Source organism: Streptomyces rugosispiralis, assembly GCF_024505145.1.
GTDB lineage: Bacteria > Actinomycetota > Actinomycetes > Streptomycetales > Streptomycetaceae > Streptomyces > Streptomyces rugosispiralis.
In genome coordinates this window covers 344,223-400,689 of record NZ_JANIAA010000005.1, presented here as the reverse complement: position 1 = coordinate 400,689, position 56,467 = coordinate 344,223, and the positions used below count along the sequence as shown (strand labels likewise).

General features: G+C 72.0%; 51 protein-coding genes and 4 pseudogenes (2 of these 55 only partly in view). 23 read left to right on the top strand and 32 right to left on the bottom strand.

Annotated elements, in window-relative coordinates; all coding sequences use genetic code 11:
- The 6 genes and pseudogenes from NP777_RS12435 to cobC all read left to right on the top strand — a co-directional run.
- Window positions 1-1,010 carry the 3' portion of a putative cobaltochelatase gene (locus NP777_RS12435; protein WP_256650174.1) on the top strand. The gene continues 1,129 nt to the left of window position 1, outside the view, so only the last 1,010 of its 2,139 coding nucleotides appear in the window; the start codon falls outside the window, past its left edge; it ends in the stop codon at window positions 1,008-1,010.
- The gene (gene cobO / locus NP777_RS12430) at window positions 1,010-1,606 is read left to right on the top strand and encodes a cob(I)yrinic acid a,c-diamide adenosyltransferase (protein ID WP_198282186.1); all 597 of its coding nucleotides are present in this window, start codon (window positions 1,010-1,012) and stop codon (window positions 1,604-1,606) included. Before NP777_RS12435 ends, cobO begins: the two co-directional genes overlap by 1 nt.
- Window positions 1,600-3,156, top strand: a complete 1,557-nt coding sequence (locus NP777_RS12425; RefSeq protein WP_256650173.1) for a cobyrinate a,c-diamide synthase — start codon at window positions 1,600-1,602, stop codon at window positions 3,154-3,156. Before cobO ends, NP777_RS12425 begins: the two co-directional genes overlap by 7 nt.
- Window positions 3,157-3,220: 64 nt before the next feature.
- Window positions 3,221-3,601 (top strand): annotated as a pseudogene (locus NP777_RS12420) (cobalamin biosynthesis protein); the annotation flags it as partial.
- Window positions 3,602-3,936: 335 nt separating this feature from the next.
- On the top strand, window positions 3,937-4,773 hold the full coding sequence (locus NP777_RS12415) for a sirohydrochlorin chelatase (protein ID WP_256650171.1): 837 nt from the start codon (window positions 3,937-3,939) through the stop codon (window positions 4,771-4,773).
- Window positions 4,763-5,878, top strand: a complete 1,116-nt coding sequence (cobC, locus tag NP777_RS12410; RefSeq protein ID WP_256650170.1) for an Rv2231c family pyridoxal phosphate-dependent protein CobC — start codon at window positions 4,763-4,765, stop codon at window positions 5,876-5,878. Before NP777_RS12415 ends, cobC begins: the two co-directional genes overlap by 11 nt.
- A gap of 140 nt (window positions 5,879-6,018) precedes the next feature.
- Here cobC and NP777_RS12405 read toward each other — a convergent pair whose 3' ends face one another.
- Both NP777_RS12405 and NP777_RS12400 read right to left on the bottom strand, forming a co-directional pair.
- Window positions 6,019-6,918 (bottom strand): SCO1860 family LAETG-anchored protein, encoded by a 900-nt coding sequence (locus NP777_RS12405; protein ID WP_256650211.1) that lies wholly within the window; start codon window positions 6,916-6,918, stop codon window positions 6,019-6,021.
- Between the two features lie 304 nt (window positions 6,919-7,222).
- Complete coding sequence (locus NP777_RS12400; protein ID WP_256650169.1) at window positions 7,223-8,332, bottom strand: amidohydrolase family protein; 1,110 nt, start codon at window positions 8,330-8,332, stop codon at window positions 7,223-7,225.
- Window positions 8,333-8,708: 376 nt separating this feature from the next.
- Here NP777_RS12400 and NP777_RS12395 point away from each other — a divergent pair.
- The 6 genes and pseudogenes from NP777_RS12395 to thpD all read left to right on the top strand — a co-directional run.
- Window positions 8,709-9,228 (top strand): annotated as a pseudogene (locus tag NP777_RS12395) (SigE family RNA polymerase sigma factor); the annotation flags it as partial.
- Between the two features lie 181 nt (window positions 9,229-9,409).
- Window positions 9,410-10,294, top strand: coding sequence for a hypothetical protein (locus NP777_RS12390; protein WP_256650168.1), 885 nt, complete (start codon window positions 9,410-9,412; stop codon window positions 10,292-10,294).
- Window positions 10,295-10,613: 319 nt separating this feature from the next.
- Window positions 10,614-11,165 (top strand): diaminobutyrate acetyltransferase, encoded by a 552-nt coding sequence (gene ectA / locus NP777_RS12385; protein ID WP_256650167.1) that lies wholly within the window; start codon window positions 10,614-10,616, stop codon window positions 11,163-11,165.
- Window positions 11,166-11,238: 73 nt separating this feature from the next.
- Entirely contained in the window at window positions 11,239-12,501 is a 1,263-nt protein-coding gene (gene ectB / locus NP777_RS12380; protein WP_256650166.1) for a diaminobutyrate--2-oxoglutarate transaminase, read from the top strand.
- Between the two features lie 40 nt (window positions 12,502-12,541).
- Window positions 12,542-12,946, top strand: coding sequence for an ectoine synthase (locus tag NP777_RS12375; protein ID WP_198279560.1), 405 nt, complete (start codon window positions 12,542-12,544; stop codon window positions 12,944-12,946).
- Window positions 12,947-12,950: 4 nt separating this feature from the next.
- The gene (gene thpD / locus NP777_RS12370; protein WP_256650165.1) at window positions 12,951-13,838 is read left to right on the top strand and encodes an ectoine hydroxylase; all 888 of its coding nucleotides are present in this window, start codon (window positions 12,951-12,953) and stop codon (window positions 13,836-13,838) included.
- Between the two features lie 108 nt (window positions 13,839-13,946).
- Here the strand turns inward: thpD and NP777_RS12365 are convergent, their stop codons facing one another.
- Both NP777_RS12365 and NP777_RS12360 read right to left on the bottom strand, forming a co-directional pair.
- Window positions 13,947-14,993, bottom strand: a complete 1,047-nt coding sequence (locus NP777_RS12365) for an aminotransferase class V-fold PLP-dependent enzyme (protein WP_256650164.1) — start codon at window positions 14,991-14,993, stop codon at window positions 13,947-13,949.
- A 202-nt stretch (window positions 14,994-15,195) separates the two neighbouring features.
- Window positions 15,196-16,779 carry an aldehyde dehydrogenase (NADP(+)) gene (locus NP777_RS12360; RefSeq protein ID WP_256650163.1) on the bottom strand — a complete coding sequence of 528 codons (1,584 nt, stop codon included), beginning with the start codon at window positions 16,777-16,779 and terminating at the stop codon, window positions 15,196-15,198.
- An 87-nt stretch (window positions 16,780-16,866) separates the two neighbouring features.
- Between NP777_RS12360 and NP777_RS12355 the strand changes: the two genes are divergently transcribed.
- From NP777_RS12355 to NP777_RS12335, 5 genes are all read left to right on the top strand, one after another.
- Window positions 16,867-17,637, top strand: a complete 771-nt coding sequence (locus NP777_RS12355) for an IclR family transcriptional regulator (RefSeq protein ID WP_256650162.1) — start codon at window positions 16,867-16,869, stop codon at window positions 17,635-17,637.
- Between the two features lie 93 nt (window positions 17,638-17,730).
- Window positions 17,731-18,765, top strand: coding sequence for a hypothetical protein (locus NP777_RS12350; protein WP_256650161.1), 1,035 nt, complete (start codon window positions 17,731-17,733; stop codon window positions 18,763-18,765).
- Window positions 18,762-20,027 (top strand): sensor histidine kinase, encoded by a 1,266-nt coding sequence (locus NP777_RS12345; protein WP_256650160.1) that lies wholly within the window; start codon window positions 18,762-18,764, stop codon window positions 20,025-20,027. Before NP777_RS12350 ends, NP777_RS12345 begins: the two co-directional genes overlap by 4 nt.
- A complete protein-coding gene (locus NP777_RS12340; protein ID WP_308405099.1) occupies window positions 20,024-20,704 on the top strand; it encodes a response regulator transcription factor in 681 nt (226 codons plus the stop codon). Before NP777_RS12345 ends, NP777_RS12340 begins: the two co-directional genes overlap by 4 nt.
- 70 nt (window positions 20,705-20,774) lie before the next feature.
- Entirely contained in the window at window positions 20,775-21,755 is a 981-nt protein-coding gene (locus tag NP777_RS12335) for an aldo/keto reductase (RefSeq protein WP_256650159.1), read from the top strand.
- Window positions 21,756-21,943: 188 nt separating this feature from the next.
- Here NP777_RS12335 and NP777_RS12330 read toward each other — a convergent pair whose 3' ends face one another.
- From NP777_RS12330 to NP777_RS12285, 10 genes are all read right to left on the bottom strand, one after another.
- Complete coding sequence (locus NP777_RS12330; protein WP_256650158.1) at window positions 21,944-23,164, bottom strand: right-handed parallel beta-helix repeat-containing protein; 1,221 nt, start codon at window positions 23,162-23,164, stop codon at window positions 21,944-21,946.
- Window positions 23,165-23,377: 213 nt separating this feature from the next.
- Window positions 23,378-24,268, bottom strand: coding sequence for a polysaccharide deacetylase family protein (locus tag NP777_RS12325; protein WP_256650157.1), 891 nt, complete (start codon window positions 24,266-24,268; stop codon window positions 23,378-23,380).
- 164 nt (window positions 24,269-24,432) lie between these two features.
- Window positions 24,433-25,782 (bottom strand): ABC transporter substrate-binding protein, encoded by a 1,350-nt coding sequence (locus tag NP777_RS12320; protein ID WP_256650156.1) that lies wholly within the window; start codon window positions 25,780-25,782, stop codon window positions 24,433-24,435.
- Between the two features lie 169 nt (window positions 25,783-25,951).
- Window positions 25,952-26,824, bottom strand: coding sequence for a DUF6807 domain-containing protein (locus NP777_RS12315; RefSeq protein WP_256650155.1), 873 nt, complete (start codon window positions 26,822-26,824; stop codon window positions 25,952-25,954).
- Window positions 26,821-27,987 carry a Gfo/Idh/MocA family protein gene (locus NP777_RS12310; RefSeq protein WP_391858486.1) on the bottom strand — a complete coding sequence of 389 codons (1,167 nt, stop codon included), beginning with the start codon at window positions 27,985-27,987 and terminating at the stop codon, window positions 26,821-26,823. Before NP777_RS12310 ends, NP777_RS12315 begins: the two co-directional genes overlap by 4 nt.
- Window positions 27,988-28,301: 314 nt before the next feature.
- A complete protein-coding gene (locus NP777_RS12305; RefSeq protein ID WP_256650154.1) occupies window positions 28,302-29,198 on the bottom strand; it encodes a carbohydrate ABC transporter permease in 897 nt (298 codons plus the stop codon).
- The gene (locus tag NP777_RS12300) at window positions 29,195-30,121 is read right to left on the bottom strand and encodes a carbohydrate ABC transporter permease (RefSeq protein ID WP_256650153.1); all 927 of its coding nucleotides are present in this window, start codon (window positions 30,119-30,121) and stop codon (window positions 29,195-29,197) included. Before NP777_RS12300 ends, NP777_RS12305 begins: the two co-directional genes overlap by 4 nt.
- A gap of 134 nt (window positions 30,122-30,255) precedes the next feature.
- Complete coding sequence (gene araD / locus NP777_RS12295) at window positions 30,256-31,995, bottom strand: L-arabinonate dehydratase (protein WP_256650152.1); 1,740 nt, start codon at window positions 31,993-31,995, stop codon at window positions 30,256-30,258.
- Window positions 31,992-32,894, bottom strand: coding sequence for a dihydrodipicolinate synthase family protein (locus tag NP777_RS12290; protein ID WP_256650151.1), 903 nt, complete (start codon window positions 32,892-32,894; stop codon window positions 31,992-31,994). The genes araD and NP777_RS12290 overlap by 4 nt, the downstream gene beginning before the upstream one ends.
- Window positions 32,895-33,002: 108 nt before the next feature.
- Window positions 33,003-33,641 (bottom strand): GntR family transcriptional regulator, encoded by a 639-nt coding sequence (locus tag NP777_RS12285; protein ID WP_256650150.1) that lies wholly within the window; start codon window positions 33,639-33,641, stop codon window positions 33,003-33,005.
- Between the two features lie 174 nt (window positions 33,642-33,815).
- Between NP777_RS12285 and NP777_RS48485 the strand changes: the two are divergent.
- A pseudogene (locus tag NP777_RS48485) lies at window positions 33,816-34,136 on the top strand (kinase); the annotation flags it as partial.
- Here the strand turns inward: NP777_RS48485 and NP777_RS12280 are convergent.
- From NP777_RS12280 to NP777_RS12270, 3 genes are all read right to left on the bottom strand, one after another.
- Window positions 34,133-35,092: an MFS transporter gene (locus NP777_RS12280; RefSeq protein WP_256650207.1), complete on the bottom strand. Its 960-nt coding sequence runs from the start codon at window positions 35,090-35,092 to the stop codon at window positions 34,133-34,135. The pseudogene NP777_RS48485 and the gene NP777_RS12280 sit on opposite strands and share 4 nt — an antisense overlap.
- A 142-nt stretch (window positions 35,093-35,234) precedes the next feature.
- The gene (locus NP777_RS12275; RefSeq protein ID WP_256650149.1) at window positions 35,235-36,434 is read right to left on the bottom strand and encodes a hypothetical protein; all 1,200 of its coding nucleotides are present in this window, start codon (window positions 36,432-36,434) and stop codon (window positions 35,235-35,237) included.
- Window positions 36,431-37,408, bottom strand: coding sequence for a 5-dehydro-4-deoxyglucarate dehydratase (locus tag NP777_RS12270; protein ID WP_256650148.1), 978 nt, complete (start codon window positions 37,406-37,408; stop codon window positions 36,431-36,433). The genes NP777_RS12275 and NP777_RS12270 overlap by 4 nt, the downstream gene beginning before the upstream one ends.
- A gap of 309 nt (window positions 37,409-37,717) precedes the next feature.
- On the opposite strand from NP777_RS12270, the gene NP777_RS12265 reads away from it, so the two are divergent.
- The gene (locus NP777_RS12265; protein ID WP_256650147.1) at window positions 37,718-38,527 is read left to right on the top strand and encodes an NAD-dependent epimerase/dehydratase family protein; all 810 of its coding nucleotides are present in this window, start codon (window positions 37,718-37,720) and stop codon (window positions 38,525-38,527) included.
- Between the two features lie 500 nt (window positions 38,528-39,027).
- Here NP777_RS12265 and NP777_RS12260 read toward each other — a convergent pair whose 3' ends face one another.
- From NP777_RS12260 to NP777_RS12230, 6 genes and pseudogenes are all read right to left on the bottom strand, one after another.
- Complete coding sequence (locus tag NP777_RS12260) at window positions 39,028-39,591, bottom strand: cysteine hydrolase family protein (protein ID WP_256650146.1); 564 nt, start codon at window positions 39,589-39,591, stop codon at window positions 39,028-39,030.
- A gap of 8 nt (window positions 39,592-39,599) precedes the next feature.
- Entirely contained in the window at window positions 39,600-41,039 is a 1,440-nt protein-coding gene (locus tag NP777_RS12255) for an MFS transporter (RefSeq protein ID WP_256650145.1), read from the bottom strand.
- Window positions 41,036-41,464, bottom strand: a complete 429-nt coding sequence (locus tag NP777_RS12250) for a MarR family winged helix-turn-helix transcriptional regulator (RefSeq protein WP_391858489.1) — start codon at window positions 41,462-41,464, stop codon at window positions 41,036-41,038. Before NP777_RS12250 ends, NP777_RS12255 begins: the two co-directional genes overlap by 4 nt.
- 86 nt (window positions 41,465-41,550) lie before the next feature.
- A pseudogene (locus tag NP777_RS48480) lies at window positions 41,551-42,119 on the bottom strand (SDR family NAD(P)-dependent oxidoreductase).
- A gap of 33 nt (window positions 42,120-42,152) precedes the next feature.
- Window positions 42,153-42,410: a DUF397 domain-containing protein gene (locus tag NP777_RS12235; protein WP_256650141.1), complete on the bottom strand. Its 258-nt coding sequence runs from the start codon at window positions 42,408-42,410 to the stop codon at window positions 42,153-42,155.
- Window positions 42,407-43,243 carry a helix-turn-helix domain-containing protein gene (locus tag NP777_RS12230; protein ID WP_256650140.1) on the bottom strand — a complete coding sequence of 279 codons (837 nt, stop codon included), beginning with the start codon at window positions 43,241-43,243 and terminating at the stop codon, window positions 42,407-42,409. Before NP777_RS12230 ends, NP777_RS12235 begins: the two co-directional genes overlap by 4 nt.
- Before the next feature lie 256 nt (window positions 43,244-43,499).
- Between NP777_RS12230 and NP777_RS12225 the strand changes: the two genes are divergently transcribed.
- Complete coding sequence (locus tag NP777_RS12225; RefSeq protein ID WP_391858485.1) at window positions 43,500-43,907, top strand: ATP-binding protein; 408 nt, start codon at window positions 43,500-43,502, stop codon at window positions 43,905-43,907.
- Here the strand turns inward: NP777_RS12225 and NP777_RS12220 are convergent.
- On the bottom strand, window positions 43,872-44,435 hold the full coding sequence (locus NP777_RS12220; RefSeq protein ID WP_256650138.1) for a TetR/AcrR family transcriptional regulator: 564 nt from the start codon (window positions 44,433-44,435) through the stop codon (window positions 43,872-43,874). The two genes, NP777_RS12225 and NP777_RS12220, sit on opposite strands and share 36 nt — an antisense overlap.
- Window positions 44,436-44,568: 133 nt before the next feature.
- Here NP777_RS12220 and NP777_RS12215 point away from each other — a divergent pair, with 133 nt between their 5' ends.
- Together NP777_RS12215 and NP777_RS12210 are read left to right on the top strand one after the other, a co-directional pair.
- Window positions 44,569-45,576, top strand: coding sequence for a DMT family transporter (locus tag NP777_RS12215; RefSeq protein ID WP_256650137.1), 1,008 nt, complete (start codon window positions 44,569-44,571; stop codon window positions 45,574-45,576).
- A 142-nt stretch (window positions 45,577-45,718) separates the two neighbouring features.
- On the top strand, window positions 45,719-46,924 hold the full coding sequence (locus tag NP777_RS12210) for a TerD family protein (RefSeq protein WP_256650206.1): 1,206 nt from the start codon (window positions 45,719-45,721) through the stop codon (window positions 46,922-46,924).
- Between the two features lie 144 nt (window positions 46,925-47,068).
- Here NP777_RS12210 and NP777_RS12205 read toward each other — a convergent pair whose 3' ends face one another.
- The 3 genes from NP777_RS12205 to NP777_RS12195 all read right to left on the bottom strand — a co-directional run bounded on the left by NP777_RS12205 (window position 47,069) and on the right by NP777_RS12195 (window position 51,511).
- Entirely contained in the window at window positions 47,069-48,196 is a 1,128-nt protein-coding gene (locus tag NP777_RS12205) for an LLM class flavin-dependent oxidoreductase (protein WP_256650205.1), read from the bottom strand.
- A gap of 51 nt (window positions 48,197-48,247) precedes the next feature.
- Window positions 48,248-49,696: an alkaline phosphatase PhoX gene (locus tag NP777_RS12200; RefSeq protein ID WP_256650136.1), complete on the bottom strand. Its 1,449-nt coding sequence runs from the start codon at window positions 49,694-49,696 to the stop codon at window positions 48,248-48,250.
- Between the two features lie 303 nt (window positions 49,697-49,999).
- Window positions 50,000-51,511, bottom strand: coding sequence for a hypothetical protein (locus tag NP777_RS12195; protein WP_256650135.1), 1,512 nt, complete (start codon window positions 51,509-51,511; stop codon window positions 50,000-50,002).
- Between the two features lie 396 nt (window positions 51,512-51,907).
- Here NP777_RS12195 and NP777_RS12190 point away from each other — a divergent pair, with 396 nt between their 5' ends.
- Window positions 51,908-53,734, top strand: coding sequence for an endonuclease/exonuclease/phosphatase family protein (locus NP777_RS12190; protein WP_256650134.1), 1,827 nt, complete (start codon window positions 51,908-51,910; stop codon window positions 53,732-53,734).
- 62 nt (window positions 53,735-53,796) lie between these two features.
- On the opposite strand, the gene dapD is transcribed toward NP777_RS12190, so the two are convergent.
- From dapD to sufU, 5 genes are all read right to left on the bottom strand, one after another.
- Entirely contained in the window at window positions 53,797-54,786 is a 990-nt protein-coding gene (gene dapD / locus NP777_RS12185) for a 2,3,4,5-tetrahydropyridine-2,6-dicarboxylate N-succinyltransferase (protein ID WP_256650133.1), read from the bottom strand.
- A 107-nt stretch (window positions 54,787-54,893) separates the two neighbouring features.
- Window positions 54,894-55,433 (bottom strand): TetR/AcrR family transcriptional regulator, encoded by a 540-nt coding sequence (locus NP777_RS12180; RefSeq protein WP_256650132.1) that lies wholly within the window; start codon window positions 55,431-55,433, stop codon window positions 54,894-54,896.
- Entirely contained in the window at window positions 55,433-55,753 is a 321-nt protein-coding gene (locus tag NP777_RS12175; RefSeq protein WP_256650131.1) for a DMT family transporter, read from the bottom strand. Before NP777_RS12175 ends, NP777_RS12180 begins: the two co-directional genes overlap by 1 nt.
- Window positions 55,754-55,865: 112 nt before the next feature.
- Window positions 55,866-56,204 (bottom strand): metal-sulfur cluster assembly factor, encoded by a 339-nt coding sequence (locus NP777_RS12170; RefSeq protein ID WP_044577227.1) that lies wholly within the window; start codon window positions 56,202-56,204, stop codon window positions 55,866-55,868.
- Window positions 56,201-56,467, bottom strand: partial view of a Fe-S cluster assembly sulfur transfer protein SufU gene (gene sufU, locus NP777_RS12165; protein ID WP_256650130.1) — the 3' portion only. Its footprint extends 198 nt past the window's final position; only the last 267 of its 465 coding nucleotides appear in the window; its start codon lies off the right edge, out of view; it ends in the stop codon at window positions 56,201-56,203. The genes NP777_RS12170 and sufU overlap by 4 nt, the downstream gene beginning before the upstream one ends.

Genomic DNA, 56,467 nt, shown 5'->3' with positions numbered 1-56,467 from the left:
AGCAGGCGCCGCCCGCCGAACCGGAGCCGTCCGTACCCGACCAGCGCACGGGTGAGCACGAGACGGCCGACCGCGAGCCCGGCTCCGCCCCGGCGGATCGGGACGGCGGGGCGGGCGAAGCGGACGGCGGGGCGGGCGGGTCCGGCGGGGAGCGGGCGGCCGTGGGCGCCGCCGAACCGTTCCGGACCCGGCGGCTCGACGTCCCCGGCCTGGGCGAGGGCGCGGCGGGGCGTCGCTCGCGCGCCCGCAGCGCGCACGGCCGCACCACCGGAGCGCGCCGCCCGCGGGGCACGCTCTCCGCGCTGCATCTGTCGGCCACCGTCCGGGCGGCCGCCCCGCATCAGCTGGCGCGCGGCCGGCGCGGGCCGGGGCTGCTGGTGCGCCGGGACGATCTGCGCGAGGCGGTGCGCGAGGGCCGGGAGGGCAATCTGGTGCTGTTCGTGGTGGACGCGTCGGGCTCGATGGCCGCGCGCAAGCGGATGAGCGCGATCAAGGGCGCGGTGCTGTCGCTGCTGCTCGACGCCTACCAGCGGCGGGACAAGGTCGGGCTGATCACCTTCCGGGGTACGGACGCCGAGCTGGCGCTGCCGCCCACCTCGTCGGTGGACGCGGCCGCCGCTCGGCTTGAGCGGCTGCCGACGGGCGGCCGTACGCCGCTGGCGGCCGGGCTGTTGAAGGCCCGGGAGGTGCTGCGGGTGGAGCGGCTGCGGGATCCCGCACGCCGTCCGCTGCTGGTCGTGGTGACCGACGGGAGGGCCACGGAGGCGCGGCGGTCCGGCGGCCCCACGCCGGTCGAGCGGGCCGGGCGCGCGGCGCGGATGCTCGCGGGCGACGGGGTCGCCTCGGTGGTCGTGGACTGCGAGTCGGGGCCGGTGCGGCTGGGGCTCGCGGGCGCGCTCGCCCGCGAGCTGCGGGCCACGCCGGTGACACTCGACGAGCTGCGCGCGGACAGCGTGAGCGCGCTGGTGCGCGATGTACGAACCGTTTCGAACCCTCGGAGGGCCGCCTGATGCCGCAAGGACAACCGACCACCGTGCCGGATGACGGGCTGACCACCCGCCAGCGCCGTAACCGTCCGCTGGTGCTCGTCCACACAGGTCAGGGCAAGGGCAAGTCGACCGCGGCGTTCGGGCTGGCGCTGCGGGCGTGGAACCAGAACTGGCCGGTCGGTGTATTCCAATTTGTAAAGTCCGCGAAATGGCGGGTCGGTGAGGAGCGTGCGCTGCGCGTCCTCGGCGACTCGGGCGAAGGGGGGACCGTCGCATGGCACAAGATGGGCGAGGGCTGGTCGTGGGTCCAGCGCGACATGGCTTCCAGCGAGGAGGCCGCACGCGAGGGCTGGGAGCAGGTCAAGCGCGATCTCGCGGCGGAGACATACCGGCTCTATGTGCTGGACGAGTTCGCGTATCCGATGCACTGGGGCTGGGTGGATCCCGACGAGGTGGTGGCGGTGCTGCGGGACCGGCCCGGGACGCAGCACGTCGTCATCACGGGGCGTAACGCACCGGCGCAGCTGCTGGACTTCGCCGACCTGGTCACCGACATGTCCAAGGTCAAGCATCCGATGGACGCGGGTCAGAAGGGCCAGCGAGGCATCGAGTGGTGAGTGTCCCGCGCCTGGTGATCGCGGCGCCCGCCTCGGGCAGCGGGAAGACGACGGTCACGGCGGGACTGATGGCCGCCTTCGCGGAGCGCGGTCTGGACGTGTCCCCGCACAAGGTCGGCCCGGACTACATCGACCCTGGCTATCACGCGCTCGCGATCTCCTCGGCCGCCTCTTCTGGCGCCTCCGGGACCGGCCGGTCCCGGACCGGGGGCGCGCGTCCGGGCCGGAATCTGGACGCCTATCTGTGCGGTCCGGACCGGATCGCGCCGCTGTTCCTGCACGGGGCGGCGGGCTGCGATCTGGCCCTGGTCGAGGGGGTGATGGGCCTGTTCGACGGGGCGGCCGGGCAGGGCGAGCTGGCCTCGACGGCGCAGGTGGCCAAGCTGTTGCGGGCACCGGTGGTGCTGGTGGTGGACGCGTCGTCGCAGTCGCGGTCGGTGGCCGCGCTGGTGCATGGCTTCGCCTCCTGGGACCCCGAGGTGCGGGTCGCGGGGGTGATCCTCAACAAGGTCGCCTCGGACCGTCACGAGGCGATGCTGCGCGAGGCGCTGGAGGGGTGCGGGGTGCCGGTGTTCGGCGCGCTGCGCCGGACGCGGGCGGTGCGGGCCCCGAGCCGCCATCTGGGGCTGGTGCCGGTGGCCGAGCGCCATGCGGAGGCGGTCGATTCGGCGGCCGCGCTGGCGGCGCGGGTGCGGGAGAGCTGCGATCTCGACGGGCTGCTGGGGCTGGCGCGCAGCGCACCGCCGCTGTCCGGGCGGGCCTGGGATCCGGAGGAGGAGATACACCGGGCGTTGGAGGCCGTCCCCGGTGCCGGGCGCCTGGGCGACGGTGCCGGGCGCCGGGGCCGCGGGGCTGGGGGCCGGTGCGACGGTGCCGGGGGCCGGGGCCACGGGGCTGGGGGCCGGTGCGACGGTGCCGGGGGCCGGGGCGATCGGGCGGCGCGGCCGGTGGTCGCCGTGGCGGGCGGGGCCGCGTTCACCTTCTCGTACGCGGAGCACGCCGAGCTGCTCACGGCGGCCGGCGCGCGGGTCGTACCCTTCGACCCGCTGCGGGACGAGCGCCTCCCGGAGGGCACCGGCGGTCTGGTGATCGGTGGCGGCTTCCCGGAGGTCTACGCCCCCGAGCTGTCCGCGAACGAGCCGCTGCGCGCCGCCGTCGCCGGTCTCGCCGCGTCCGGCGCGCCCATCGCCGCCGAATGTGCCGGACTGCTGTATCTGGCGCATTCGCTGGACGGGGAGCCGATGTGCGGGGTGCTGGCCGCGAAGGCACGGATGTCGGAACGTCTGACGCTGGGCTACCGTGAGGCCGTGGCCATCTCCGACACCTCACTCGCCGCCGCGGGGACACGGGTGCGCGGCCATGAGTTCCACCGCACCACCATCGTGCCCGGAGCGGGGCCGGAGCCCGCCTGGGGGCTCGTCCACCCGGAGCGTCGCACCGAAGGGTTCGCACAGGGAGATGTGCATGCCTCCTATCTGCATGTGCACTGGGCCTCGGTCCCGGGGGCGGCGGCCCGGTTCGTCGACAGATGTGCGCCCCCTGCCGGTTGAGCCGAGGCGGTGAGCTGACGTGGAGGTCATCGGCCGTGGCACGGCGTCTCCCCCGCCCGTGGCAGCGCTTGTCGTCGGGGTCGGGTCCGGCCGGGGCGTATCCGCCGGTGAGGTGCTCGGACTGGTCGAGGCCACCCTGGCGGAGGCGGGCCTTTCGCCGCGCGGTGTCGCCGAGTTGGCCACGGTCGAGGCCAAGGCCGGGGAGGCCGGACTGCTGACGGCGGCCGAACGGCTGGGGGTGCCGCTGTGCGGATACCCGGCGGAGGCGCTGGCCGCGGTGGAGGTCCCGAACCCGTCCGCGGCACCGCTCGCCGCCGTGGGCACGGCCGGGGTCGCCGAGGCGGCCGCGCTGCTGGCCGCCGGTCCCGGGGGCCAACTGCTCGTCGCCAAGCGGAAGTCCACGCCACATGGCCGCCCCGGGAAGGCCACCTGCGCCGTCGCCAGGGTCCTTCTGACGGATCTCCGTGGAAGAAGGAGCGGCGTCCAGGGGGCACCTCCCAGCGGTAGCTGGGGGAGCGTGCTCTCGGCGTGCCTCGCGGAGGCCCTCGTAGCGGAGCTACTTGGGTTTTCGCGCGGTGCGGCGAGAGGGCGTGCCGGACGCCGCGACGCCGCGGAGATCCGTCAGAAGGACCCCAGCCGCCCGGCGGCGGTCAAATCCGGGCAGGGCGGGCAGCGAAGACCTGCCGTCGACCGCCCCGACGCAGGTCAGTAACGTCTCGGGGCGGAACAGCCCGCCCCCGCCGACCGTGACACCCGCACCACCTGCACCAAGGAGACCTCGTGACGACCCCGCCCGCCCTGCTCATCGCAGGTATCGGCACGCGAGACGAAAGGCATGCCGCCGCCTTCCAGGCATTCGTCAGGGAGTTGGCCGCACGCCACCCGGACCTGCCCGTGGCGGGTGGCCTCACCGGACCGGGCAGCCACCCGCTGTCCGACGCGGTCACCCGGCTCGTCGGCGAGGGGGTGACCCGCTTCGCGGTCGTCCCGATGACGCTGATCCCGGCGGCTCCCCCGAGAGACGGCATCGCCGCCGCGCTGGCCCAGGAGGCGGAGCGGCACGCCGACGCCTCGTTCACCTCCGCCCGGCCGCTCGGCCCGCACCGCACCCTGCTGAGCCTGCTGGAGCGGCGGCTCGACGAGGCGCTGGGCAATCGGCGCCGGCTGCCCTCTGACCGCGCGGAGACGACCGTGCTGCTGGTGGGCGACGGTTCGCCGCTCCCCGAGGCCAACGCCGAGGTGCACCGCGCGGCCCGGCTGCTGTGGGAGGGCCGTGGCTTCGCGGGCGTCGAGGTGGCCTTCGCCTCGCTCGCCGCCCCGGATGTGGCCTCGGGCCTGGACCGCTGCGCCAAGCTGGGGGCACGGCGGGTCGTGGTGCTGCCGTACTTCCTGTTCGAGGGTGACGCCCTGGAGCGGGTGCGGCAGCAGGCGGAGGGCTGGGGGCTCGCCTACCCCGAGGTCGAGGTGGTCCCGGCCGATGTCATCGGCCCGGCGCGGGAGTTGGCCGACCTGGTCATGGATCGCTATGAGGAGGTGGCCGACACCAGCGAGCGCGCCGGGTTCGGCGATGAGGCCCATGCCTTCGCACATCCCGATGCCCACGTCGATGTCCGCTGAGCCGTCGGCGGAGCTGACCGCGGAAGGTTCCGCCGTCGATGGCGGGTCCGCCGGGTTCGATCTGCGACATCACGGGGACGCGGAGGTGCGGGGTGCCGACGCCGCGCTGACGGACCTCGCGGTCAACGTCCGGGCCGGTACGCCTCCGGTCTGGCTCAAGACCCATATCGCCGCGTCCCTCGACGGGTTGGCCGCCTATCCGGACGGGCGGGCGGCGCGGGAGGCGGTAGCCGCGCGCCATGGGCTTCCGGTGGGCCGGGTGCTGCTGACGGCGGGCGCCGCGGAGGCGTTCGTCCTGCTCGCCCGTGCCATACCGGCCCGGCGGCCGGTGGTGGTGCATCCGCAGTTCACCGAGCCGGAGGCGGCGCTGCGGGACGCGGGGCACCTGGTGGAGCGCGTGGTCCTCGCCGAGCGGGACGGCTTCCGGCTGACCCCAGCCGCCGTGCCGGAGGACGCCGATCTGGTGGTGATCGGCAATCCCACCAACCCCACATCCGTGCTGCACCCGGCCGATGCCGTGGCCGGGCTCGCCCGGCCGGGGCGGACGCTGGTGGTGGACGAGGCGTTCATGGACGCCGTCCCGGGTGAGTCGGAGTCGCTGGCGGCCCGCACCGATGTGCCGGGGCTGGTGGTGCTCCGCAGCCTCACCAAGACCTGGGGCCTGGCGGGGCTGCGGATCGGTTACGTACTGGCGGAGCCGGACACCATCGCGGCGCTGGAGCGGGTCCAGCCGCTGTGGCCGGTGTCCAGCCCGGCGCTGGCGGCGGCCGAGGCGTGCTGCACCCCGTCCGCCCTCGCCGAGGCGGCCCGGGCCGCCGACCGTACGGCCGCCGACCGGGCCCATCTCGCCGATCGGCTGGCCGAGTTGGCGGAGTCGGCCGAGGTGCGGGTGTGCGGCCCGGCGGCCGGGCCGTTTCTGCTGATCCGGGTGGTGGGCGCGGCGGCGATCCGCACCCGGCTGCGGGAGCTGGGCTTCGCCGTCCGCCGCGGTGACACGTTCCCGGGCCTCGGCCCGGAGTGGCTCCGGCTCGCCGTCCGCGACCGCGCCACGACGGATCGCTTCGTCATCGCCTTGACGAAGGCGATAGCGGACACCTCCGCCTGACCACGCCCCGCGCGGCGCGCGGAGGGCGGAGGGCGGAGGGCGGAGGGCGGTCGACCACGGCTCGCCCGTGCCCTCGTGACCGGATCCGGCACCCGCGCCGGACGGCGCGGGTGCCGGGCCCAACGAACCGGCGTCGGGCGTCAGGCGGCGTCGCCGCCGGTGGTGGCGGCTCGGCGGCGGCGAGCCAGGATGACCGCGCCGCCGCCCACGGCGAGCAGAAGGGCGCCACCGGCCACCAGGTACGGCGTGGCCGAGCTGCCGCCCGTCTCGGCCAGATGCTCCGGCTTGGGCTCGGGCTTGGTCTGGGAGCCCACGCTCGGGCTGGGCTCGACCGCCGCGGCCACGGGCGACTCACAGGTCGCCCGGGCGAGGGTGACCTGCCCCTCGACCTCCGAGACGTTCAGCTTGAGCGGGTTCACGGAGACCTTCAGGTTGAGGGCCGTGGCCGCCGCCGTGCGCGAGGTGGTGGCCGTCCGCGACAGGTCGAGCCGGACCTGGCCGAGCGCCGGCACATCGACCGTGGTAGTGCCGCTCGCGCGCAGGGTGACCTTCTGACCGAGCACGCTGACGCCGCCGAGCAGGTTGGAGTGGGCGGTCGGCCGCTTCCCGACGGCACACACCGCCTTCGAGGTCACCTGCTCGACCGTGATCAGCGGCACCGCGGCCAGGCCCGGGACATGGACCTGGGCGTTGACGAGGTTGGAGTACCCCTCGGCGCGCTGCTTGTCCGCGCCGGCCCGTGCGGTGGCCACATCGGCCCGCAGGACACTGAACGGCCGGCCCCCGTCCACGCCGTCCACGGTCGCGCTGAGCGCCGTCTTGCTCGCGGTCGCGGGCGCGTGCACATCGTTCAGCACGACCGAGAGCGGAGCCGTGACGGTCTTGTTGAGCAGGGAGACATCGAGATCGGTGCGGAGCACGACCGCACCCGCCTTACCGGTCGTGGCACCGGTGTCGGCCTGCGCGGTCGTCGCGGGCAGCAGGCCCAGGACGGAGACCGCGGCAGCGGCGGTGGCGGCCGCCAGACGGCGGGTGGGCATGCCGAAGTAGGTGTTACTGGAACAGGACACGTGAGTGGACCCCCACAGGAGACATGGAGCCGCCGGCGCCTGCCGCGGGGGACTCCACGGGCGCCGACGGCCTCGACCACGCCATATTTGCGCACTGAGGGTAAACAGGCAGACACATGATGTCCGTTCATCCCAAAGGGTGTGGTTCGCCGTCCAGTTCGAACCATGTTCCCTTCCGGCACCCCTCGCCCCACCCGTCCCGCACCCGTATCAGCCCCCGGCGCCGCGTCAGCCGACCACCCGGCCCGCACCCGTATCAGCCCCCGGCCCCGCGTCAGCCGACCACCCGTCCCCGCAGCACCACCCGCCGCGGCGTCGTCAGCACCCCCACCTCGGCGCGCGGATCCGCGTCGTAGACGACGAGGTCGGCGGAGGCGCCCTCGGTCAGCCCCGGCCGCCCGAGCCAGTCCCGCGCTCCCCAGGTCGCCGCCGAGAGCGCGTCGCGCACCGGGATGCCCGCCTTCACCAGCTCGGCGACCTCCTGACCGACCAGCCCATGGGCCAGCCCGCCGCCCGCGTCCGTGCCGGTGTAGATCGGGATGCCCGCGTCGTAGGCCGCCCGCACCGTCTCGTAGCGGCGTGCGTGCAGCCGCCGCATATGGTCGGCCCAGCGCGGGAACTTCGCCTCGCCGCCCAGCGCCAGCCGGGGGAAGGTGGCGATGTTGACCAGGGTCGGCACGATCGCCACGCCCCGCTCGGCGAACAGCGGGATGGTCTCCTCGGTGAGCCCGGTGGCGTGCTCGATGCAGTCGATCCCCGCCTCGACCAGCGGGGCCAGGCTCTCCTCTGCGAAACAGTGCGCCGTGACCCGCGCGCCCAGCCGGTGCGCCTCCGCGATGGCCTCCTCGACCGCGCCGCGCGGCCAGCACAACCCCAGATCGCCGGTCTCCCGGTCGATCCAGTCGCCGACCAGCTTGACCCAGCCGTCGCCGCGCCGCGCCTCCGCGGCCACATACGCGACCAGGTCCTCGGGCTCGATCTCATGCGCGTAGTTGCGGATATAGCGCTTGGTGCGGGCGATATGGCGGCCGGCCCGGATGATGCGGGGCAGGTCCTCGCGGTCGTCGATCCAGCGGGTGTCGGCCGGAGATCCGGCGTCCCGCAGCAGCAGCGCCCCGACGTCCCGGTCGGTCAGCGCCTGTTTCTCGCTCGTCGAGTCGTCCACCGCCCCATGGGCGTCGAGTCCGACATGGCAGTGGGCGTCGACGAGGCCGGGCAGCACCCAGCCCTCGATCAGCCGGATGTCCCTGGCCCCGGACGGCCGCTCGAAGGTGATCCTGCCGTCGACCACCCACAACTCGTCCCGTACGTCCCCGGCAGCGTCGCCGGTGTCCGGTCCGACCAGGACCCGGCCCTTGATGTGGAGCACCGCGCTATCCCTCATGCATCGCACTGTACGAGACCGGGGCAGGGCGTTGACCGGCCAATTCCCATCAGCGGGAACGGCGCCACTCGAACAACATGCAGAGCGCTGCTACGCTCACGCAACCCACCGGACCAGCGGCAGTGAGGAGGTCCTCGTGAGCGCTCCCACCGATGACGCGGCCGCCTCGGGCACCGCGCGAGCCGTACGGATGGACGCGGCACGCATGACGGAGACGCCACGGGATCCAGGGGACCCCGGGGGCATGTCCCCGCGGGCGCCCGACGCGCCGGAGGGCCCCGACGGCTTACCGGCCGACGCCCTGCCGACCGGCGCCTTGTCCGCCGCCGCCTTACCGGCCGACGTTCTGCCCGCCGACGCCTTACCGGCCGACGTTCTGTCCGCCGACGTCCTCCCTCCCGACGCCTTACCGGCCGATCCACAAGCCGAGTTCCGGGACTTCTTCGAGCGGCACCACGCCGAGCTGGCCCGCCTCGCCCATCTGCTGCTCGGCAGCTCCGACGGGGCGGACGACCTGGCGGCCGACGCGCTGGTGGCGGTCTGGCACCAATGGGACCGGGTGCGGGCCGCCGACCACCCGGCCGCGTACGCCCGGGGCGTGGTCGCCAACCTGGCCCGTTCCCGGATCCGCAGCCTGGTGCGCGAGCGGCGCCGCGTGGCGCTCTTCTCCTCGCAGCGCCCCGACCGCGTGGACGACCCGGATGTGTCCGCCGTGGTGGATGTGCAGGCCGCGCTGGTCCGGCTGCCGTTCCGCAAGCGCGCATGTGTGGTGCTGCGCCACGCCTTCGACCTCTCCGAGCGGGAGACGGCCCGTACGCTGGGCATTTCGGTGGGCACGGTCAAGAGCCAGACCTCACGCGGCATCGCCGAGCTGGAACGGCTGCTCGGCCCTCCGGACGGCGAGGACGAGGAGGAACTGTCCGCGGCGACCGACACCGAACGGACGGGACGGACGGTACGAACGCTCCGCGCCGGAAACACGAGCCACACCGGCCACACAGGCCACACCGGCCACACCGGCCCAGCCCGCCACTCCGGCCACATGGGCCACGCCGGGCACGCAGGAGGGGGCAGTTGATGATCGAGCATCGCGAGCGCCCCGAGAGCCGCGACCACTCCGGGGGCCCCGGGAACCCCGAGGGCCGCGATGTCGTCGCCGAGCTGCGCACGGCCGCCGCCTCCCATGAGCCGGACCGGATCCGGATGCTGGCCCGGGTCACGGCCGGCATGACGGCCGGTGACCGGCGCCGCGCCCGGCGGACGAGCCCGCTCTGGGCCCGGGTGGTGAGCCCGGCCGCCGGGCTGGCCGCGGCGGTGGCCGCGACGGGGATCGCGGTGGTGGCCACGGACGGTACCGAACGGCCGCAGACGGTGCGCACCTCGAGCGAGCCCGCCGCGCCCCCGGCGGACGCGGGCGCCGGTACGGGCGCGGACAGCGCGACCGCGAGCGCGGACGCGGACCGGCGACGCGCCGGGAACGAGCCGGGCGCCGGGTCGCAGAGCGATGCTGAGCGGCACACGCCGAGCGCCTATCCCACCGCGGCCGGTCCAAACCACCTCGCCGAGCCGACCGTGCGGTCCAAGGGCGCCATCAACGCCCATTCCAATCCGTACTGGGCGCAGAGCGACATCACGCTCACCCTCGGCAGGCCGCTGACCTCGCTGACGGTGGAGCTGCGGGTGGCGGACACCGGGGGTGTGCGGTCCACCGGGTCCTGGCACTCCCTGCCGACCGGCGATGTGACCACCGCCACCCGTGTCGAGGACGGTGTGCTGGTCTACCGCTGGACGCTCCGGAAGGGGGCGACCGTGCCCGCGGGCCGGTATGTCTTCGCCGGGCAGTACAACCACGCCGAGGGCGACCGGGACACCGGCCGGGACGCGTACGCGGCCTCGGGGAACGGCGCATCCGGGGCCTTCGCGGTGCGGGGCGACTTCCCTCAGTTCACTGCGGGAGATTGAATTCATGGCAGCTTGGCCAGAAATTCTCCGCGTTTTTCCGCTACTGCTTCCACATTCGTCTGCCCGCTTTTGTGATTCCTAAACACAAAATTTTTCGCGAGCTTCTGCCATCAAAATTCAAGCGGGTCACCGACCAGTTACGCACATGTGACAGACTCCACACGCGATCCGCTATGCCCCAATAACTCCCCCACAAATCACCGTCTTTCGACGAGCGGCCGCGCACGCACGCGCCCCCGCGTGATAACACAATGCCCCTCCTCCGCGTAACCCCCCACCACGATGCATTTTCTGATTCTGCTGGGTAAATTGAATTTGCATGACCGCCGCACAAGCAGACCTAGTCCGTAGCGAATTGGATTTGCCGGAGGGCCTGTCTCTCGACACCCCGCGCGTCGAGGACGGAGCCGCGATCTGGCGAATCGCTCGCGACTCCAAAACCCTGGACCTCAACTCCTCCTACAGCTACCTCCTGTGGTGCCGCGACTTCGCCGCCACATCCGTGGTGGCGCGCGACGCCGACGGCGGACCGGTCGGCTTCATCACCGGTTACGTCCGGCCCGAGCGCCCCGAGACCCTGGTCGTCTGGCAGGTCGCCGTCGACCACGCCTGGCGTGGCCGCGGACTGGCCGCCACCCTGCTGGACGGGCTGGTCAAGCGGGTCGCCGCGACGGGCGTCCGTGGCATCGAGACGACGATCACCCCGGACAACACCGCCTCGAACCGGCTGTTCACCTCGTTCGCGGAGCGGCACGAAGCCCCGCTCGAGCGTGAGGTGCTCTTCCACGGCGGTCTGTTCCCCGACGGTGCGCACGAGCCCGAGGTGCTCTACCGCATCGGTCCGTTCGGCCCGCGCGCCGACCGGACCTGACCCCGACCTCGTTCCACCCCCGATCCCTCACCCCCTCCTCACCCCCCTCACACCCCTCTCCCAGGAGAACGCTGTGACCATCACCCCGCCCGCCCTGAGCGTCTTCGAGGCCCTGGAGTCGGAGGTGCGCAGCTACTGCCGCGGTTGGCCTGCTGTCTTCGACCGCGCGCAGGGCAGCCACATGTACGACGAGGACGGCCACACCTACCTCGACTTCTTCGCCGGCGCCGGGTCGCTCAACTACGGCCACAACAACCCGGTGCTGAAACGGGCGCTGATCGACTACATCGAGCGTGACGGCGTCACCCACGGCCTGGACATGTCCACCACGGCCAAGCGCGCGTTCCTCGAGTCGTTCCAGAACAACATCCTGCGCCCGCGCGACCTGCCCTACAAGGTCATGTTCCCGGGCCCGACCGGCACCAACGCCGTCGAGGCCGCGCTCAAACTGGCCCGTAAGGTCAAGGGCCGCGAGTCGATCGTCTCCTTCACCAACGCCTTCCACGGCATGTCGCTGGGCTCGCTGGCCGTGACCGGCAACGCCTTCAAGCGCGCCGGTGCGGGCATCCCGCTGGTCCACGGCACCCCGATGCCGTTCGACAACTACTTCGACGGCACGGTCCCGGACTTCCTGTGGTTCGAGCGGCTGCTGGAGGACCAGGGTTCCGGCCTCAACCAGCCCGCCGCCGTGATCGTCGAGACCGTGCAGGGCGAGGGCGGCATCAACGTGGCCCGGCCCGAGTGGCTGCGCGCCCTGGCCGAGCTGTGCGAGCGCCAGGACATGCTGCTGATCGTCGACGACATCCAGATGGGCTGCGGCCGTACCGGCGCCTTCTTCTCCTTCGAGGAGGCGGGCATCACCCCGGACATCGTGACCGTCTCCAAGTCCATCAGCGGCTACGGCATGCCGATGTCGCTCACCCTCTTCAAGCCCGAGCTGGACATCTGGGAGCCCGGCGAGCACAACGGCACGTTCCGCGGCAACAACCCCGCGTTCGTCACCGCCGCCGCCACCCTGGACACCTACTGGGCCGACGGCCAGATGGAGAAGCAGACCCTCGCCCGCGGCGAGCAGGTCGAGCAGGCCCTGCGCGCCATCTGCGAGGAGCAGCCCGGCGTCCACTTCCGCGGCCGTGGCCTGGTGTGGGGCATGGAGTTCGAGGACAAGCCGCGCGCCTCGGCCGTCTGCAAGCGCGCCTTCGAACTCGGCCTGCTGGTCGAGACCTCCGGCCCCGAGGGCGAGGTCGTCAAGCTGCTGCCCGCGCTGACGATCTCCCCCGAAGACCTGGACGAGGGGCTGCGGACCCTCGCCCGCGCGGTCCGCGAGACCGCATAACCCTCCCGCACCGCAGAGAAGAGAAAGGCAAGAACTCACCGTGATCGTCCGATCCTTCAAGGACATCGAGGACACCGAGAGGCACATCAAGTCCAAGTCCGGCACCTGGGAGAGCAAGCGCATCGTGCTCGCCCGGGAGGGCGTCGGCTTCTCGCTCCACGAGACCATCCTCTACGCGGGTACCGAGACCTCGATGTGGTACGCCAACCACATCGAGGCGGTGCTGTGCGTCGAGGGCGAGGCCGAGCTCACCAACGACGAGACCGGTGAGAAGCACTGGATCACGCCCGGCACCATGTACTTGCTGAACGGGCACGAGAAGCACACATTGCGCCCCAAGACCGACTTCCGGTGCGTTTGTGTCTTCAACCCGCCGATCACCGGACGGGAGGACCATGATGAGAACGGCGTATACCCGCTGATCACCGAGACCGAGGAGGCATGATCCGATGACCACGGTCACTGACCTGTACCCGACCCGTGGGGCCGTGGAGGTGGCGACACCTCGCGTGGACCCGGTGGTGTGGTCCGAGCCCGGGGCTCCGGGGCCGCTGCAACCGTCCGAGCTGAGCGATTTCGATCGCGACGGCTTCCTGGCGATCGACCAGCTGATCACTCCGGATGAGGTCGCGGTGTACCGCGCCGAACTGGACCGGCTGGTCACCGACCCGGACGTGCGCGCCGACGAACGCTCGATCATCGAGCCGAAGTCCAGGGACGTACGGTCGGTGTTCGAGGTGCATCGGATCAGCGAGGTCTTCGCGAACCTGGTACGCGACCCGCGGGTGGTGGGTCGCGCGCGGCAGATCCTGGGCTCGGACGTCTATGTCCACCAGAGCCGGATCAACGTCAAGCCGGGTTTCGGGGCCTCGGGCTTCTACTGGCACTCGGACTTCGAGACCTGGCATGCCGAGGACGGCCTGCCGAACATGCGGACGGTGTCGGTCTCGATCGCCCTGACCGAGAACTTCGACACCAACGGCGGCCTGATGATCATGCCGGGCTCGCACCGCACCTTCCTCGGCTGTGAAGGAGCCACGCCGAAGGACAACTACAAGCGGTCGCTGCAGATGCAGGACGCCGGCATCCCGTCGGACGGGGCCCTCACCGGCTTCGCCGACAAGCACGGCATCAAGCTGTTCACCGGCAAGGCCGGGTCGGCGACGTGGTTCGACTGCAACTGCATGCACGGGTCCGGCGACAACATCACGCCGTACTCCCGCAGCAATGTGTTCATCGTGTTCAACAGCGTGGAGAACACGGCGGTCGAGCCGTTCGCCGCGCCGGTCCCCCGGCCGGAGTTCATCGGCGCGAGGGACTTCACGCCCGTACGGTGATGACCGTCGTGCGATGACGTGACGTCCGTGATCTGAGGGAAGCCGGAGTGCCCCGGCTTCCCTCAGATTTTTTGTGCCGTGAGTCCCCCGTAGCGGCACCGGACCGGCTCAGCCGGACAGCTTCTCCAGCAGCCGGTCCACATCGGCCGCGGTGTTGTACAGGTGGAAGGAGGCGCGGAGGTTGCCGGCCCGCGCCGAGACATGCACCTCCGCCTCCGCCAGCCGGGACGCGGCGTCGCCCAGACCCGGTACGGAGACGATGGCCGAGCCCGGGGCGGCGACGGGCCGGTGGCCGAGCGCGATGACCCCGGCCCGGAAGCGGTCGGCGAGCGCGCGGTCATGCGCGGCGATGGCCTCGGTGCCCAGCTCCTCGATCAGCGCGAGGGAGTGCCGGGCCGCGACGTAGGCGTGCACGCTCGGGCTCTCGTCGAAGCGCCGCGCGGAGTGGGCGAGTTCCTCCACCGGGCCGTAGCAGCTGTCCCAGGGCCGCTCGCCCGCGACCCAGCCCGCGAAGACGGGGGTGAGTCCGCCGAGGTCCTCGGGCACGGTCAGGAAGGCGGCCCCGCGCGGGCACATCAGCCACTTGTAGGCCACGCAGACCGTGTAGTCGGCCTCGGCGGCGTTCACCGGGAACCAGCCGGCCGCCTGGCTGATGTCCACCAGCGTGCGGGCGCCGTGGGCCCGAGCCGCGTCCCGGATGGCGGCGAGGTCGGCGATCCGCCCGTCCGCCGACTGGACCGCGCTGACGGCCACCAGCGCCGTACCGGGCCGTATCGCCGCCGCGATCTCCTCCAGCGGCACGATGCGCAGCTTGAGGTCGCCGCGGACGGCGAAGGGGTTGACCAGGGAGCTGAAGTCGCCGTCGGCCACCAGGACTTCGGCCCCGGGCGGCAGCGAGGTCGCGATCATCCCCGCGTACACGGCGACCGAGCTGCCGGCCGCGACCCGCCGGGCCGGTACGCCGACGAGCCGGGCGTAGACGGCGCGAGCCGCCTCGACCGCCTCGAAGGCCACGTCGACGATGGGCTGTCCGGCGGCCGAGTCGTCGAGGACCGCCTTCACGGCGGCTACGGAGCGTGCGGGGATCAGACCGCTGGACGCGGTGGTGAGATACGTCGTGTGTGGCGCGAATTCGGCGCCCGCCAGGCTCTCCATGTCCATCCACTATGGGACGGGCGCACCCCGGCGTCCATCGCGTATCCGTGTCGGATGCCTTCAAGCGATCCTTATACATACCCGCTGACCAGCGGCGATTCTCACGGCTCCGGCGGCGCCCGGCTGAACGCCGACGCGAATCGGCCGCCGGACGCGCGGGTCAGGTCCGCGGGTCCGGCGGCCGAGCCGCCGTTCCGGAGGGTCAGCCGTGCTGCTCCCGGACGCCGTTGATCCGCCGCGGCAGCTCCAGCGGGTTCTCGTCGCGCAGCTCCGGCGGCAGCAGGGCGGCCGGGGTGTCCTGGTACGCGACCGGCCGCAGCCAGCGCTCGATGGCGGTGCCGCCGACCGAGGTGGAGGTGGAGGTGGTGGCCGGGTAGGGGCCGCCGTGGTGCTGGGCCGGGGCGACCGCGACACCGGTCGGCCAGCCGTTGACCAGGACCCGGCCGGCCAGCGGGGTGAGCTCGGCGATCAGCTCACCGGCCCGGCCCTCGGTGCCCTCGCCCTCGGCGGCGGAGAGGTGGACGGTGGCGGTGAGGTTGCCCGGGAGCCGCCCGAGCACCGCGCTGATCTCGTCGTCGCTCTCGTAGCGCGCCACGACGGTCACCGGGCCGAAGCACTCCTCCAGCAGCACATCGTGCGGGCCGCCCTCGGCGAGCCGCCGCGCCGGGACGGTCAGGAAGCCCGCGCTGACCGTGTGCTCACCGCCGGAGCCGGGGGTGACCGGGGCCTCCACGTCCGCCAGTTCGACGCGCTCCTTGATCCCGGCGACGAAGTTGTCCCGCATCCGGTGGTCGAGCAGGACCCCGGCGTCGGTGTTGCTGACCGCGTCGGTGAGGGACTTCAGCAGGCCGTCGCCCGCCGGGCCGGCCGGGGCCAGCACAAAGCCGGGCTTGGTGCAGAACTGGCCGACGCCCAGCGTCATGGAGCCCGCGAGCCCGGCGCCGATCTGGTCGCCGCGCTCGCCGGCCGCGGCCTCGGTGACCACGACCGGGTTGAGGCTGCCCAGTTCGCCGTGGAAGGGGATCGGCACCGGCCGGGCGGCCGCCGCGTCGTGCAGGGCGCGGCCGCCGCGGACCGAGCCGGTGAACCCGGCGGCGGCGATCAGCGGATGCCTGACCAGCTCGATGCCCGCCTCGAAACCGTGCACCACCGCGATCACATCGGCGGGCACTCCGACCCGCTCGGCGGCGCGGCGCAGCGCGGAGGCGGCCACCTCGGAGGTGGCGGGGTGGTCCGGGTGGGCCTTGACGATCACCGGGCAGCCCGCGGCGAGGGCGCTCGCGGTGTCCCCGCCGGGCACGGAGAAGGCGAGCGGGAAGTTGCTGGCGGCGTAGACGGCGACGACGCCGAGCGGCAGCTTGTAACGGCGCAGATCGGGCCAGGGCGGGGTCTGGGTGGCGTCGGCGTGGTCGATGCGGACGTCGAGGAAGGCGCCCTCGTCCACGATGGTCGCGAACGACCGCAGCTGGTAGGTGGTGCGGGCGAGTTCGCCGGTGAGCCGGGCGGGGCCGAGGGCGGTCTCCGCGTCGGCGGCCTCGACCAGCTGGTCACGGGCCTCGTCGAGCAGATCGGCGGCGGTGCGCAGCAGGGCGGCGCGCACCGCGCGGTCGGCCAGGGCGCCGCGGGCGGCGTGCGCCGCGCGCACCACGCGGTCGACCTCCTCCGCCGTGGCTTCGACCGCTACCTGCTCGCGCTGCTTTCCGGTTCGGGGGTCGACGCTCCACACTGGTGCTGACACCGCGGATTCCTCCTGCTGTGGTGTTACCGCTGCTTGCGTCTCACACATCGACGGTGTTCGATATGCTGAACGCTGTCCCGGGTGATGAATTTCCCCTCGGGACTCTATGGCTGGTCGAACAGAGGGGTCAAGGCGATGTCAGCTGCCGAGACAGGCGGGGCCCAGGTCAAATCGGCAGTCCGCACGGTCGAACTGCTGGAGTTCTTCGCCGGGCGGCCCGGGATGCACAGCCTCGCCGCGGTCCAGGAGGCCGTGGGCTACCCCAAGTCGAGCCTCTACATGCTGCTGCGCACCCTGGTGGAGCTCGGCTGGGTGGAGACGGACGCCACCGGCACCCGCTACGGGATCGGGGTGCGCGCCCTCCTCGTCGGCACCTCCTACATCGACGGCGACGAGGTCGTGGCCGCCGCCCGCCCCACCCTGGACCGGCTCTCGGACGACACCACCGAGACCATCCACCTCGCCCGGCTCGACGGCACCAATGTCGTCTATCTCGCCACCCGGCAGTCGCAGCACTATCTGCGCCCCTTCACCCGGGTCGGCCGCCGGCTGCCCGCCCACTCCACCTCGCTGGGCAAGGCGCTGCTGGCCACGTACTCCGACGAGCAGGTGCGCAAGCTGCTGCCGGAGACGCTGAGCCAGCTCACCGAGCACACCATCACCGACCGCGAGAAGCTGATCGAGGAGCTGCACCTCATCCGGGAGCAGGGGTACGCGGTGGACCGCGAGGAGAACACCCTGGGCCTGCGCTGCTTCGGCATCGCCATTCCGTACCGCACCCCCTCGCGCGACGCCATCAGCTGCTCGGTGCCGGTGGCCCGGCTCACCTCCACCCATGAGCAGATGATCAAGGACGCCCTGTTCGACGCCCGGGACCGGCTCACCCTCGCGACGCGCCGCCTCTGACCCACGGGAGGACGGTCCCCTCCGCCGCGCGGCGGAGGGGGATCGTCGGGCGGGGTGACGCGCCGCGCCCACCGCGCCGGGAGGCTGGTGGCCATGACCCAGACGCTCCCCGGCACGCGTTCCGCCCCCGCCCGCGCCCCCGGTGACTCCGCCGCGCGGATCCTGCGGGCCGTCGCGATCCTCGCCTGTCTCCCCTATATCGGCCTCAAGGTCGCCTGGGTGACCGGCAGTCATATCGGCATCCCCGAGGGCAGCGAGCTGCGCGACCCGAGCCGGCAGACGCTGATGGCCGTCGTCAACGGCCTTTCGGTGCTCATGGACGCCGCCGTGGTCGTCCTCGCCCTGCTGCTCACCCGCCCCTGGGGGCTGCGGGCACCGGCCTGGCTGACGGCCCTGCCCGCATGGGCGGCCTGCGGTCTGCTCGCGCCCATCATGGCCGGATTCCCGGCCCAGTTGGCCGCCAGGGCGCTGGGCTTCGACGGCGGGGACGGCGGCCGGTCGTCCGGATCGGGCGGGACCTTCCTGGCCGAGTGGGTCTTCGGGATGGTCTACGGCGGGTTCATCGTGCAGGGGCTGGCCCTGGGCGGCCTGTTCGCGATGTACGCGCGCCGCCGCTGGGGCCATCTGTGGCGCGGCCGGATCGCCGATCTGCCCGCCCCGGGGCCGGACCGTGCCCTGCGGCGCCCGGTCGCCGTCGTCATCGCCCTGCTCACCGCGGTGCCCGCCGCCGTCCATCTGCTGTGGGCCGCGGGCTCGGACACCGGGCTGAACCGGGAGCGGGCCCGGGACCGCGGCGGCGACTTCGCCGTCCTGGAGGGCGTGTACGTGCTCTTCGCGCTGCTCACCGTGGTCGGCGTGCTCATGGTCGCCTTCCGCGCCGGGCGCCCGGTGCCCCTGGCCGTGCCGCTGGGCCTGGCCTGGGTCGGCTCGGCGGCGCCGGCCTGCTGGGGCGGCTGGCTCCTGATGACCGGGCTGACCGCCCAGAGCGCCGCCAAGGAGCCGACCGCGCTGATGAATCTGACCTACGCTGTGCAGATGACCGTCGGATTGCTCGTCCTCACGGCCGGCGGGCGCTTCTTCCGCGAGCGCGGCCCCGCGGGGCGCGCGGCGGAACGCCCCGCCCGGTGACCGGGGCGTGGTGGCGGCGGGCGGTCCGTGCGGTGGTCGGCCGCCGGGCCCAGCTGCGCTGGGTCCATCTGGTACTCGGCGGCGCCCTGCTGATGCCGTACTACCTGCTGACCGCCGTGGTCTTCGCGATGCTGGTCCGGGGCGCCGATCCCTTCACCTCGCTGCGCTGGCAGCTGGGCACCTTCGCCTCGGCCCTGCCACTGGCCGCGCCGACCGCGCTGCTGCCGCTCGTACGCCCCCTGGAGGCCACCGCCGCGCGCTCGCTGTGCGGACTGCCGGAGTCCGCCGAGCTCGCGGCCGGACCCGCCGGGTCGTGGGACGCACGCGCCCGCACCTCGCTCTGGTACGGGCTGCACCTGGCCATCGGCGGGCTGGTCAGCGGGCTCTTCCTGGCCCTGCTGCCCGCATCGGCGCTGCTGGTCGCGCTGCCGTTCACCGACGATTCGTACGCCGACGGGCCGGGCCGGCCGGACGCGTTCGGCTCGGCCCCCACCGCGCTGGCGCCCCTGGCCGGGGTGGTGCTGCTGGCCCTGCTCATGGGCATCGCCGCGGCCGCCGGGGCGTTGCTGGCCCGCTGTGCGCCCGCGCTGCTCGGCCCGGCCCCCGCCGAGCGGCTCGCCGCCGCCGAGCGGCGGGCCGCCCGGCTGGCCTCCCGCAACCGGCTCGCCCGTGAACTGCACGACTCGGTCGGCCATGCGCTGAGCGCGGTGACCCTCCAGGCGAGCGCGGCCCGTAAGGTCCTCGACTCCGATCCGGACTTCGCCCGGGAGGCGCTGGCGGCCATCGAGGAGACCACCCGGGACGCGGTCGGCGAACTCGACAGCGTGCTGGGCCTGTTACGGGAAGGGGAGGACACCCCGGCCCCCGCCCCCTCCCCCACCCTGCTGGATCTGGACGGGCTGCTCGCCCGCACCCGGGCCGCGGGCGTCGCCGTCGAGCTGACGGCCCCTGGCACGCTGGACCGGCTGCCGCCCGTGGTCTCCCGCGAGGCGTACCGCATCGTCCAGGAGGGGCTCAGCAACGCGCTGCGCCACGCGGGCCGGGTGCCGGTGCGGCTCCGGATCGCCGAGGACCGGAAGAAGGTGGAGATCACGATGGAGAACCCGGTGGACGGAACCACCCGGGCCCGGACCGCCGGCGGCGGCCGTGGGCTGCGCGGCATCACGGAACGGGTCACCCTGCTGCGCGGCACCTGCGCCTGGGACACCGTGGACGGCGTCTGGCGGCTGACGGTCCGGCTCCCGGTGGAGGCGTCCCGGTGAGCGCCCCGCCGTCCCCCTTGCGCATCGTGCTCGTCGACGACGAGCGGATGGTGCGCACCGCGCTGCGCGCGATCCTCTCCAGCGAGCCGGACCTGGAGGTGGTGGGCGAGGCCGGAAGCGGCGCCGAGGCGGTGCCGGTGGTCCGTGAACTGCGCCCGGACGTGGTGCTGATGGACGTCCGGATGCCCGATGTGGACGGCATCCGCGCCACCGAGCGGATCCTGGGCACCCTGCCGGACCCGCCGCGCGTCATCGTGGTGACGACGTTCGAGAACGACAGCTATGTGTACGACGCGCTGCGCGCCGGGGCCAGCGGCTTCCTGCTCAAGCGGGCCCGCGCGGCGGAGCTGGTGCAGGCGGTGCGGGTGGTGGCGCGCAGCGATTCGCTGCTGTTCCCGGCCGCGGTGCGGGCGCTGGCCGCCGAGCACGCCGCCGCCCGCGGCCCGGACCGCGAGGCGACGGCGCGGGCGCTGCGCGAGCGGCTCTCCGAGCGGGAGGCCGTGGTGCTGCGGCTGATGACCGACGGGCTGTCCAACTCGGAGATCGCGGCCCGGATGGCGGTGGGCCCGGCCACCGTCAAGACGCATGTGGGGGCGGTGCTCACCAAGCTGGGCGTTCGGGACCGCACCCAGGCGGTGATCGCCGCGTACGAAAGCGGTTTCGTCACACCGGGCTGACATCCGGCGGCCGGGGTGGTCTGCTGTGACGGGTCGGCCGAACGGGCGGACGAGCAGGAGGAGCAGACGCATGGAGTACGTACGGCTGGGCGCGTCGGGCGTCAAGGTGTCGCGGATCTGCCTGGGCATGATGAGCTACGGCAATCCCGAGCACCGGCCCTGGCAGCTGGACATCGACGACGCGCGCCCGATCGTGCGGCGCGCGGCCGAGGAGGGGGTGACCTTCTTCGACACCGCCGACATGTACTCGGTGGGCCGCAGCGAGGAGATCACCGGTGAGCTGCTGCGGGAGCTCTTCCCCAGCCGCGACGACTACGTCCTGGCCACGAAGGTCTACAACCCGATGGGCGAGGGCCCCAACGACCGCGGCCTCTCCCGCAAGCACATCTTGGCGGGCATCGACGCCTCGCTGCGGCGGCTGGGCACCGACCATGTGGATCTCTACCAGATCCACCGCTTCGACCACGAGACACCGCTCGAGGAGACGATGGAGGCGCTGCACGACGTGGTGCGGGCCGGGAAGACCCGGTACATCGGCGCGTCCTCCATGTACGCCTGGCAGTTCGCCAAGGCGCAGCACATCGCCGAGGCGCACGGCTGGACCCGGTTCGTCTCGATGCAGAACCACTACAACCTGCTCTACCGCGAGGAGGAGCGGGAGATGAACCCGCTCTGCCTGGACCAGGGCGTGGGCGTCATCCCCTGGAGCCCGCTGGCGCGCGGGCTGCTGGCGGGCACCCGCGACCGGGACCGCACCGGGCAGACGGTCCGGGCGGGCAACGATCCGCTGGTGGAGAGGTGGTACGCGGACGCGGACTTCTCCATCGTGGACGCCACCCGCGCGATCGCCGAGGAGCGCGGGGTGTCCCCGGCCCAGGTCGCGCTGGCGTGGCTGCTCAGCAGGCAGGCGGTCACCGCGCCGATCGTCGGCGCCACCAGGACCCGCCATCTGGAGGACGCGGTCGCGGCGGTCGGGCTGACGCTCGACGAGAAGGAGGTGGCCCGCCTGGAGGCCCCGTACCGCCCGCGCCCCATCATGGGCCACAGCTGACGGGGCGGGGCGGCTGTCGGCGCTGAGTCGGCTCAGGTGAGCAGTTGCTCGAGGGGTGGCAGGGACGCGTGACTCACGCCCCGCAGTCCACGTGTCCTCACCTCTGTGGGCGAGGACAAGGGAAGCGCTCCGGTCGGCGTGCGCAACGATGCCGCACGACCGGCATGCGAATCCGGCTTGGAGGGGTTTCAGTTCATCGGCGAACCGATCTCGGTGCGGTCCATGACCACGAGGAAGCCGGTGAGCGGCAGCGAGCCGTTCGGCCGCCGGGGGCCGAAGGTCGTGGTGGCGTCGGTGGTGACCAGCGGCGGGGTGGCCCGGCCGCCCGGCGCCCAGTTGTTGTCCCGCGAGACGGCGAGGAGGCCGGTGTCGGCGCTGCCACGGCCGTTGGAGAGCGCGAGGTTGCGGATCAGCTGGGCGCGGGAGCCGGCGACGGCGTAGCCCTTGTCCCAGTTGTCGAAGGCGGTGGTGCGCTGGAGCCGGAGGGCTCCGGTGTTGCCGCCCGCGTCGAAGCCGCTCTTGGTGTTGGCCCAAGCGGCGGAGGACCGTACGACATGGGCGGGCGAGGGGGCGGTCCGGCGGTCGGCGCCGAGCTGGAAGCCGCTGCCGTCGCCCTTGAAGTAGGGGATGTGCCAGCGGTTCCGGCCGTTTCCGAAGGCCCAGGAGTGCTCGATGGTGACGGGGCTGGCCCACATCCACAGGTCAAGGCCGTCGTCGCTGTTGTGGAACAGCCGGGATCCGGTGACCACATTGCCGGTGCCGGAGCCATGGGTGATGGCTATGCCGTCGGCCCGCTGGCCGCCGGTGGCGTCGTCGTGGTTGGCGTAGGAGTCGAGGTTCCGGATGACGTTGCCGTTGGTGTCGTCGCCGCGGAGGGTGAGCCCGGTGTCGCCGTTGCCGTGGGTGCTGAGGTTCTGGAAGACGTTGCGCGTGCAGGAGGTGCAGACCAGGCCGCCGCCCGGGGCGTTGCGCAGTTCGATCCCGGAGACCGTCCAGTAGTCGGCGGCGAGGGAGACCAGGGAGGAGCCGTCGCCCAGCCGGGAGCCGTCGAGCCGGACCTTCTCCGCCCGGTACGACCGCAGTTGGACGCGCTCGCGGGGGGTGCCGCTGGTGGAGCTGCGCAGGGTCCTGGAGGGGTAGTACGTGCCGCCGCGGACCTCGATGGTGGTGCCGGCCTTGGCGATGGAGAACGCCTTCTCCAGGCTTCGGTAGGGGGACTTGAGGGTTCCGGTGTTGCCGTCGCTGCCATTGGTCGCCACATACAGGGTGGTGGGCACGGCGCTCGCGCCCTCCGGCGAAGCCGTCAGATACACCCCGGCCACGGCCGACGCCACGATCACGGCGCTGCCCAACGGCAGCGTGCGATCCTTGCGTCGACGGTGACGGCCCCGTTTGCGTCTCAGTCTCATGGCAACTCCTGTTCCGCGTCGAGAGAACGGGCCGGAGGATCCAGGCCGGCCCGCTCCATGTCGTAGTTGCCGCCAGTCCAGATTAGGTTGCCGGGCTCCCGAGGATTCTTAGATTACGAAATCCCGATCGCATTGCGATAGCTTGCGACAACTCTTGATCATTTTGTGGCCGAGGATGTTCGAACACGGCGGAGTTAGTGTCGGTCTGTTGCCTCACGGGCGATAGACCTTGCCCGGTTCCGGGACGGCCGGGGCCATCAGCTGGGAGACCGTCACCACCGTGTAGCCCTCCTTCTTCAGCTTCGCCAGTATCCCCGGCACGGCCGGCACCGTGCCCTTGTAGATGTCGTGCAGCAGGATGATCCCGTCGCGCTTCGTCTGGTCCAGCACCCGCTTCTCGATCAGCGCGGAGTCATTCGTCTGGTAGTCCTTCGCCGTCACGCTCCACAGCACCTGCGCCACGCCCAGCTCACGGCAGATCTTGGAGACCCGCTCGTCCGTACGCCCCTGCGGCGGGCGCATCAGCAGCGGCGTACGGCCGGTGAGCTTCTTGACGGCGGTCTGGACGCGGGTGATCTCCGTGCGGACCTCGTCGGAGTCGGTCTTGGTCAGGATCTTGTGCGACCAGGTGTGATTGGCCAGTTCATGCCCCTCGTCCGCGATGCGGCGCACCAGGTCCGGGTGGCGTTCGATGTGCCTCTTGCCGAGCATGAAGAAGGTCGCGTGGGCCTTCTCGCGCTTGAGGATCTTCAGCAACCGGGGCGTGTTGTCGCTGGGGCCCGCGTCGAAGGTGAGGGCGACGCACTTGGCGACGGCGCAGTCGACGGAGCCGTTCGTACCGTCCTTACCGTTCGCACCGTCCTTGCCGTTCGCACCGCCCTTGCCGTTCGCACCGTTCTCGTCGTTCGCCCCGTCACCCTTCTTGAGCACATCCGGCTTGGAGGCGGCCGGTGTCGAGTGCTCGGCGTCCGACGCCGCGTGCTCCCGGGCGCTGCGCGGCGAGGTGGTGTCGTACGACGCGCCGCAGCCGCTGAGGCCCAGCGTCAGGCAGACGGCACCGACGAGACTGACGCCCAGCCCGGATATTCGACCTTTTCGCCCCATGGATGTCCCCCAAGTCCCCTTGTTGCCAATAGTGGTCGCCATGCCGCCAACGTCCACCCAAATACGTAAAGTTGGCGGCACAAGCTGCGTGCACTATACACCCCAGGTATACACGGAGTTCATAGAAGGCTCGCGGGGCTCGAGGGCTCGGCCGGCTCCGGCGGCTAGCTCCGGTGCTTCTTCCAGTCCGCCTGCGCCGCGTTGAGCTCCTTCGCGACCTTGTCGCAGAACGCCTTGGCGGTCATCTTGCCGAGCAGCACCTTCTGGAAGCTGGGCTCGTTGTCGGCCTTGCTGATGTTGTTCCAGTCCGGGAGGTAGTACGGCAGTTGGACGACCTTGGTCCGCGGATCGTTGAGCGACTCCAGCGCGGCCTTGGTCGGCGGGGCCTCGGTGATCCAGTCGTCGTCCGCGGCGCCGACGTTGGCGGGGATGGCGCCGACGTCCTCGTTCCAGAGGCTGTTCATCTCCGGGGAGGCCGCGAACTCGATGAACCTCCAGGCCGCCGCCTTGTTCTTGCTCGCCTTGAACAGCCCCAGGCCGTCGACCGGGTTGGAGACGATGGTGCGCGCCGCGCCCTGCCGGGACGGCGGCAGCGGTATGCCCGCGATCTTGTCCTTGCCGAGCAGCCGTACGTGGTCCACATAGCTGCCGAGGTTGTGCTGGAGCATGCCGATGTCGCCCTGGTCGAACTGGGCGACCATCTTGGCGAAGTCGTTGTTGAGGTCCGCGGCGGGGGTGACCTTCTTGAAGAGGGCGATGTACTTCTCGAGCGCCGCGACGTTCTTCGGGTCGTTGAGGGTGGTCTTGTCGCCGTCCCCGCCGTCCTCGCCGTTCCAGAAGGACGAGATGCCGGACTGGGCGTACATCATGTCCAGCGCCTGGGCGATCGAGCCCGCGCCGCCGCGCAGGGTGAAGCCGAACTTGTTCCGGCCCCTGTCGGTCAGCTCCTCGGCGGCCTTGTAGAAGTTGTCCCAGCTGTCGGGCGCGGGCAGCTTCGCCGCCTTGAAGAGGTCGGTGCGGTACCAGAGGGTGCCCTGGTTGGCGGAGGTCGGGACGGAGAACAGCTCCTTGTCGTCCCCTCCGGCCGCGCGGACGCTCTCGACCATGTTCTTGATCAGCTTGCCCTTGAGGGCGCTGTCGCCGATGCGGTCGGTCACGGGGTCGAGGGCGCCCTGGGCGACCAGATTGGCCAGATACGCGGTGCCCACACCGCCTACGTCGGGCAGGCTGTCGCCACCGCTCTGGATGGCGGTGTCGTACTTCGACTGCACGTTGGCGATCGGGATCGGGACGTACTTGACCGTGATGTCGGGGTTCTTGTCCTCGAACTTGGCGATGATCTGCTTCCAGATCTTGGTGCGGGGGCCGCCGTTGTTGTCCCAGAAGGTGATGGTGCCCTTGCCGGAGCCCTCCTCGCCGGTGGTCGAGCCGTCGTCGCCGCAAGCGGTGGCGGTCAGGGCGAGGGTGAGGGCTGTGGCCAGGGCGGCTGCGGTTCTGCGGGTGCGTGGGTTCATGGGTAGCTGTCCATCTCTTTTGTGGGTTTCCTTGCGGTTGCCGGTCGCTTGGGTCGCGCCGTCTTGGCTGAGGCCCGTGGCCGTGTGCGGGTCGGTTGTGCCCACCCGTCCCGCCAGGGGGCACCTCCCGGCGGTAGCCGGGGGAGGGACGGGTGGGCACAACCTGTGTTCATACGGCCGCGCCCTTGTCGGAGAGCTGGCTCGCTATGCGGGCTGCCTCCGGGCGGGGGAGGCGCGTATCGGCTATCGCGGTGACTATGCGGCGGGTGACCGTGTCGGCTGGGGCTATGGGCAGGGGGCACTGCCAGGTGAGGGCCGAGCCGACGCCCGGGTGGTCACCGGTGCGTACCCACCACGGGTCGGCCCGGGTGGCGCCGGTCGCGCCGACGAAGACCAGCGTCCAGTCGTCGGTGGCCAGCGCCAGCCAGTCCGCGGGCCGTCCGTGCACCGCCGCCTCGCCCTCGCCGTCGGCGCTGAAGACCTGCGCGGGCTCGGGGCGCCGGGGGACGCGCCAGAAGAAGCCGCCCGCGTGCCCCGCCCCGCCGAGGGCGATCTCCTCGCCCGTCACATTGGTCAGGGCCGAGGTGAAGTCCAGCGCCCAGCACTCCGTTCCGAGGGTCCGTACGGCCACCGTGCGCCGCTCCAGCAGCAGTTGCCGCCCACCGGCCGTCCACGACAGCTCTTCCACGAACCCGTCGGGGTCGCGCAGCAGCCAGCTGAGATGGCGCTGGCCGCCCCGGTGGTCCGGTCGGCCCGGACCACCCCGGAAGTTCCATCCGGCCACCTCCGGGATGGCCATGGACACCCCCAGGTGGGCCGGATCCTCGGCGGGCCGCAGCCCGGTGACGGTGACACCGCCGAGGGTGCGCACGGGGTGCAGATACGGGCGCGGCGCGACCGTGCCCGGCAGTTCGGGGCGGTGCACATACGTCCCGACGACCCGGTGCTCATGGCGCAGCAGGGTGCACGGGGGACGGCGGGTGAGGGAGGGGGTGAGCGGGGTGGAGGGAGTGAGCGGGTTCGACGGGGTCAGGGGTGTCATGGGTGCGGGACCTCCGTGGGGGGAGCGGCCCAGGGGGCGCGCAGTTCGGAGTACAGGGCGAGGCGCTCGGCGCCGGCGGTGACCAGTCGGTCGATGCCGGTCACCACGCGCCGCTGGACCGCTCGCGGGGTGACGCCCGCACCGGGCTCGGTGCGCCAGGCGTCGGCGGGCAGCGGGACCGGTGCGGGGGCGGTGCGGACCGCCTCGACGACGCGCATGAACGCGCCGGTGCGGTCCGGGGGAACGAGCAGTTCGGTGCCGTCGCGCAGATGCGCGACGAGGTTGTCCAGCAGATCGGTGCGCCCGTGGCCGGTGGTCTCGGGCGGCGCTCCGTCGCGTTCGACACGGACCCGGTCCAGCTTGTACCAGAAGGTGATCCGGCCCCGGTCGCCGTGGACGACCACATACGGTTCGCCGGGCTCCTCCGCGCACAGGGTGACGGCGGCGGCCACGGTGGTGCCGCGGGTGGTGCGGAGCCGTACGCAGGAGGTGTCGTCGGCCTCGATGGCGTTGGCCCGGTACAGCTCCAGCTCGATACCGGCCACGTCCTCGGCCCGCTCGGCGTCGGCGAGGTGCAGGGCGGTGGCGATGGCGTGGGCGAGGGGGTTGGTCAGGACGCCGTCCACGACGTCGCGGCCGTCGAGCGTGCGGTGTCCGGCCCAGGGGGCGCGGGTGTAGTAGTCCTCGTCGCGGGCCCATGCCCCGGCCGCGCCGATGCCGCGGATCGCCCCTATGCGGCCGTCCGCGACGAGCTTCCGGATGGCGGGCAGGGCGTGGGAGCCGTGCGACTGGAAGCCGATCTGGCAGGCGGTTCCGTATCCGCGCAGCCCTTCGCTCAACCGGGTGAATTCGGCGTACGAGGGGGTGGGCGGCTTCTCCAGCAGAAGGTGCGCACCGCGTTCGGCGGCGGCGAGGGCGAGGTCGGCGTGGGTGTGGATCGGGGTGCAGACGACGGCGATCCGGGCGCCGGTGCGGGTCACGAGCCCGGCGAGGTCGGCGGACTGCTCGGGCTCGCCGAGCCCGTCGCCCAGTTCCTCCCGGGTGAGCGGCGCGAGTTCGCACACCCCGGCGAGGCGGACCTTTCCCTCGGCGGTCAGCCGCCGGATGTTGTCCAGATGGCGGCGCCCGTGCCCGCGGGCGCCCGCGAGGACGAGAGGTATCACCGGAATCCCCCTCTCTGGGGGCGCACCATGCGCATCTTCGGACCTCCTTGTCCGTGAGAGATGTGCTCCGTCCAGCCGCCGCCGGGATGAGCGTCGGCGCGGCTTTCCCCTCCCCGCCCCTTCCCGCTGCCGGGGACTCCGCCCCTGGACCCCTGGGTCTGGAGCGGAGCCCCGCCTTCCTGCCCCTCCAGGGGGCACCTCCCGGCGGTAGCTGGGGGAGTTTGAGGAGCGGGGTCTGGGACGGAGCCCCAGTTGAGGGAAGGGGCGGGGAGGGGAGCGGCCCGCCGCAGGCGTACGCGTGCCACCGGACGCCCCTAACCCTTGACCGCCCCCGCGCTGAAGCCGGTGATCAGCCACTTCTGGATGAAGGCGAAAACGATGACGACGGGCACCGCGGCGATCACCCCGCCCGCCGCGAGCGCGCCCAGGTCGACGCTGTCCGCCCCGATGAGGGTGTTGAGGCCGACCGGGATCGTCTGCTTGTCCTGGGAGCTGAGGAACATCAGCGCGAACAGGAAGTGGTTCCAGCTGTGTACGAAGGCGAAGGAGCCGACCGCGATCAGCCCGGGGCGCAGCAGCGGCAGCACCACCGCGCAGAAGGCCCGGAAGCGGCCGCAGCCGTCGACCCACGCCTGCTCCTCGAGCGACACCGGCACGTTCTTGATGAAGCCGCTGATGAGGATGATCGACAGGGGCAGTTGGAAGACCGTCTCCGCGATGACCACGCTCCCCAGCGAGTTGATCATCTGCAGGTTCTTGAAGATCTCGAAGAGCGGTACCAGCATCAGCGCGCCGGGGATGAACTGCGAGGCCAGCAGCGCCAGCATGAAGCCCTTTTTGATCCGGAACTCGAAGCGGGCGAGGGCGTAGCCCCCGGCCAGCGCGACCGCCGTCGTCATCACCAGCGAGGCGACGCCGACGATCATGCTGTTCTGGAAGAAGATCCCGAAGCTGCGCTCGTTCCAGACCTTCTGGAAGTGCTCACCGGTGACCGGCCAGGGCACCAGCGCGTTCGAGCCCGCGGGGCGCAGCGCGAACAGCAGCATCCAGTAGAAGGGGACGAGGGTGAACAGCAGATACAGGCCCAGCGGCAGATAGATCTGCCAGCGCGGCACACCCTGGTCGGACCCGCGCCGGCGCCTGCCGCGGGCGGTGGGCGGCGGGGTGGCCGCGGCGGGCAGGGTGCCCTGCTCGGCGAGTGCGGTGGTCACTTGGCCTCGCCTCCGAACTTGCTCAGGCGCAGATAGAGGATCGAGCAGAAGAGGAGGATCACGAAGGCGACGGTGGTCAGTGCGGAGGCGTAGCCGAAGTCATGGCCGTTGATCCCGGTGTTGGCGACGTACAGCGGGAGGGTGGTGGTCTGCCCGGCCGGTCCGCCGCCGGTGAGGGTGTAGAGCAGATCGACGTTGTTGAACTCCCAGACGCCGCGCAGCAGCGTGGAGAGGACGATCGCGTCCTTCAGGTGCGGCAGGGTGATGTGGAGGAACCGCCGCGCCCGGCCGGCGCCGTCGACCGAGGCCGCCTCGTAGAGGTCCCTGGGGATGGACTGGAGGTCGGCGAGGAGGAGGATCGCGAAGAACGGGACGCCGCGCCAGAGTTCGGCGACGACGGCGGCCCAGAAGACGGTCCCGGTGTCGGAGAGCACCGAGGTGCCGTAGGTGCCGATCCCCGCGTCCGCGAGATAGCGGCTGATGCCGGTCGAGGGGTTGTAGAGCAGCATCCAGATGGTGGTGGTCAGCACCCCGGACACGGCCCAGGGCGAGAAGACCAGGGCGCGGGCGAGCCCGCGGCCGAGGAAGGTCTGGTTCACCAGCAGGGCGAGCGCGAGGCCGAGCAGGAGCTGCAGCAGTACCTCGGTGACGACCCATTTGCCGCTGAAGACGAGGGTGTCCCAGAACTGCGGGTCGTCGGTGAAGATCCGGGTGAAGTTGTCCAGGCCCGCGTAGCCGTTCCGCCAGGGCTTGGTGACGTTGTAGTTCCGCAGGCTGTAGTAGAGGACGCTGAGCATCGGATAGGCGATGAAGCCCAGCATCAGCAGCCCGGCGGGGGCGATCAGCAGATACGGGAGGCGGCGGGCCGGTCCTCCCGTACGGCGCCGGGTGACCCGGGGTGGTTTCGCCACGGCGTGGGCCATGACTGCTTCTCCGTTCTCAGGGGTGCGGGGGCGGACGGTCTCGGAGTGGCAGGGTCTGGTGAAGCGCTTCCGTGAAGCGCTTACCGAATGCCGTTCGGTATCTCGTACAAAAATTTTCGTGCCGGGAGGTGGCGTCAGCCCGCGTAGGGTTCGGGCACCGCTCCCGGGCGGGCCAGGAAGCGGAAGTCGCAGCCGGTGTCGGCCTGGGTCATCTGCTCCTGGTAGAGCGCGCCGTAGCCGCGCTCGTAGCGGGGCGGCGGGGCCGTCCAGCGCGCCCGGCGCCGTGCCAGCTCGGCGTCGTCCACCTCGAGCCGCAGCACCCGCGCCGCGACGTCGAGGGTGATCGGATCGCCGTCGCGGACGAGCGCGAGCGGGCCGCCGACATACGACTCGGGCGCGATGTGCAGCACACAGGCCCCGTAACTGGTGCCGCTCATCCGGGCGTCGGAGATCCGCACCATGTCCCGCACCCCCTGCTTGAGCAGATGGTCGGGGATCGGCAGCATCCCGTACTCGGGCATTCCGGGGCCGCCGAGCGGACCCGCGTTGCGCAGCACCAGGACGCTGTCCTCGGTGATGCCGAGACCGGGGTCGTTGATGGTGGCCTGCATCGTCCGGTAGTCGTCGAAGACCACGGCCGGGCCGCTGTGTTTCAGCAGCCGGGGCTCGGCCGCGATGTGCTTGATGACGGCGCCGTCGGGGCACAGATTGCCGCGCAGCACCGCCACTCCGCCCTCCTCCGCCAGCGGGCGGTCGCGGTCCCGGATCACCTCGGGGTTGTGCACCAGGGCGCCGGCGAGCTGTTCGCGCAGTGTGGGGTGGGCGACGGTGGGGCGGTCCAGGTGCAGGACGTCCGTCAGCCGGGAGAGGAAGCCCGGGAGGCCGCCCGCGAAGTGGAAGTCCTCCATCAAGTACCGGCCGCCGGGCCGCAGATCGGCCAGCACCGGGACGGTACGGGCGATCCGGTCGAAGTCGTCGAGGGTCAGCCGGACCCCGGACCGGCCCGCCATGGCGATCAGATGGATCACCGCGTTGGTGGAGCCGCCGAGGGCGAGCACGGTCGCGACCGCGTCCTCGTACGCCTCCCGGGTGAGGAGCTCCGAGAGCCTGAGATCCCGCCAGGCCAGCTCGACCACGCGTAACCCGGAGGCGGCGGCCATCCGGTCGTGTCCGGAGTCCACGGCCGGGATGGACGAGGCGCCGGGCACGGTCACGCCCAGCGCCTCGGCGGCGGCCGTCAGCGTGGAGGCGGTGCCCATCGTCATGCAGTGGCCGGGCGAGCGGGCCAGCCCCCGCTCCAGCTCGGAGATCTCGCAGTCGCCGATCAGCCCGGCCCGCTTGTCGTCCCAGTACTTCCACATATCGGTGCCCGAGCCCAGCACCTCGTCGCGCCAGTGCCCCGGCAGCATCGGCCCGGCCGGGACGAAGACCGCCGGGAGGTCGGCGCTGGCCGCGCCCATCAGCAGCGCCGGGGTGGACTTGTCGCAGCCGCCCAGCAGCACGGCGCCGTCGACCGGGTACGAGCGGAGCAGCTCCTCGGTCTCCATGGCGAGGAGGTTGCGGTAGAGCATGGGGGTGGGCTTCTGGAAGGTCTCGGAGAGCGTGGAGACCGGGAACTCCAGCGGGAAGCCGCCCGCCTGCCAGACCCCGCGCTTGACCGCCTGGGCGCGGTCGCGCAGGTGCACATGGCAGGGGTTGATGTCGCTCCAGGTGTTGAGGATCGCGATGACCGGCTTGCCCAGGTGCTCCTCGGGGAGATAGCCGAGCTGGCGGGTGCGGGCCCGGTGGCTGAAGGAGCGCAGGCCGTCGGTGCCGTACCACTGGTGGCTGCGCAGCTCGTCGGGGCGCTTGCGGGTGCTCCGTCGCGTGCTCATACCGACCACCCCTCGACGATCGCGGCGACTTCCGCGCGCCTCGGCTCGGGCAGCGGCTTGCTCGGGGCGCGGACGTCGCGCCGGCACAGCCCCATCGCGGCAAGCGCTTCCTTGACCACCGTGACGTTGTTTGCGGACTGCCGCTCGGCCCTCAAGTCCTCGAACCGCCGGATCTGCTCCCACACCTTCATGGCGCCCGGGTAGTCCCCGGCGCGCAGTGCGCCCAGCATGTTGAGCGAGACGTTGGGGGCCACGTTGACCAGCCCCGAGGTGAAGCCGGTGGCGCCGACCGCCCAGTACGAGGGCGCGTACAGCTCGGCGAGCCCGGCCACCCAGACGAACCGGTCAAGACCGGCGTCGCGCGCCACCGCGGCGAAGCGGGTGGCGTCGTGGACCGCGTACTTGACCCCGATGACGTTGGGGCACGCCTCGCCGAGCCGGGCGATCGCCGCGCCCTCGATGAGCGGATTGCGCAGATACGGCACCACGCCCAGTTCGGGAACGGCCTCGGCGATGGTGCGGTGGTAGTCGATCCAGCCGTCCTGGGCGACGTACGGATGCACCGGCTGATGGACCATCACCATGTCGGCCCCGGCGGCGCGGGCGTGGCGGGCGGCCTCGACCGCGGTGGCCGCGTCATGGCCGACCCCGACGAGGACGGCGGCCCGCCCGGTGGCCTCCTCGACGGTCAGCTCGGTGACCAGCCGCCGCTCTTCGAGGGTGAGGGCGTAGAACTCCCCGGTGTTGCCGTTCGGGGTGACGGCCTTGACCCCGCCGTCGAGGAGCCGGCGGAGCAGGGCGCGATAGGCGGCGCGGTCCACGGCGCCCTCCGCGTCGTACGGCGTCACCGGGATCGCCACGACGTCCGCGAGCGCCGTCCTCAGCGGTGAGTAGTCCATACGAACCCTTTCTCTCGATGGTCGGCATCGGGACGAGCTGTTCGGATGGTGCTGAGTGCTGACTGCTGACTGCTGAGTGCTGGGGTCGGCGGCCGGGGCCGCCGGGTGCTACTCCGCGTCCGGGAAGGCGCGCCGGACGAAGGAGGCGATGTGCTCGTGCAGTGCGCGGGCGGCCCCGTCGGCGTCGCCGTCGAGCGCGCGGGCCAGGATCTCCCGGTGCTCACGGGCCTCCCGCTCCCAGGAGGGCACCGCCTGCCAGGCGATGGCGGACACCAGCGCGGCCTGGTCGCGCAGTTCGTCGAGCATCCGGGTCAGCAGGGGGTTGCCGCAGGGAAGGTAGAGCGCCCGGTGGAAGTCGCGGTTGGCGAGCGACCGCCCGGCCGGATCGGCGGCCGCGTCCGACCGCTCCAGCGCGGCCCCCGCGGCCTCCAGCCCGGCTCGCGCGGCCACGGTCCGGCGCAGCGCCTCGGGCTCCAGGAGCAGCCGCACATCGTAGACGGCGTGCGCCATCGCGGTGTCCACGGTCCTGACGGTGGCCCCCTTGTACTCGCTCATCACCACGAGCCCCCGCCCCGCGAGCGTCTTGAGCGCCTCCCGCACCGGCGTCTTGGACACCCCGAACTGCGCGGCCAACTCGGCCTCCACCAACGCCTGCCCGGGCCGCAGCCCCCCGGTGAGAATCGCGTGCTTGACCGCCTCCAGCACGTACTGGGTGCGGGAGGGGATGGGGCTCGGGGCAACGTCCATGGATGCTCTCAGATCTCACATATCGCGTCTCATATATGACATACGAAGTACAACGCGATGAAGTTAGGGCGGCTCCAGGGGTTCGTCAACGGTTCTGACAAAACTCGCGCATGACGGTCGTTCACCCGCCCCACGGCGCCTCAGCGCGCCTCCGTCGCCGATAGCGTGACCCGGATGAGGGTGGGATCCGCGGCCACGCGGCTGATCGTGCTGCGCGGCAACTCCGCGTCCGGCAAGTCCTCCGTCGCCGCCGGGCTCCGCGCCCGCTACGGACGCGGCCTGGCGCTGGTGGCCCAGGACAATCTGCGCCGGGTCGTGCTGCGGGAGCGGGACCGCCCGGACGCGGCGAACATCGGCCTCCTCGACACCGTGACCCGCTACGCCCTGGACCACGGCTTCCACGCCGTGGTGGAGGGCATCCTGTACACCGCGCACTACGGCCCGATGCTGGACGCCCTCTGCCGCGACCACCTGGGCCGCACCCACGCCTACTACCTGGACGTCCCGTTCGCCGAGACGCTCCGGCGGCACGCCACGAAGCCGCAGGCGGACGAGTACGGGGAGCGGGAGATGCGCGACTGGTACCGGCCGCTGGACCTGCTGCCGGGCGGGGTCGAGACCGTGATCCCGGAGACGAGCGCGCTGGAGGAGACGGTGGAGCGGGTGATGCGGGACGCGGGGTGGTCGGCGCCGCCCGAGGCCGACGGCGGGGTGCCCACCGCGCCGCCGGCGTAGAGCACGAACAGGGCGGCGGTACCGGCCAGTTCGCCTCCGCCCGCGCGCTCGCGCACATACAGGGAGATGAACGCGCTCAGCCCGACGAAGACGATCGAGCGGCACATGATGGCGCCGGACAGCCGGAGGAAGGAGGGCCAGTCGTCCCGCCCCGCTCCCCCGCGGCTCGCCCGCGCGGGCCCGGCCGCCGCGTCCGGGGCCCTGAGCGCCCGTAGCGCGGCCGCGCACAGGGCGGCTCCGGCGACGGCGGGGACGGCCAGCAGCGGGGAGGCCCGCAGACCGCCGGTGGCGATGACGGCGGCGACCGCGTGCGGCGCGGCGGCGAAGCCGATGTTGCCGCCGAGGGAGAACCAGCTCATCGCGGTGTGGCTGCCCCGGCTGGCGAGCCGGGCCACCCGGGCGGACTCGGGGTGGTACGCGGCCACGCCGATCCCGGGGACGGCGACCACCGCCAGGGTCGCCGCGTAGGAGCCGGTGACCCCGCTCAGCGCCACCCCCGCGCCGCCCACCAGCGTGCTCACCGGCAGCAGCCACGGCATGGCCCACCGGTCGGTGAGCGCCCCGAACAGCGGCTGTACGACGGACGACAGCAGCGAGGCCGCCAGGACGACACCGGAGGCGGCGGCGTAGCCGTAGGCCCGTTCCGAGACGAAGAACGGCACCAGCGCGGCCACCGCTCCCTGGTAGACGTCCACGCAGGCGTGTCCCAGGGACATCAGCGCGATGGGCCTGCGGTGGGAGGTGATCCATTTCGTCGACACCCTTCGATCGTGGCGATGCCACGGGGTGTCGCGCTTCCGATAATCCGCCGGGCCGTCCCGGAAACCCGCCAAAGGGCGACGGGTCCCCGGGAAGGGCTCAGCTCAGGTCGGCCAGGGCCGTGCGGACGGCCGCCAAGTCCTGGTCGGAGGCCAGGCCCGCGTGGTACAGACGGAGTTGGTCCGCGCCCAGTTCCACCGCGTGGGCCGCGTCCCGGGCCAGCGTCGCCGGGCTGCCGCCCATCCCCGCCACCACCGTGAAGTTGGCGGCGAGCACGGTCCGTTCGGTCCGGTACGGGACGAACGGCGACAGGACCCCGGAGCGCGCTGCCTCGCCCCCCGTGCAGGGCAGTACGACTCCGTCGGCCTGGGCCAGCACATCGGCCGGGTCCACGCCCACGTTGGCGCCGAGCCGGTGCGGGGCCGGGTCGGCGTGCAGCAGGACCTGGAAGTCCTCGTCCGCCGCGGCCCTTACGGCGGCCACGGCCTCGGCCCGCAGACCGCTCGCGATCCGGTCGCGCCAGGCCGCGAAGAGCGCGGCGTGGTCGGCGCCGAGCAGCTTCTCGACCTCCGCCCACTCCCCCGCGCGGTCACCGCCGTCCGCGGTCGTCTCGCCCGCCCACACCGGCCGCAGGGCGCGCACGACGAGCTCGCGCAGCTCCTCGGGGTCGGCGCCCAGCTCGGCGTAGCCCGCCTCGCAGCTTTCGCAGAAACACAGCGACATCAGATACTGGCCGGCCCCGCCCAGCGGCACCCCGCCGATCTTGTCGTGGGCGTGCAGATGGGCCAGCCCGTACCAGCCGCAGGACTCCAGCTCGGTACCGCGGGCGCCGGGCCGTACGGCGGCCTCGGCGGCCAGGTCCACCAGATAGGCGCGCACCTCGGGGCGGGCGATGCACGGCGCCCATGGGTAGCGGTCGCCATAGGCGTTGCGCACGGTGATCCCCGGATGCTCCTCGCCCAGCCGGGTGTTGTGGGCGAGCACCACCCAGGTGTGGACCTCGAGACCGGCGTCGGCCAGCGCGGCGGCCGCCTCGCCGTACGGATCGTCGCCCGGCACCCACGACTGCTCGTACGGCCGCAGCTCGCGCCCCTGCCAGCGCTCCGCGCTCGGCGGGTAGAGCACGGCGGCGTGGCGGGCGGTGACGATGCGGTGGCCGGGGTGACGCGGGGTCAGGGCCCGGGTGGAGTGGTAGGCGGCGGCCAGCGTCACCTGCTGGACGCCGAGGGCGGCGATGCGGCGCGCGGCGTCCGGGTCCCCGACGACGTCCCAGGGGTAGACGAAGGCGGAAGCCCTCACCTCGCCTCCCCGTCCCCGGTCCCGTCCTTGTCCGCGCCCCCGTCCGCCTCCCCGACCAGCGCCATGCCGCGCTCGATCAGCTCGGCCAGCTCCTTGACATGGGCGGCGCTGGGCTCGCTCAGCGGCGGCCGCACCTCGCCGACGTCCAGCCCGCGCAGCCGGACCCCCGCCTTGACCAGCGACACCGCATAGCCGCGGCCCTGGTTGCGGAGTTCGACCAGCGGCCGGTAGAAGCCGTCCAGCAGCTTGTTGACGGTCTCGTCATCGCCCGTCATGAGCGCCTTGTGGAAGGCGAGGGCGACCTCGGGAACGAAGCAGAAGACGGCGGAGGAGTAGAGCGTCACGCCGATGCCGCGGTAGGCGAGGCCGGTCAGTTCGGCGGTCGGCAGCCCGTTGAAGTAGCGGAAGCCCTCGTCGGGGGCGTCGGCCCGCACCGCGCTCACGACGCGCTGCATCAGGTCGAGGTCGCCGATGCCGTCCTTGAGGCCGATGATGCCGGGCACCTTGGCGAGCCGGGCCACGGAGTCCGGGGCCAGGACGGCGTTGTCCCGCTGGTAGACGATGATGTCGAGGTCGGTCGCGCCCGCGAGGGCGCTGTAGTGGCGGATCAGCCCCTCCTGATCGGCCACGACCAGATACGGCGGCATGGCGAGCAGCCCGTCCGCACCGGCCCGCTCGGCCAGCTTGGCGTACTGGATCGCCAGCGCGGTCCCGTACCCGGCGCCCGCGACCACCGGCACCCGCCCGGCGGCCTCCTCCACGGCGACCACGACGCAGTCGTGGAACTCCTCGGGCGTCAGGGCGTGGAACTCGCCCGTGCCGCAGCACGCGAAGACGGCGCCCGCCCCCGCCTCGATCCCGGCGCGGACGTGCGCGCGGTAGATCTCCAGGTCCAGGGCGCCATCGGGACCGTAGGCGGTCACGGGGAAGAACAGCAGTCCGTCAAGGCGCTCGGCGAGTGAAGCTGAGGTCACGGGCTTCTCCCTGTCGTGTACACCGACCCGCCGTCACCCACCGACGCAGTGTGCACGTTTCTGATCGTCATCTACATTCGTGAACAGGTTCACCGTAAGGCAGCCATCGGCCGCCGGTCAAGGGCGCCAACCGGGTGACGCCATTCACCCGACGCGGAATTCGTCGGCATCGCGCCACCCTTGACGGCCCATTCGCCGATCCCTACGGTGTCCATGAATCTGAACCACATACATGAATAAAAACCGCATACGCAAGAGCGCTCCGCGCAACAACCCCATAACGCGCTATCCCCTACGGAGGATCCGCCCATGCCCGCTCCCCGCACCGTCCTCCTCACCGGCGCCGCCGGCGGCATGGGCACCTTGATGCGCGAGCTGCTGCCGCCGTACGGATACCAGCTGCGGCTGCTCGACCAGCTCCCCATCGAGGGCGAGCCGGACGCGATCACCGCGGATCTGTCCGACCGGGACGCCCTGCGCGAGGCCGTGCGGGGCGTTGACGCGATCATCCATCTCGCGGGTATCTCCCTGGAAGCCCCGTTCGAGAAGATCCTGCGGGCCAATATCGAGGGCACGTACAACGTGTACGAGGCGGCGCGCGAGGCCGGGGTCCGCCGGATCGTCTTCGCCTCCAGCAACCACGCCGTGGGCTTCACCCCGCGCCCGGTGGGGGACGACCCGCTCATCCCGCTCGACACCCCGCGCCGCCCCGACACCTACTACGGGCTGTCGAAGGCGTTCGGCGAGGATCTCGCCTCGTTCTACTGGGACAAGCACGGCATCGAGACGGTCGCCATCCGCATCGGCTCCTGCTTCCCCGAGCCGACGACGGTCCGCATGCTGTCCATCTGGATGAGCCCGGCGGACGGCGCCCGGCTCCTCCATGCCGCCCTTACGGCGGAGAACGTGGGCTACACCATGATCTACGGCAGCTCGGCCAACACCCGCCTGTGGTGGGACCTCTCCTCGGCCCGCGCCCTGGGGTACGAGCCGCAGGACGACTCCGAGCCGTACGCCGCGAAGCTGATCGCCGAGCAGGGCGAACTGGAGCCGGGCAACCCCGACCACGAGTACATCGGCGGCTCGTTCTGCACCAACCCGCCGATCTGGCCGCGTTGAGGTTTTCGGGCGGGCTCGTGTGCGCAGGGGTGCCGCTTACCGAGGCGAGGTGGCTTTTGAGCATGGGTCCGGAGGTGGGGGGCGGGGCGCCGCCGCCGGCCGCCGGGCCGGCGGGATGTCGGGGCCGTGGCGGCTCGGCGACGTGGGAGGAGCGGCTCTCTGTCCGGAGTGCGGACCGGCGGGACCCGGGGCGGCCCCTCCGGGTACCCCCGCAAAAAACGCTTGATCTGGCGCAACTAATTTGTCAAGCAATTCCGAGAGGGGTACCCCACCCCGGGCCATCCGGAGGACGGTCCGGCATCGGGCCCCGAGCGATCCGCCAGTCCGGCAACGGCCCCCGGCCCCCGAGCACGGAGGCCGCCACCGGGCTCCGCCCCCACCGGCCCGGCGCCGGCGACGAGCGCCGGACCCCCACCCGCCGACCCATGCTCAAATGCGCCGAAGGCGCGAGACGGCGCCGCACCCGACCGAGCCGACCAGCCCTGACGCCCCCAAACCGCTCAGCCCGCCGTCTTGGCCCACTCCTCCACCGTCGTGATCTCGGCCTGCGACGGAAACACCCTCTCGGTGAGCAGCCGGTGGACCTCCGGGTCCGGGTCGTAGCAGGCGTCGGACAGCACCGTGAGCCGGAAGTCCAGGTCGGCGGCCTGGCGCAGGGTGGACAGGACGACGCCGCTGGTCGCGACGCCGGTCAGGACGAGATGGGTGATGTCACCGGACCGCAGCACCACATCCAGGTCGCTGCCGGCGAACGCGCTGACCCGCCGCTTGGTGACCACGACCTCGTCCGGCCGGGGCGCCACAGCGGCATGGATGGCGATTTTGGGGTCGCCCTCGGTGTAGAGACCCTGCGGCAGGGCGCCGAAGATCTTGTTGCGGGCCGAGGCTTCGGGGCGGCCGGAGCGGAAGCCGACGGTGACGTACACGACGGGGATTCCGGCGCTACGGGCCGCGTCGACCGCGCGGCTCACGCGCGGCACATAGCCGGGGTCCTGGACGCGGGCCACGATGGCCTCCTGGACGTCCATCACGAGCAGAGCCGTCTTGTTCGCATTCGCGTTCATGTTCATGTTCATGAGGCCTTTCGCTGCTGCGGTTGTTGCGCGGAAGAGGAATCGTCGGACCCGATACGGCCGAGCGAGCGGTCCACGAGCGTCAGCGCCAGACACAGACCGGTGATGGCGAGCATGAACCAGGCCAGGCCGTGCAGCCCGCCGGTGTCGGCGCGGGCGCCGAAGAAGGCGCCGTTGGCGCTGGAGGCGACGATCGCGCCGAGGTAGAAGAAGGTGCGGAGCAGCCCCGCCGAGGAGCCCATCCGCTCCAGATCGGCTTGGTGGTAGACCGAGTTCTGCAGGGCGAGGTTCATCAGCCCCTGCGGTACGCCGAAGACGAGCCCGACCACGATCAGCAGCCATATCGCGCTGTGCGGCCGCAGCGGGAGCAGCAGGACGCAGCCGACGATCTGCCCCACGGCCCCCACCAGCAACTTGCCGCGCACGGCGGCGCGGCGGCCGGTGGCGGTGGACACCGCGATGCCGGTCAGGAACAGGGGCAGTTGGGCGAGCCCCGCCTGTGAGGCCGTCAGCCCCCGGCCGTCCTGGAGCCACTGGGTGTAGCCGTACAGAAAGACGTACGAGACGACGGAGACGAGGAGCGCGCGGGCGTAGGTGAGCAGCAGGGGCGCATTGCCGCCGAACACCCGCAGATCGATGAACGGCTCCGCCGCCCGCAGTTCCCGCACCGCGAACCCGGCCGCCGCCACCGCCATCAGCACCGGCAGATACCACCGATCGGCCCGGGGCTCCATCAGGAACAGCAGCAGCGAGACGAGCATCGCGGCGAACAGCCCCATGCCGATCAGATCCAGCCGGACGCGCTCGCCGGTGCGCTCCGCCAGGGGCCGCTCCTTCGGCAGACGCCGTACGCCGAGGATCAGACCGGCCACCGCCAGCGGGATGTTGACGGCGAACGTGGAGCGCCAGCCGCCCAGCCCGATCAGCAGTCCGCCCAGGGGCGGTCCGATGACGGCGATGGTCTGGCTGGCGACCGCGAGCGTGGCGAGGATCCCGGCGGGGCTCTCCTGGCCGGTCCGCCGGGCCTCCCCGCGGATGAGGTACATCGCGGCCGGATAGCCCGCGCAGGTGCCGAACCCGAGCACCACCCGCGCGACGATCAGCGTCCCCAGGTTCGGGGCGAACAGACCGATCAGCCCCGCGATCCCGGTCAGTGCCGCCCCGGCGAGGAACAGGCGGCGCGGTCCGTAGAGGTCGATCAGCCGGCCCATGACCGGCTGGCCTATCGAGGTGGCCAGATAGAGCGCGGAGACCAGCCAGGCCGTCCGCGCCGGCGGTGCCCCGAACGCGGCGCCGATCGGCACCAACGACACGGAGATGATGGAGGAGTTGACCGGGTTCAGTACCGAACCCAGCATCATCGGCGCCAGCAGCCTCCGGTCGAAGGCGCTCTCCGCGTCCGCCCCGCCCTTCTTTCGTCGTGTCAGCCGCTCGATCATGCGCGGCTGAGCCGGTCCAGCAGGGCCAGCGCCTCGAGGATGGTCTGCCGTTCCGCTTCCGTGTAGCCGCTCTCCAGGGCCCGGGCGAGCCATTCCTCGCCCGCCCGCCGCTTGTCGTCCAGGAACGCGCCGCCGGTCTCGCTCACCGAGACCAGCTGCCGCCGCCCGTCGTCGGGATCGGGGCGCCGCTGGATCAGCCCGCGCTCGTCCAGCGCGGCGAGCGTGGCCGCCATCGACTGCGGCCGTACGCGCTCGGCCGCCGCCAGCGCGCTGGCCGAGGCGGGGCCCTCCTTACTGAGCCTGCTGAGCGCGGACGTCTGCGAGGGGGTGAGTTCCTCGAGGTCGTACGACTCCTTGACCCGCCGCCGCAGTCGGCCGATCACCACACGGATCTCATGCGCGGCGCGCACGGTGGACGCGGACATGCCGCCGGGGGTCTCTGCCATGCCCCGCACGATATTTTCTTCAGTCCAAACTGTCCAGTTCAAACTGAACAGATTGGACTGTCTATCTACTCGGCGAAGGCATCGACCCCCGTGAGTTCCGCCGACAGCGCCCACAGCCGCGCCGCCCGCTGCGGATCGGTGACCCAGGCGCTCACCCCACTGCCCAGTTCGGTGCCCTCCGGCGCGGGCCCGGCGATGTCGCAGTCCTCGCAGTACACGCCGCCCATGCCCGCGAGCCGGGGCGAGGTCGCCGCCCAGACCTGGGTGGCCGCACCCTCCTCGGGCGTCTTCCAGCCGACATTGGTGGAGCTGGCGTCGATCGTTTCACTCAGCCCCGCCAGTTCCTCCGGGGACATATGGCGCCCCAGCTGGGTGGCGGGTCCGCGAGGTCCATCTCGGCGACCTCGACGCCCTCGATCCCGCCGAGCGCTTCGACGGCGGTCGAACGCCGCCGCGCGGGCACGACGACGCGGGCCCCCGCACCGGCGAGAGCCCGCGTCGTCTCCAGCCCGAGCCCCGAATAGCCCCCGGTCACGAGCGCGAGCTTCCCGGACAGATCAATGCCCGCGAGAACGTCGCTCGTCGTACTGCGCACCCCGAAACCGGTGCCGATCGCATGCTGCTTGGTCGTCATGCCCGGAACGTACGGTTTGGAGCGCGCTCTAGGTCAAACGACGCCCCGCGCGAAGGCGACGAAGTCGCTCCACGCGGTCACGGGGAACGTAAGGTTCGGCCCGTCGGTGTTCTTGCTGTCCCGCACGTGCACGGTGCCTCGGCGGCATGCGGCAACCTCGACGCACTCGCCGCCGTTCCCTGCGCTGTAGCTGCTCTTACGCCAGTCCATGGCGACCTCAACGCACTCGCCGCCCGCACCGCTGCTGTAGCCGCTCTTGAACCACGCCAGTTCGCGTATATCCCTGCTCATAGCTCCCCCAGCAATTTCTCGACCAAGGTCAGCGACTCTCGAGGAGTGAGAGCCTGGGCACGGATAATCCCATAAGTCGCTTCGAGTTCCCGGACCGTGTTCCGCTCGGTGTGCAGTCGGCTGGTGCTCTGCACCTCCGCATACGCAGTCCGCTGCCCAGATCCAGTCTCCATCAGCGTGAACGGGCCAGCCAGACCAGCATGTTCCTCCCGGCCAGTAGGCATCACTTGGATCACCACGTGCCGTTTCTGCCCGATGAGCAGGATCTGCTCAAGCTGACCGCGAAGGACGCTGTCACCACCGAACGGGCGCTGAAGCACCACTTCTTCGATCACGAAGCTCATGAGCGGGGCGGGAACCCGCGAAAAGATCTCTTGCCTAACCAGCCGCGAAGCTACCCGTTGCTCGATCGTGTCGTCGTCCAGCAGGGGGCGCCACATGGCACACACCGCCCGTGCGTAGTCCTCCGTTTGCAGGAGACCAGGAACGGCCTGTGTCGCATACACGTGAAGCTCCACCGCCTGTCCCTCCAGACGAGCCGTGTTTCGGAAGAACGCCGGATACCGAGCCCGCGCCACCTCCCCCTTCATCGCCTTCAGCAGGCCCCCGGCGCCCAGCACCTCGTCCGCCTTGTCGATCAGCTCCGGCTTGGGGATGCGCCGCCCCTGTTCGACCGCCGCGATCTGGTCCGCGCCGTAGCCGACCCGCGAGCCCAGCTCCGCCTGCGTGAGCCCGGCGCGCTCCCGTAAGAGCTTGATCTGCAGGCCGAAGCTCTTGATGAACGCCCCGGAATCCTCCCCGTCCGGCAACTCCGGTCGCCCCGCACTCGCCATATGCCATCACCTCCGCCGCGCCGACCGCAGGTCACGGTCGACAACCCCGACACCAAAACCGCCGCGCCCTACAGACACGCTCCGTAGTTACGCGCTTCCTGGTCAGGCTAGGCACACCCCCGCAAGGCTCGTGCCCATGACGACCGAAAATGCCCCCTCACGAGGTACGCGGCCGGGACAACCAGCGCCCGCGCCGGGCGAGTTCGCCATGCGCTTCACCTCGACGCCTCGCGGTGCGCGACTCGCTCGGCGACTCGTGTCACACCGGCTCGCCGCGTGGGGCTACCCATACGATTCCGGCCCCAACGAGACCACGACCCTGATCGCCAGCGAGTTGGCCGCCAACGCCGTACGGCACGGCCGCGTCCCGGGGCGGGACTTCCACGTACGGCTGACCGCACCCCTGGGCGGCGACGCGTCCGGGACGATCCGTATCGAGGTGTCGGACACCCGTACCGAGAAGCGGCCCGCGCTCATCGCCGCCGCACCCGACGCCGAAACCGGACGCGGCCTGTATCTCGTCTCGCGGCTCGCCGAGCGCTGGGCGGTCGGGCCCCGCTCCGGCGGCGGGCCCGGGAAGACCGTCTGGGCCGAAATCGCGACCGAGGCCAAACCGTCCGGCCCAGGCTCAGGCCCTGGCCCGCTCCAGCGCCCGCAGGGCTAGCTCACGCGCGATGCCGACCGGATCGCCGACCACCGAAAGACCGTTCAGCACCGTGGCCCCCTCGTGGAGCAGCAGCAGTTCGTCCGCCAGCTGGTCGGGGGCCGTCACGCCCGCCTCCTCGCACAGCCGCCGCAGATAGCCCCGCAGCCAGTGCTTCTGGTCGGCGACGACCTGCCGGGCCGGATGCGCGGCGTCCGGCAGTTCGGCCGCCGCGTTGACGAAGCCGCAGCCGCGCGGGTTCTCGCGGCGCACCCACTCCGCGAGCGCGTCGAACGTGGCGAGGGCACGATCCGCCGGGGGCGACTTCTCGACCTCGGCGGTGAGCCACGCCCGCCACCGCTCATCGCGCTCCCGCAGATACGCGGCGACCAGCGTTTCCTTCGAGCCGAAGCGGTCGTACAGCGTCTTCTTGGTGACTCCGGCGCGCTTGGCGATCAGATCCACGCCCACCGCGTTGATCCCCTGCCCGTAGAAGAGCTCGGCGGCGGTGTCGAGGATGCGGCGCGCGGCGGGGGTGAGCGCTTCCATGCCGTGATCACCTCCGGGTGAAGGGTTGACGTGTATACCGATCTGTTTAGTCTAGTGGATGAGGGAGTAAACAGACCGGTATACCCGGAGTCTGAACCGACCCGGAACCCCAACCCAGAACGAGGAACGCCCCATGCCCGTCAGCGCCGCCGTCACCGCCATCGGCCTCGTCGTGATGTGGAGCTCCGGCTTCATCGGAGCCGAGCTCGGCACCCGGGAGGCCGCCGCCGACACCCTGCTGATGTGGCGCTTCCTCGCGGCGGCGGCGGTCCTGGGCGGCGCCTGGGCGCTGCTGAGGCGCCGCAGACTCAGCCCGCGCGCCGTGGCCGAGCAGGCGGTGATCGGAGCGCTTTCGCAGGGCGGCTATCTCGGCGGGATCGTCTGGTCGGTCGGGCTCGGCGTACCGTCCGGCACCTCCGCGCTGATCGCCGCGTTGCAGCCGCTCGCGGCGGGCGCGCTGGCCGGGCGGCTGCTCGGGGAGACGGTCGGCCCGCGCCAGTGGGCGGGGCTGGGCATCGGCCTCGGCGGGGTCGCGCTCGTCGTCCAGGGCGATCTGTCGGCGGGCCCGGCCGCCCCGGCGTGGGCGTACGGGCTGCCCTTCGCCGCCATGGCGGCGCTGCTGGCCGCGAGCTTCCTGGAGCGCAGGGTGCGGGCGCCGCTCGACCCCGTGGACGCCATACCGCTGCACTGCCTGGTCAGCGCCGCGCTGTTCACCGGGGTCGCCGTGGCCGGGGGCCATGCCGCACCCCCGGCGGGCGGGAGCTTCTGGGCCGCGGTGGCCTGGACGGTGCTGCTCTCCACGGTCGGCGGCTACGGCTTCTACTGGCTGAGCCTGCGTCGCAACGGCGTCACCCGCACCAGCGCGCTGATCTACCTCACGCCCCCGACCACGCTGGTGTGGGCGTACGCGATGTTCGGGGACGCGCCCGGGTGGACCGCGCTCGCGGGCATGGCGGTGTGCGTGATCGGGGTGGTGGCCACCACCGCGCGGCGCCGCCCCGACCGGTCAGCGCGGCTCGCGTCAGCGCAGCTCGCGGAGGGTCCGGTCCGTGATCGAGCGGTGCCGCGAGTCCGCACCGCGGCCGAGGAGATCACCGGCTCCGCGCGGCTCGGAGACAACTCCCGCGCAGCCGGCTCATGACGACGGGCCACCGACAGCCGGACGGGGCCGGCGCGGTGGGGCAGGTCACGGCCGACCGCGCCGGGACAGGGCACGGCAGAAGTCACTCCGCAGGTCAAGGAACCGTAAAGCGGGGACGTTCGTTACCCCGGGCATGACCGCTATGACACCCGGCTCGAACCTCCCCCTCTCCGTCGCGCGCGTGGCGGTTGACGTCACCGCCCCGGTGCGGCTCGACGTTTCGGGCCTGCTGCTCACCACCAACGGCAAAGTGCGTTCCGACGACGACTTCGTCTTCTACAACCAGCCCACCGGACCGGGTGTGACCCACCGCGCCGGGGCGGCGGGCGCGGGCGACACCATCACGGTGGACACCGCCGCCGTCCCCGCCGACATCGAGAAGATCGTGGTGACCGCGAGTCTGGACGCGCCCGGGGCGACGTTCGCGGGCACCGAGCCGACCGCCACCGTGCGCGGCGCGGACGACGGCGCGGTGATCGCTTCCTTCACCCCGCCGCGGCTGGGCAACGAGACCGCGCTGGTGATCGTGGAGGTGTACCGGCGCAATGGGGCGTGGAAGGTGCGCGCGGTCGGGCAGGGGTACGCCAACGGTCTGGCGGGCATCGCCACCGACTTCGGCGTGACGGTCGAGGAGCCCGCCGCCCCGGCCGCCCCCGCCGCCCAGATGCCGCCCCCGCCGAGCGGCCCGCCGGCCGGTTTCCAGCCCCCGCCGCCCATGCCGTCCGCTCCCCCGGCCGCGGCGCCCGCCGTCCCCGCGGCCCCGGCCACCGGGAAGATCAACCTGGACAAGGGCCGGGTCAGCCTGCAGAAGAACCAGACGGTGTCCCTGGTCAAGGGCGGCCGTCCGGTGCTCAGCTCGGTGCGGATGGGCCTGGGCTGGGAGCCCGCCTTCCGCGGCAAGGACATCGACCTGGACGCGTCCGTGATCGCCTTCGGTGTCGACCGCAAGAAGATCGACGCCTGCTTCTTCGGCAAGCTGGCCATCCTCAACGGCGCCATCCAGCACTCCGGCGACAACCTCACCGGTGAGGGCGGAGGCGACGACGAGTCCATCACCGTCCACCTCGGTGGCCTCCCGTCCGAGGTCACCGGTCTGGTCTTCACGGTCAACTCCTTCTCCGGCCAGAAGTTCACCGATGTGGCCAAGGCGTACTGCCGCCTCCTCGACGCCCAGACCGGCGAGGAGCTGGTCCGCTTCGACCTCACCCACGCCGAGCCGCGAACGGGCGTGATGATGGCGAAGATGATCAAGCAGTTCTCGGGTGAGTGGGAGATGACCGCGATGGGCGAGTACGTGGACTCGCGCACCGTCCGGGGCATGGCCAAGCCCGCCGGCAAGGCCCTGTAAGGCCGGCTGACCGGCGGCGGCAGCTCGAGCGGGACCGCCGTGCCGAGCCGACCGCCCGGTACGAGGCCGAGCACGGGGCACTGAGCCGGGCCGAGCACGGGGCACTGAGCCGGGCCGAGCACGGGGCACTGAGCCGGGCGGAGGTCAGCGCGGCGCGGGCGCTTCCGCGTCATCGCGGACGCCCGGCCCAGGCCCACCGCTCGGCATGCCCGCGCCCGGTGACGCACCGGCCGGTACGGCAGAACCGGAACCCGGGCCGGAGCCGCCCGACAGCCCCGCCACGCGGGCCAGGCGGCGGTAGGAGTCCAGCAGGGCCTCGCGGTCGTAGGTGCTCGTCGTGACCAGGACCTCGTCGGCGTCGCTGCGCTCGATCAGTTCCTCGAGCGCGGCGCCGACCTCGTCCTCGGTGCCGTACAGCTGACCGCGCAGACCGCTCTCGTAGAAGCCGCGCTCCTTCTCGGTCATCTCACGGGCCTCGATCTCGGAGACCGGGGCCAGCGGCGGGAAGACGCCGTGGGTGCGGGAGTGGGCCATCGACCAGGCCTCGGGGAGCAACAGCCGCCGGGCCCGCTCCGTGGTGCCGGCGACCGCGACATTGCCCGAGACGACGACGTACGGGGCGGAGGACCACGCCGAGGGGCGGAAGCCCGCGCGGTAGCGGTCGATCGCGCGCAGCATCTCGTCCCGGCCGCGCAGATCGCCGATCACCAGGGACAGTCCGGCCCGCGCCGCCAGATCCGCGCCGGCGCCGGTGGCCAGGACGAAGACGGGCAGCCGCAGCCCCTCCGCCGGGTGGGCGTGGACCTGGGGGTGGGCGTCCTGCTCGCCGGTGAACCAGCCGAGCAGCTCGTCCAGTTGGGCGCCGAAGTCCCGCGCGGCGTCCTTCTCGGCGCCCAGGGCGCGGCGGATGCCGTCCGTGAAGCCGACTGACCGGCCCAGGCCCATGTCGATCCGGTCCGGGAAGAGGGATTCGAGCACCCCGAACTGTTCGGCCACGACCAGCGGACGGTGGTTCGGCAGCATCACACCGCCCGTGCCCACGCGGATGCGGACCGTCGCCGCCGCGACGGCGGACGCCAGCACGGTGGGGGCCGAACCGGCGACGCCGGGCACGCTGTGGTGCTCGGAGACCCAGAAGCGGTGGTAGCCGAGCGCCTCGGCCTGCTGCGCGAACCGTACGGTGTCGCGCAGCGCCTGCGACCGCTCCCGCCCCTGGCGGGTGCGGGAGCGGTCCAGGATGGAGAAGGGGGTGGTGCGCAGGCGTGAGGTCACGCTCACGTCAACGCATCCCCCGCCCGGGACGATTCCCCCGGGCCATGGGCCTCAGCGCTGGCGGCGCCAGGGGCCGGTGATCGCGAGCATGATGCCCGGCACCTGGATGTTGGCGTACAGCGTCGAGCCGTCGGGCGAGAAGACCACCCCGGTGAACTCGCTGAACTCCGGCTCCTCCGCGCTGCCGATGTTGAGGTCGTTGCGCGCGATCGGGTACGTCCGGCCGTCCTCGGTGGCGCCGAAGAGGTGCTGGATGCCCTCGCCGTCCTCGGCGATGACCAGACCGCCGTACGGCGAGACGGTGATGTTGTCCGGGCCGTCGAAGGCGCCGTCCTTCGACGGGTCGGGGTTGACGCCCAGCAGCACCTTGAGGGTGAGGGTGCGGCGCTTGGGGTCGTAGAACCAGACCTGGCCGTCGTGCTGGACCGGGCTCTCGGCACGGGCGAACGAGGAGACGATGTACGCGCCGCCGTCCGCCCACCACATGCCCTCCAGCTTGCGGGCCCGGGTGATCTCGCCGTCCTTGAACTGCTTGCGCACCGGCACCGACTTCGCGTCGCGGTCCGGCACCGGCTCCCAGTCCACGCCGTAGACCGTGCCGGTCTTGGTGGCGCGGGACAGGTCGTCCACGAAGTTGCCGCCCGAGTCGTAGCACTTGGGCGCCTGGAGCACGCCCGCGTCGTCGGCCAGCGTCGCCAGCTTGCCGCGGCCGTGCTCGAAGCCCTTCGGCGGAACCCAGCGGTAGAACAGGCCGTTCGGCTTGGAGGCGTCCTCGGTGAGGTAGAGGTCACCGCGCTTGGGGTCGACGACAACGGCCTCGTGGGCGTACCGGCCCAGCGCCTTGATCGGCTTCGGGTCACGGTTCGCCTTGCGGTCGTGCGGGTCGACCTCGAAGACGTAGCCGTGGTCCTTGGTCATGCCGTTCTGGCCGGCCTTGTCCTCGGTCTCCTCGCAGGTCAGCCAGGTTCCCCAGGGGGTGCGGCCACCGGCGCAGTTGGTCGAGGTGCCCGCGATGCCGACCCACTCGGTGACGTGGTCGCCGTGCTTGGCGACCTCGACGACGGTGCAGCCGCCGGAGGCCGCCGGGTCGTAGACCAGGCCCTCGGTCAGCGGGACGGGGTGCGGCCAGTTGGAGCGGGGGCCGGCCAGCTCATGGTTGTTGACCAGCAGCGTCGCACCGCGCGAGCCCTCGAAGGTGGCGGTGCCGTCGTGGTTGGACGGAGTGGACTCGCCGGACTCCAGCTTCGTCTCACCGGTACGGGTGATGATCTTGTAGCGGAAACCCTTGGGAAGGGCCAGGATGCCCTTGGGGTCCGCGATGAGCGGACCGTAGCCGAGGGACGAGCCGCCGTGGCTCTCGGCGCCCACGACGCCCTCCTCGGTCGCCTCGGCGGCGAGCGCACCGGGTGCGGTGGCGAGCACCCCCGCACTTCCGACCAGGGCGAACCCGGCCCCGGTGTACGCGGAACGCCGCGCGAAGTCTCTTCGGCTGAGCGACATGTGATCTCCCGAACGCAGGATGGTGTCCTCCGGACTGCGGCCATACGTTCCCGTCCCCGGCCGAACATCAGTTGAACGGCGCGCGACATCAACGGACGAATGGCCGCCGATCCCTTATACGGCGCGGAAAGCGTTACGGCTCTAGGCGGAGACGATTACTCCACGTCCGCGGGCGTCACGCCCCGCCTCCCGCGTGCCCGCGCGGCCGGCGCCTCCGGGGACCGGCGTCGCGCTCGCGGAAGGCGGCACGGGCCCGGACCCGGTGGACCCGCGGGCCCGGACCCGGTGCACCCCGCGGTGCGGCTACGCCCGGGAGCGGGCCTTGAAGGCGGCCTTGCGGGCCTCCTTGGCGGCCTTCTTGTCCGGGTGCAGGCGGCCCATCGCCTCCAGGACGTCCGCCGTCGCCGGGTGGTCCACCCGCCAGGCCGAGTCGAAGAAGCTGCCGGACTGGTCGACCAGCCCCCGCACCAGGTCGCGCAGCTCCGCCGAGTCGCCCTCGGAGGCGAGCTGGGCCGCGAGGGTGTCCACGGTGAGCCAGAAGACCATCTCCTCCGACGGCTCCGGGACGCCCGACACCCCGTTCTCGGCCAGCCAGACGCGGGCCAGCCCGCCCAGGTGGCGGTCGTCGAGCACCTCGCGCAGGGCGGGCTCGGCCTCGATCCCGGCCAGCGAGAGGGTCTGCTGGCAGGTGAGGCGGCGCAGCGGCGCGGCCTCGTCGTCGCCGCGGGCGGCGGCCAGCAGTTGGCGGGCGGCCTCCTCGGGCGTACGGCGGGCCAGCCACTGCTCGGCCTCGGCCTGCGCGGCGGGCTCGGGGTGGCCGGGGAGGGCGTCCAGCAGGATGTCGGCGCCCTTGTCGGCCAGGTCGCCGACGGCCGGGGCGTCGATGCCCGCCTCGAGCATCCGGGCCCGTACGGCGTAGACGCCGAGCGGGGTGAGCCGCACCATGCCGTAGCGGGAGACGTCCTCGTCCTCGAGCTCCTGGGCCGTCTCGGGCTCCTGGATCCGGCCCTCGCCGTCGACCTCCTGGATCAGCGCCTCGTCCACCGGCTGGTAGTCGACGAGGCCGGTCGGGGCGAGCAGCCGGAACTGGTCGTCCAGCCGCACCATCGCCTCGGAGACCTCTTCGAGGATGTCGTCGGTGGGCTCGTCCATGTCCTCGGGGACGATCATGGAGGCGGCGAGCGCGGGCAGCGGTACGGGGGCCGCGGCGGCCTCCTCGTCCAGGGCGGTCAGCAGATAGAGGTTGCCCAGCACCCCGTCGAGGAACTCGGCCTCCTCCTCCGGGTTCCAGTCGAGCGCGTCGAGGTCGAGCTCACCGCTCTCGCCGATCTGGGCGGCGATGTCGCTGAGGTCGGGGGCGGCGGCGTCGGCCAGCACCGTCTCGAAGCCGTCCAGCCAGATCTCCAGGATGTCGCGGGGGCCGCCCCCGGTGATCTGCCGCAGCTCCTCGCCGCCGGTCGCTACGGCGGAGAACTCGTCCTCGGCCGTCGCCTCGCCGTCCGCGCGGTCGCCGTCACCGTCGCCGTCGGCCCCCGCCGGCTCCTCGATCTCGACCAGCCCGGTGTCCACCGCCAGCTGCCACGCCTGCGCCGCGTACAGCGGCCCGTCCTCGTCCCCCGCGAGCTCCAGCAGCTCGGTCGCCTCCCGCAGCTCGCCCTCCGGCAGCGCCCCGCCCGACGCCACCGGCTTCCCCCGCTCGGCCCAGCGGGCGAGCCGGACCGCGCGGGCGAGCAGCGGCGCGGCGAGTGCGTCCCGCGCGAGTTCCGCGTCGGTGCGAAGCCGCACGGGTGGCATGGTGGGGCGCTCTTCTGGCATGGGCGGACGTCACTCCTCGAGGGCACGGAAGTCGCGGGCGCGGAGGGCGCGGGCGCGAATGCGGGGCTGTGCGGCTATGCGGCTGTGGGTCCATGGGTCCACGGGACCGTGGGGCCATGGCGGTACGGCGGTGCGGGGTGTACCGGCGCGGGTGCGCGGATACGGCCCGGACCCCAGCGTAGACGGAACGGGACGGCACTTTCGTCCCGATGTGGTCTGCGCCCCGCCCCGCGCCCCCTCCCGCACCACATCCCGCCGCCCTCGTTCACGTTTCCGTCCCCCTTCCGCCATGCCCGGGTCATCCGTACTCCCTTGACAACTTCCGTGGCGAGGAAAGACATTGACGCGCGTAGAGGCGTACTCCTCGCCGTTCACTCCTTTCCGGAGGCCACCACCATGCCCCTTCGCGCCCCGCGCGGACCCGTAGCCCTCACCGCCGTCGCCGCCTCCGCCCTCGCGGCCGGGCTGCTCGCGGTGCCTTCGTCGGCCTCCGCCGCCGAGGTCCGCATCCATGACATCCAGGGCAGCACCCGGATCTCCCCGCTCGCCGGACAGCAGGTGAGCGACGTCCCCGGCACGGTCACGGCGATACGGGCCTTCGGCTCCTCGCGCGGCTTCTGGATCCAGGACACTCGGCCCGACAAGGACGCCGCCACCAGCGAGGCCATCTTCGTCTTCACCGGGTCGACCACGCCCTCGGTCGCCGTGGGCGACTCGGTGCTGGTCTCCGGGACGGTGACCGAGTACTACCCGGGCGGCAAGGACGCCGGCGGGCAGTCGCTCACCGAGCTCTCCAAGGCGACCTGGACGGTCCAGTCCTCCGGCAACGCGCTGCCCGCCGCCTACCGGCTCGACCCCGCCACGATCCCCGACCGCTACGCCCCGGACGCCGGTGGCGACTCCATCGAGGGGCTGACGCTGCGGCCGCGCTCCTACGCCCTGGACCGCTACGAGTCGCTGGAGGGCATGCGGGTCTCGGTCGAGAACGCCCCCGTGGTCGGCGCGACCAACACCTACAAGGAGCTGTGGGTCACCGCCGAGCCCCACCACCAGCGCACCGCGCGCGGCGGCGCCCTCTACAGCTCGTACCGCGACCCGAACGCAGGCCGGGTGAAGGTGGTCTCGCTGCTCCCCTACGCCCAGCACCCCTTCCCGGTGGCGGACGTCGGCGACGCGCTGACCGGCACCACGGCCGGGCCGTTGGACTACGACAACTTCGGCGGCTACACGATCGCGGCCACCGCGATGGGCGAACTGGCCGACCACGGCCCGCGGCGGGAGACCACCCGCAAGCAGAAGGCGGACGAACTCTCCATCGCCACCTACAACGTGGAGAACCTCTCCCCCAAGACCGCCCAGTCGAAGTTCGACCGGCTGGCCACCGGTCTCGTGGAGCATCTCGCCTCGCCGGACATCGTCGCGCTGGAGGAGGTCCAGGACGACAACGGCGCGACGAACGACTCGGTCGTGAGCGCCGACGCCACGCTGAAGAAGCTCACCGACGCGATCAAGACGGCGGGCGGCCCGGCGTACGAGTGGCGGCAGATCAACCCGGTGGACGACCAGGACGGCGGCGAGCCGGGCGGCAACATCCGCGTGGCGTTCCTCTACAACCCGGAGCGGGTCTCCTTCACCGACATCCCGGGCGGCGACTCCACCACCCCCGTGAAGGTCGAGAAGAAGGACGGCAAGGCCACGCTCTCGGCCTCCCCCGGCCGTATCGACCCGGCGAACGACGTCTGGAAGGCCAGCCGCAAGCCGCTGGTCGGACAGTTCTCGTTCCGAGGCCACCCGGTGTTCGTGGTCGCGAACCACTTCAACTCCAAGGGCGGCGACCAGGGCCTGGACAGCCGCTTCCAGCCCCCGGCCCGCTCCTCGGAGACCCAGCGCACCGGGCAGGCCACGGCCGTCAACACCTTCGTCAAGTCGCTGCTGAACGCCGACCCGAAGACGTCGGTGGTCGTCGCGGGCGACCTCAACGACTACCAGTTCTCGCCCGCGCTGGCCGAGCTGACCAAGGGCGGTGTGCTGACCGACCTGGTGACCCGGCTGCCGAAGGACGAGCGCTACGGCTATGTCTACAACGGCAACTCGCAGGTGCTGGACCACATCCTGACCAGCAGCGCGCTGCGCCGTGCCGACTACGACATCGTGCACATCAACGCCGAGTTCTCGGACCAGTCCAGCGACCACGACCCGCAGGTGGTACGCGTGCGCCCCTGAGCGGAACGGGGTGCGGGGGCCGCTGCCCCCGCACCCCGCGACGAAACCCAGCGCGCCCAACCTCAGTTGTGGCTGTGCAGCGCCTCGTTCAGCCCGCCCCAGGAACCGGTCCGGGGCAACGCCTCGACCGTGCCGGTGATGGAGTTGCGGCGGAAGAGGAGGTTGTTGACGCCGGAGAGCTCCAGGGCCTTGACGATCTTGCCGTCCGGGAGCGTGATGCGGGTGCCCGCCGTGACATACAGCCCCGCCTCGACGATGCAGTCGTCGCCGAGCGAGATGCCCAGGCCCGCCTCGGCGCCCAGCAGGCAGCGCTCGCCGATGGTGATCGTCTGCTTGCCGCCGCCGGAGAGGGTGCCCATGATCGAGGCGCCACCGCCGATGTCGGAGCCGTCGCCGACCACGACGCCCGCGCTGATCCGGCCCTCGACCATGGAGGTGCCGAGCGTCCCGGCGTTGAAGTTGACGAAGCCCTCGTGCATGACCGTGGTCCCGGGGGCGAGGTGGGCGCCGAGGCGGACCCGGTCGGCGTCGCCGATGCGGACGCCGGCGGGGACGACGTAGTCGGTCATCCGGGGGAACTTGTCGACACTGGTCACCGACAGCTGCAGCCCCTCGGCGCGGGCGCCGAGCCGGGCCCGCTCCACCTGGTCGGCGGCGACCGGACCGAGCGAGGTCCAGGCGACATTGGCGAGCAGGCCGAACTGGCCGTCCAGGCTCAGGCCGTGCGGCTTGACCAGCCGGTGGCTGAGCAGATGCAGCCGCAGATAGACGTCGTGCGCGTCCCTGGGCTTCTCGTCCAGCGAGGCGATGACCGTGCGGACGGCGACGACCTCGACGCCGCGCCGGGGGTCCGGTCCGACCGCCTTGAGGGCGGTCTCGCCCAGCAGCTGGGTGGTGCGCTCGGCGTCGAGCCGCTCGGTCCCGGCCGGACCGGGCTCGGCGGTCAGCTCGGGGGCCGGGAACCAGGTGTCCAGGACGGTGCCGTCCTCGGTGAGGGTGGCGAGACCGGCGGCGACGGCGCCGGTGGGGGCGGTAGTGGGTGCATCGGTCATGGTCAGAACGCTAACCGGAGCCGGGCCCGGGAGGCGAACCGGTCTCAGCGAGCGATCTCCGAGACCCACCTCGGCGACTCGCCTCAGCGACCCGTCGCCGAGACCTCTCAGCCGGTCACCCGCTCGAACGCCGCCCGCGCCTCGTCCCGGTCGAACGGGCGGCCGGTCAGCAGCAACTGCAACAGCAGCCCGTCGAACAGCGCCACCGTCGCCCGCGCGATGCCGAGGTCGCCGGTGCGGCGGACGACCTGGGCGGCCGTGTCATCGAGGTACGCGGAGACGATCGGCCGCACCGGGGTGCGGCGCAGGGCGGCAACGTACAGCTCGTACTCCAGCTCCAGCCGCTTCCGGTTCCGCTCCAGCAGCCGCTCCATCAGGCCCGCCATCGCGTCCGCGAGCGGCATCTCGGAGGCCGTATCGCGCTCCCAGTGCTCCATATCGGCCACCCACTCGGCACTGAGCTGCTCCAGGGCGGCGACCAGCAGATCGTCGAGGGTCGCGAAGTGGTACGTGGTCGATCCGAGCGGCACATCCGCCGCGGCCGCCACGGACCGATGGCTGAGCGCCCCGATGCCATGCTCCCCCACCACCGCGATCGCGGCGTCGATGATCCGCTGCCGCCGCTCGGGGTCGTAGCGGCGGCCCATCAGTGGGCGCCGTTCAGATTGAGCACCACCACTCCGGCGATGACCAGCAGCACGCCGAGCACCTTGGCGGCGGTCATCGCCTCCCCCAGGAAGAGCATGCCGATCGCGGCGATCACGGCGGTCCCGGCCCCGGCCCATATGGCGTAGGCGGTACTGACGGAGATGGTCTTGAGCGTGTGCGCGAGCAGCGCGAAGGACAGCAGATAGCCCGCTCCGGTGGCCAGCGAGGGCCACAGCTTGCTGAAACCCTCGGTGTATTTCATCGAGGTGGTCGCCAGGATCTCGGCCAGGATGGCCCCGGAGAGCGTCACATATCCCATGCGTACAAGTGTACACAGCATTGCGTACGGCCGTACGCAACGATCCACGACATACGAAACGGCCCCCGCGCCGAAGCGCGGGGGCCGCTCACAGAGCCCAGGAGACGAGCCGTCAGACGTTGAAGCCGAGCGCCCGCAGCTGCTCACGCCCATCGTCGGTGATCTTGTCCGGGCCCCACGGCGGCATCCAGACCCAGTTGATCCGCAGCTCGTTCACGATGCCGTCGGTCGCGGACTTGGCCTGGTCCTCGATGACATCGGTCAGCGGACAGGCCGCCGAGGTCAGCGTCATGTCGATGGTGGCGATATTGCCGTCGTCGACATGGATGCCGTAGACCAGGCCGAGGTTGACCACATCGATGCCCAGCTCGGGGTCCACGACGTCGTACAGGGCCTCGCGGACCTCTTCCTCGCTGGCCGGTTTGGTGGTGGTGGTCACGTTCTCACTCATGCGGTCTTCCCTCCGGCGGTCTCGCCCAGTGCCTGCGCCGTGGCGTCCTTCCAGGCCATCCAGCTCAGCAGGGCGCATTTCACCCGGGCCGGGTACTTGGAGACACCGGCGAACGCGATCGCGTCCTCCAGCACCTCCTCCATGGCATCGTCCGGCTCGGTCTTGCCCCTGGACTGCATCAGCTCCAGGAAGGTCTCCTGGATCTTGCGGGCCTCGGCCAGCTCCTTGCCCACCAGCAGCTCGTTGAGCACCGAGGCGCTGGC

Coding starts and splice junctions, on each gene's coding strand:
- cobO (WP_198282186.1), top strand. CDS start 1,010: ATGCCGCAAGGACAACCGACCACCGTGCCGGATGACGGGCTGACCACC.
- cobC (WP_256650170.1), top strand. CDS start 4,763: ATGTCCGCTGAGCCGTCGGCGGAGCTGACCGCGGAAGGTTCCGCCGTC.
- NP777_RS12405 (WP_256650211.1), bottom strand. CDS start 6,918: ATGCCCACCCGCCGTCTGGCGGCCGCCACCGCCGCTGCCGCGGTCTCC.
- NP777_RS12400 (WP_256650169.1), bottom strand. CDS start 8,332: ATGAGGGATAGCGCGGTGCTCCACATCAAGGGCCGGGTCCTGGTCGGA.
- NP777_RS12390 (WP_256650168.1), top strand. CDS start 9,410: ATGATCGAGCATCGCGAGCGCCCCGAGAGCCGCGACCACTCCGGGGGC.
- ectA (WP_256650167.1), top strand. CDS start 10,614: ATGACCGCCGCACAAGCAGACCTAGTCCGTAGCGAATTGGATTTGCCG.
- thpD (WP_256650165.1), top strand. CDS start 12,951: ATGACCACGGTCACTGACCTGTACCCGACCCGTGGGGCCGTGGAGGTG.
- NP777_RS12365 (WP_256650164.1), bottom strand. CDS start 14,993: ATGGAGAGCCTGGCGGGCGCCGAATTCGCGCCACACACGACGTATCTC.
- NP777_RS12360 (WP_256650163.1), bottom strand. CDS start 16,779: ATGTGTGAGACGCAAGCAGCGGTAACACCACAGCAGGAGGAATCCGCG.
- NP777_RS12355 (WP_256650162.1), top strand. CDS start 16,867: ATGTCAGCTGCCGAGACAGGCGGGGCCCAGGTCAAATCGGCAGTCCGC.
- NP777_RS12350 (WP_256650161.1), top strand. CDS start 17,731: ATGACCCAGACGCTCCCCGGCACGCGTTCCGCCCCCGCCCGCGCCCCC.
- NP777_RS12335 (WP_256650159.1), top strand. CDS start 20,775: ATGGAGTACGTACGGCTGGGCGCGTCGGGCGTCAAGGTGTCGCGGATC.
- NP777_RS12330 (WP_256650158.1), bottom strand. CDS start 23,164: ATGAGACTGAGACGCAAACGGGGCCGTCACCGTCGACGCAAGGATCGC.
- NP777_RS12325 (WP_256650157.1), bottom strand. CDS start 24,268: ATGGGGCGAAAAGGTCGAATATCCGGGCTGGGCGTCAGTCTCGTCGGT.
- NP777_RS12320 (WP_256650156.1), bottom strand. CDS start 25,782: ATGAACCCACGCACCCGCAGAACCGCAGCCGCCCTGGCCACAGCCCTC.
- NP777_RS12315 (WP_256650155.1), bottom strand. CDS start 26,824: ATGACACCCCTGACCCCGTCGAACCCGCTCACTCCCTCCACCCCGCTC.
- NP777_RS12300 (WP_256650153.1), bottom strand. CDS start 30,121: ATGGCCCACGCCGTGGCGAAACCACCCCGGGTCACCCGGCGCCGTACG.
- araD (WP_256650152.1), bottom strand. CDS start 31,995: ATGAGCACGCGACGGAGCACCCGCAAGCGCCCCGACGAGCTGCGCAGC.
- NP777_RS12290 (WP_256650151.1), bottom strand. CDS start 32,894: ATGGACTACTCACCGCTGAGGACGGCGCTCGCGGACGTCGTGGCGATC.
- NP777_RS12285 (WP_256650150.1), bottom strand. CDS start 33,641: ATGGACGTTGCCCCGAGCCCCATCCCCTCCCGCACCCAGTACGTGCTG.
- NP777_RS12280 (WP_256650207.1), bottom strand. CDS start 35,092: ATGTCCCTGGGACACGCCTGCGTGGACGTCTACCAGGGAGCGGTGGCC.
- NP777_RS12265 (WP_256650147.1), top strand. CDS start 37,718: ATGCCCGCTCCCCGCACCGTCCTCCTCACCGGCGCCGCCGGCGGCATG.
- NP777_RS12260 (WP_256650146.1), bottom strand. CDS start 39,591: ATGAACGCGAATGCGAACAAGACGGCTCTGCTCGTGATGGACGTCCAG.
- NP777_RS12255 (WP_256650145.1), bottom strand. CDS start 41,039: ATGATCGAGCGGCTGACACGACGAAAGAAGGGCGGGGCGGACGCGGAG.
- NP777_RS12250 (WP_391858489.1), bottom strand. CDS start 41,464: ATGTCCGCGTCCACCGTGCGCGCCGCGCATGAGATCCGTGTGGTGATC.
- NP777_RS12235 (WP_256650141.1), bottom strand. CDS start 42,410: ATGAGCAGGGATATACGCGAACTGGCGTGGTTCAAGAGCGGCTACAGC.
- NP777_RS12230 (WP_256650140.1), bottom strand. CDS start 43,243: ATGGCGAGTGCGGGGCGACCGGAGTTGCCGGACGGGGAGGATTCCGGG.
- NP777_RS12220 (WP_256650138.1), bottom strand. CDS start 44,435: ATGGAAGCGCTCACCCCCGCCGCGCGCCGCATCCTCGACACCGCCGCC.
- NP777_RS12215 (WP_256650137.1), top strand. CDS start 44,569: ATGCCCGTCAGCGCCGCCGTCACCGCCATCGGCCTCGTCGTGATGTGG.
- NP777_RS12210 (WP_256650206.1), top strand. CDS start 45,719: ATGACACCCGGCTCGAACCTCCCCCTCTCCGTCGCGCGCGTGGCGGTT.
- NP777_RS12200 (WP_256650136.1), bottom strand. CDS start 49,696: ATGTCGCTCAGCCGAAGAGACTTCGCGCGGCGTTCCGCGTACACCGGG.
- NP777_RS12195 (WP_256650135.1), bottom strand. CDS start 51,511: ATGCCAGAAGAGCGCCCCACCATGCCACCCGTGCGGCTTCGCACCGAC.
- NP777_RS12190 (WP_256650134.1), top strand. CDS start 51,908: ATGCCCCTTCGCGCCCCGCGCGGACCCGTAGCCCTCACCGCCGTCGCC.
- dapD (WP_256650133.1), bottom strand. CDS start 54,786: ATGACCGATGCACCCACTACCGCCCCCACCGGCGCCGTCGCCGCCGGT.
- NP777_RS12180 (WP_256650132.1), bottom strand. CDS start 55,433: ATGGGCCGCCGCTACGACCCCGAGCGGCGGCAGCGGATCATCGACGCC.
- NP777_RS12175 (WP_256650131.1), bottom strand. CDS start 55,753: ATGGGATATGTGACGCTCTCCGGGGCCATCCTGGCCGAGATCCTGGCG.
- NP777_RS12170 (WP_044577227.1), bottom strand. CDS start 56,204: ATGAGTGAGAACGTGACCACCACCACCAAACCGGCCAGCGAGGAAGAG.